The 57671-nt window shown below is 34.7% G+C and carries 52 protein-coding genes and 1 pseudogene (2 of these 53 running past the window's edge); 23 read left to right on the plus strand and 30 right to left on the minus strand.

Annotation, left to right across the window (positions count from 1 at the left end):
- The 7 genes from IRZ78_RS00810 to IRZ78_RS00840 all read right to left on the minus strand — a co-directional run.
- Positions 1 to 555 carry the 5' portion of a YaiO family outer membrane beta-barrel protein gene (locus IRZ78_RS00810; protein ID WP_194614704.1) on the minus strand. 660 nt of this gene lie to the left of the window's left edge, so only the first 555 of its 1215 coding nucleotides appear in the window; the start codon lies at positions 553 to 555; the stop codon falls past the left edge of the window.
- Positions 555 to 920, minus strand: a complete 366-nt coding sequence (locus tag IRZ78_RS00815) for a response regulator transcription factor (RefSeq protein WP_194614705.1) — start codon at positions 918 to 920, stop codon at positions 555 to 557. Before IRZ78_RS00815 ends, IRZ78_RS00810 begins: the two co-directional genes overlap by 1 nt.
- A gap of 77 nt (positions 921 to 997) precedes the next feature.
- Complete coding sequence (locus IRZ78_RS00820) at positions 998 to 2983, minus strand: ATP-binding protein (RefSeq protein ID WP_194614706.1); 1986 nt, start codon at positions 2981 to 2983, stop codon at positions 998 to 1000.
- A 736-nt stretch (positions 2984 to 3719) separates the two neighbouring features.
- The gene (locus tag IRZ78_RS00825) at positions 3720 to 4172 is read right to left on the minus strand and encodes an Lrp/AsnC family transcriptional regulator (RefSeq protein WP_194614707.1); all 453 of its coding nucleotides are present in this window, start codon (positions 4170 to 4172) and stop codon (positions 3720 to 3722) included.
- Between the two features lie 226 nt (positions 4173 to 4398).
- Positions 4399 to 5391, minus strand: coding sequence for a bile acid:sodium symporter family protein (locus IRZ78_RS00830; RefSeq protein ID WP_194614708.1), 993 nt, complete (start codon positions 5389 to 5391; stop codon positions 4399 to 4401).
- 58 nt (positions 5392 to 5449) lie between these two features.
- Positions 5450 to 6481 (minus strand): methionine synthase, encoded by a 1032-nt coding sequence (locus IRZ78_RS00835; protein WP_194614709.1) that lies wholly within the window; start codon positions 6479 to 6481, stop codon positions 5450 to 5452.
- A 30-nt stretch (positions 6482 to 6511) separates the two neighbouring features.
- On the minus strand, positions 6512 to 7564 hold the full coding sequence (locus tag IRZ78_RS00840; RefSeq protein WP_194614710.1) for a DUF1852 domain-containing protein: 1053 nt from the start codon (positions 7562 to 7564) through the stop codon (positions 6512 to 6514).
- A 267-nt stretch (positions 7565 to 7831) separates the two neighbouring features.
- On the opposite strand from IRZ78_RS00840, the gene IRZ78_RS00845 reads away from it, so the two are divergent.
- Positions 7832 to 8464 (plus strand): nitroreductase family protein, encoded by a 633-nt coding sequence (locus IRZ78_RS00845; RefSeq protein WP_194614711.1) that lies wholly within the window; start codon positions 7832 to 7834, stop codon positions 8462 to 8464.
- Between the two features lie 159 nt (positions 8465 to 8623).
- On the opposite strand, the pseudogene IRZ78_RS00850 reads toward IRZ78_RS00845, so the two are convergent.
- Positions 8624 to 8972, minus strand: a pseudogene (locus IRZ78_RS00850) (helix-turn-helix domain-containing protein).
- Between the two features lie 105 nt (positions 8973 to 9077).
- Here IRZ78_RS00850 and IRZ78_RS00855 point away from each other — a divergent pair.
- Entirely contained in the window at positions 9078 to 9821 is a 744-nt protein-coding gene (locus IRZ78_RS00855; RefSeq protein ID WP_194614712.1) for an SDR family oxidoreductase, read from the plus strand.
- Positions 9822 to 10026: 205 nt separating this feature from the next.
- Here the strand turns inward: IRZ78_RS00855 and IRZ78_RS00860 are convergent, their stop codons facing one another.
- The gene (locus IRZ78_RS00860) at positions 10027 to 10407 is read right to left on the minus strand and encodes a hypothetical protein (RefSeq protein ID WP_194614713.1); all 381 of its coding nucleotides are present in this window, start codon (positions 10405 to 10407) and stop codon (positions 10027 to 10029) included.
- Between the two features lie 363 nt (positions 10408 to 10770).
- On the opposite strand from IRZ78_RS00860, the gene IRZ78_RS00865 reads away from it, so the two are divergent.
- The 5 genes from IRZ78_RS00865 (at position 10771) to IRZ78_RS00885 (ending at position 17818) form a co-directional block, all read left to right on the plus strand.
- Complete coding sequence (locus IRZ78_RS00865; RefSeq protein ID WP_194614714.1) at positions 10771 to 13569, plus strand: outer membrane beta-barrel family protein; 2799 nt, start codon at positions 10771 to 10773, stop codon at positions 13567 to 13569.
- 4 nt (positions 13570 to 13573) lie between these two features.
- Complete coding sequence (locus IRZ78_RS00870) at positions 13574 to 14356, plus strand: GLPGLI family protein (RefSeq protein WP_194614715.1); 783 nt, start codon at positions 13574 to 13576, stop codon at positions 14354 to 14356.
- Positions 14357 to 15093: 737 nt separating this feature from the next.
- Positions 15094 to 15492 (plus strand): hypothetical protein, encoded by a 399-nt coding sequence (locus tag IRZ78_RS00875; RefSeq protein WP_194614716.1) that lies wholly within the window; start codon positions 15094 to 15096, stop codon positions 15490 to 15492.
- A gap of 86 nt (positions 15493 to 15578) precedes the next feature.
- The gene (gene vgrG / locus IRZ78_RS00880; RefSeq protein ID WP_194614717.1) at positions 15579 to 17378 is read left to right on the plus strand and encodes a type VI secretion system tip protein VgrG; all 1800 of its coding nucleotides are present in this window, start codon (positions 15579 to 15581) and stop codon (positions 17376 to 17378) included.
- 140 nt (positions 17379 to 17518) lie between these two features.
- Positions 17519 to 17818 carry a PAAR domain-containing protein gene (locus tag IRZ78_RS00885; protein WP_194614718.1) on the plus strand — a complete coding sequence of 100 codons (300 nt, stop codon included), beginning with the start codon at positions 17519 to 17521 and terminating at the stop codon, positions 17816 to 17818.
- A 124-nt stretch (positions 17819 to 17942) separates the two neighbouring features.
- Here IRZ78_RS00885 and IRZ78_RS00890 read toward each other — a convergent pair whose 3' ends face one another.
- Entirely contained in the window at positions 17943 to 19247 is a 1305-nt protein-coding gene (locus IRZ78_RS00890) for a M20/M25/M40 family metallo-hydrolase (RefSeq protein WP_194614719.1), read from the minus strand.
- 481 nt (positions 19248 to 19728) lie between these two features.
- On the opposite strand from IRZ78_RS00890, the gene IRZ78_RS00895 reads away from it, so the two are divergent.
- From IRZ78_RS00895 to IRZ78_RS00905, 3 genes are all read left to right on the plus strand, one after another.
- Positions 19729 to 20124 (plus strand): helix-turn-helix domain-containing protein, encoded by a 396-nt coding sequence (locus tag IRZ78_RS00895; RefSeq protein ID WP_194614720.1) that lies wholly within the window; start codon positions 19729 to 19731, stop codon positions 20122 to 20124.
- A gap of 185 nt (positions 20125 to 20309) precedes the next feature.
- The gene (locus tag IRZ78_RS00900; RefSeq protein WP_194614721.1) at positions 20310 to 21323 is read left to right on the plus strand and encodes an NAD(P)-dependent alcohol dehydrogenase; all 1014 of its coding nucleotides are present in this window, start codon (positions 20310 to 20312) and stop codon (positions 21321 to 21323) included.
- Positions 21324 to 21499: 176 nt separating this feature from the next.
- A complete protein-coding gene (locus tag IRZ78_RS00905) occupies positions 21500 to 22153 on the plus strand; it encodes a hypothetical protein (protein ID WP_194614722.1) in 654 nt (217 codons plus the stop codon).
- Positions 22154 to 22190: 37 nt separating this feature from the next.
- Here IRZ78_RS00905 and IRZ78_RS00910 read toward each other — a convergent pair whose 3' ends face one another.
- Positions 22191 to 22793, minus strand: a complete 603-nt coding sequence (locus tag IRZ78_RS00910; protein WP_194614723.1) for a DUF4468 domain-containing protein — start codon at positions 22791 to 22793, stop codon at positions 22191 to 22193.
- Between the two features lie 550 nt (positions 22794 to 23343).
- Here IRZ78_RS00910 and IRZ78_RS00915 point away from each other — a divergent pair.
- Positions 23344 to 24051: a hypothetical protein gene (locus IRZ78_RS00915; protein WP_194614724.1), complete on the plus strand. Its 708-nt coding sequence runs from the start codon at positions 23344 to 23346 to the stop codon at positions 24049 to 24051.
- Between the two features lie 282 nt (positions 24052 to 24333).
- On the opposite strand, the gene IRZ78_RS00920 is transcribed toward IRZ78_RS00915, so the two are convergent.
- Positions 24334 to 24693 (minus strand): helix-turn-helix domain-containing protein, encoded by a 360-nt coding sequence (locus tag IRZ78_RS00920; protein ID WP_194614725.1) that lies wholly within the window; start codon positions 24691 to 24693, stop codon positions 24334 to 24336.
- Positions 24694 to 24818: 125 nt separating this feature from the next.
- On the opposite strand from IRZ78_RS00920, the gene IRZ78_RS00925 reads away from it, so the two are divergent.
- On the plus strand, positions 24819 to 25190 hold the full coding sequence (locus tag IRZ78_RS00925) for a SnoaL-like domain-containing protein (protein ID WP_194614726.1): 372 nt from the start codon (positions 24819 to 24821) through the stop codon (positions 25188 to 25190).
- 135 nt (positions 25191 to 25325) lie between these two features.
- Here IRZ78_RS00925 and IRZ78_RS00930 read toward each other — a convergent pair whose 3' ends face one another.
- The 7 genes from IRZ78_RS00930 to IRZ78_RS00960 form a co-directional block, all read right to left on the minus strand.
- Positions 25326 to 25904 (minus strand): DUF4833 domain-containing protein, encoded by a 579-nt coding sequence (locus IRZ78_RS00930; protein WP_194614727.1) that lies wholly within the window; start codon positions 25902 to 25904, stop codon positions 25326 to 25328.
- A 364-nt stretch (positions 25905 to 26268) separates the two neighbouring features.
- Positions 26269 to 26700 carry a GtrA family protein gene (locus tag IRZ78_RS00935; protein ID WP_194614728.1) on the minus strand — a complete coding sequence of 144 codons (432 nt, stop codon included), beginning with the start codon at positions 26698 to 26700 and terminating at the stop codon, positions 26269 to 26271.
- 1 nt (position 26701) lies between these two features.
- The gene (locus IRZ78_RS00940) at positions 26702 to 27388 is read right to left on the minus strand and encodes a CDP-alcohol phosphatidyltransferase family protein (protein WP_194614729.1); all 687 of its coding nucleotides are present in this window, start codon (positions 27386 to 27388) and stop codon (positions 26702 to 26704) included.
- A 154-nt stretch (positions 27389 to 27542) separates the two neighbouring features.
- Positions 27543 to 28349 carry a phytanoyl-CoA dioxygenase family protein gene (locus IRZ78_RS00945; RefSeq protein ID WP_194614730.1) on the minus strand — a complete coding sequence of 269 codons (807 nt, stop codon included), beginning with the start codon at positions 28347 to 28349 and terminating at the stop codon, positions 27543 to 27545.
- Positions 28350 to 28575: 226 nt separating this feature from the next.
- Positions 28576 to 29364, minus strand: a complete 789-nt coding sequence (locus IRZ78_RS00950; RefSeq protein WP_194614731.1) for an SDR family oxidoreductase — start codon at positions 29362 to 29364, stop codon at positions 28576 to 28578.
- A 178-nt stretch (positions 29365 to 29542) separates the two neighbouring features.
- Positions 29543 to 29983, minus strand: a complete 441-nt coding sequence (locus IRZ78_RS00955) for an antibiotic biosynthesis monooxygenase (RefSeq protein WP_228520309.1) — start codon at positions 29981 to 29983, stop codon at positions 29543 to 29545.
- 84 nt (positions 29984 to 30067) lie between these two features.
- Positions 30068 to 30499 (minus strand): SMI1/KNR4 family protein, encoded by a 432-nt coding sequence (locus IRZ78_RS00960; protein ID WP_194614732.1) that lies wholly within the window; start codon positions 30497 to 30499, stop codon positions 30068 to 30070.
- A 187-nt stretch (positions 30500 to 30686) separates the two neighbouring features.
- Between IRZ78_RS00960 and IRZ78_RS00965 the strand changes: the two genes are divergently transcribed.
- The gene (locus IRZ78_RS00965) at positions 30687 to 31382 is read left to right on the plus strand and encodes a pseudouridine synthase (RefSeq protein ID WP_194614733.1); all 696 of its coding nucleotides are present in this window, start codon (positions 30687 to 30689) and stop codon (positions 31380 to 31382) included.
- Positions 31383 to 31625: 243 nt separating this feature from the next.
- On the opposite strand, the gene IRZ78_RS00970 is transcribed toward IRZ78_RS00965, so the two are convergent.
- Positions 31626 to 31946: a hypothetical protein gene (locus tag IRZ78_RS00970; RefSeq protein ID WP_194614734.1), complete on the minus strand. Its 321-nt coding sequence runs from the start codon at positions 31944 to 31946 to the stop codon at positions 31626 to 31628.
- 500 nt (positions 31947 to 32446) lie between these two features.
- Between IRZ78_RS00970 and IRZ78_RS00975 the strand changes: the two genes are divergently transcribed.
- Positions 32447 to 32902, plus strand: coding sequence for a hypothetical protein (locus IRZ78_RS00975; RefSeq protein WP_194614735.1), 456 nt, complete (start codon positions 32447 to 32449; stop codon positions 32900 to 32902).
- 131 nt (positions 32903 to 33033) lie between these two features.
- Here IRZ78_RS00975 and IRZ78_RS26300 read toward each other — a convergent pair whose 3' ends face one another.
- The 9 genes from IRZ78_RS26300 to IRZ78_RS01015 all read right to left on the minus strand — a co-directional run bounded on the left by IRZ78_RS26300 (position 33034) and on the right by IRZ78_RS01015 (position 41076).
- A complete protein-coding gene (locus IRZ78_RS26300) occupies positions 33034 to 33480 on the minus strand; it encodes a serine hydrolase (protein ID WP_255552131.1) in 447 nt (148 codons plus the stop codon).
- 37 nt (positions 33481 to 33517) lie between these two features.
- Positions 33518 to 34162: a serine hydrolase domain-containing protein gene (locus IRZ78_RS26305; RefSeq protein WP_255552132.1), complete on the minus strand. Its 645-nt coding sequence runs from the start codon at positions 34160 to 34162 to the stop codon at positions 33518 to 33520.
- A 133-nt stretch (positions 34163 to 34295) separates the two neighbouring features.
- On the minus strand, positions 34296 to 34994 hold the full coding sequence (locus IRZ78_RS00985; protein WP_194614736.1) for a DUF1826 domain-containing protein: 699 nt from the start codon (positions 34992 to 34994) through the stop codon (positions 34296 to 34298).
- A gap of 54 nt (positions 34995 to 35048) precedes the next feature.
- Positions 35049 to 36440: an MATE family efflux transporter gene (locus IRZ78_RS00990; protein ID WP_228520311.1), complete on the minus strand. Its 1392-nt coding sequence runs from the start codon at positions 36438 to 36440 to the stop codon at positions 35049 to 35051.
- A gap of 219 nt (positions 36441 to 36659) precedes the next feature.
- Complete coding sequence (locus IRZ78_RS00995; protein WP_194614737.1) at positions 36660 to 38084, minus strand: amino acid permease; 1425 nt, start codon at positions 38082 to 38084, stop codon at positions 36660 to 36662.
- 212 nt (positions 38085 to 38296) lie between these two features.
- Positions 38297 to 39085 carry a PhzF family phenazine biosynthesis protein gene (locus IRZ78_RS01000; RefSeq protein ID WP_194614738.1) on the minus strand — a complete coding sequence of 263 codons (789 nt, stop codon included), beginning with the start codon at positions 39083 to 39085 and terminating at the stop codon, positions 38297 to 38299.
- Between the two features lie 73 nt (positions 39086 to 39158).
- Positions 39159 to 39686, minus strand: coding sequence for a GNAT family N-acetyltransferase (locus IRZ78_RS01005; protein WP_194614739.1), 528 nt, complete (start codon positions 39684 to 39686; stop codon positions 39159 to 39161).
- 24 nt (positions 39687 to 39710) lie between these two features.
- Complete coding sequence (locus tag IRZ78_RS01010; protein ID WP_194614740.1) at positions 39711 to 40190, minus strand: GNAT family N-acetyltransferase; 480 nt, start codon at positions 40188 to 40190, stop codon at positions 39711 to 39713.
- The gene (locus tag IRZ78_RS01015; RefSeq protein WP_194614741.1) at positions 40147 to 41076 is read right to left on the minus strand and encodes a DMT family transporter; all 930 of its coding nucleotides are present in this window, start codon (positions 41074 to 41076) and stop codon (positions 40147 to 40149) included. Before IRZ78_RS01015 ends, IRZ78_RS01010 begins: the two co-directional genes overlap by 44 nt.
- A gap of 67 nt (positions 41077 to 41143) precedes the next feature.
- On the opposite strand from IRZ78_RS01015, the gene IRZ78_RS01020 reads away from it, so the two are divergent.
- The gene (locus IRZ78_RS01020) at positions 41144 to 42001 is read left to right on the plus strand and encodes a LysR substrate-binding domain-containing protein (RefSeq protein WP_194614742.1); all 858 of its coding nucleotides are present in this window, start codon (positions 41144 to 41146) and stop codon (positions 41999 to 42001) included.
- A gap of 8 nt (positions 42002 to 42009) precedes the next feature.
- On the opposite strand, the gene IRZ78_RS01025 is transcribed toward IRZ78_RS01020, so the two are convergent.
- Complete coding sequence (locus tag IRZ78_RS01025; protein ID WP_194614743.1) at positions 42010 to 42453, minus strand: GNAT family N-acetyltransferase; 444 nt, start codon at positions 42451 to 42453, stop codon at positions 42010 to 42012.
- A gap of 291 nt (positions 42454 to 42744) precedes the next feature.
- Here IRZ78_RS01025 and IRZ78_RS01030 point away from each other — a divergent pair, with 291 nt between their 5' ends.
- The 8 genes from IRZ78_RS01030 to IRZ78_RS01065 form a co-directional block, all read left to right on the plus strand.
- Positions 42745 to 43950, plus strand: a complete 1206-nt coding sequence (locus IRZ78_RS01030; RefSeq protein WP_194614744.1) for a glycoside hydrolase family 88 protein — start codon at positions 42745 to 42747, stop codon at positions 43948 to 43950.
- A gap of 277 nt (positions 43951 to 44227) precedes the next feature.
- The gene (locus IRZ78_RS01035; protein ID WP_194614745.1) at positions 44228 to 47008 is read left to right on the plus strand and encodes a chondroitinase family polysaccharide lyase; all 2781 of its coding nucleotides are present in this window, start codon (positions 44228 to 44230) and stop codon (positions 47006 to 47008) included.
- A gap of 30 nt (positions 47009 to 47038) precedes the next feature.
- The gene (gene hepC, locus IRZ78_RS01040) at positions 47039 to 49021 is read left to right on the plus strand and encodes a heparin-sulfate lyase HepC (protein WP_194614746.1); all 1983 of its coding nucleotides are present in this window, start codon (positions 47039 to 47041) and stop codon (positions 49019 to 49021) included.
- A 1030-nt stretch (positions 49022 to 50051) separates the two neighbouring features.
- Complete coding sequence (locus IRZ78_RS01045) at positions 50052 to 53201, plus strand: TonB-dependent receptor (RefSeq protein WP_194614747.1); 3150 nt, start codon at positions 50052 to 50054, stop codon at positions 53199 to 53201.
- Between the two features lie 16 nt (positions 53202 to 53217).
- Positions 53218 to 55104: a RagB/SusD family nutrient uptake outer membrane protein gene (locus IRZ78_RS01050; RefSeq protein WP_194614748.1), complete on the plus strand. Its 1887-nt coding sequence runs from the start codon at positions 53218 to 53220 to the stop codon at positions 55102 to 55104.
- Between the two features lie 194 nt (positions 55105 to 55298).
- Entirely contained in the window at positions 55299 to 55634 is a 336-nt protein-coding gene (locus tag IRZ78_RS01055) for a hypothetical protein (RefSeq protein ID WP_194614749.1), read from the plus strand.
- Positions 55635 to 55766: 132 nt separating this feature from the next.
- Complete coding sequence (locus tag IRZ78_RS01060; protein WP_194614750.1) at positions 55767 to 56732, plus strand: ROK family protein; 966 nt, start codon at positions 55767 to 55769, stop codon at positions 56730 to 56732.
- Positions 56733 to 56979: 247 nt separating this feature from the next.
- Positions 56980 to 57671, plus strand: partial view of a sulfatase-like hydrolase/transferase gene (locus IRZ78_RS01065; RefSeq protein ID WP_194614751.1) — the 5' portion only. It continues 688 nt past the right edge of the window; the window shows 692 of its 1380 coding nt (coding positions 1-692); its start codon is at positions 56980 to 56982; its stop codon lies off the right edge, out of view.

A 57671-nucleotide genomic window follows, 5' to 3' on the forward strand; every position in this document is an offset into this window, starting at 1 on the left:
AGAAATATTTAAATAAGAAGCCGATATTGCATTTTTTGCCTTCTCTCCAATCAGTGTTCTGACTCCTCTAAAGGCCTGTGTACTGTTATCTGTAATTGATACTTTTTCGATAATGGCTAAAGCTTCTTCGTCCCGATTTAGTTTTTCAAGACAGGTCACTTTAATCCGTAAAACATCAAGCGAATTGGGCTCAATGGCTAAATAGCGATCGCAATACGTAATACACTTATCGAACTGTTCTGACCAATAGTACGTATTTATAATCGCCAATAAAGCATCGGAACTTGGATTGGTCCGGTCTGACATTGGCGCTAAAATTTTGATGGAAGCGTTGTAGTCTTTTTTCCAGCTGTAAATACGTCCGTTGTAAATTTTTATTTCTTCATTCTCAGGAAATTTTGCACTTAGAGGTTCAGTGAGTGCTAAGGCAGCATCATAGTTACCTTTCTCTACTTCACGCTTTGCGTGCCTCATTACCTCATCAATATTATTTTCCTGTGCCAATACGACAGGAGAAATAAGCAGCAGGAAAATTGTATAATATAGAAACTTCATTAAGCGCGTGTTTTTAGTAGTTTATTAATTCTCACTAAAAGCACGGCAGGACTCACGGGTTTTGCAATGAACTCGTTAGCGCCAAGATCAAATGAATCGAGTTCGGTTTGCTCTACACCTGAAGAAGTAAATATAATGATCGGAACATCAGAGCCTATGGTTTCTCTCACATATTGCGTAATTTCCATTCCGCTTATGCCAGGCATGTTGATATCCGTCAGGATCAAGTCATAATTATTTGTTTCAATTGCATCTAATGCTTCTTTTCCGTCAGAAAACTGGTCAACGGTAAATCCCTTCGACTCCAGGAAAAAGGATAATGATTTACGCAGCATATCATTATCTTCAGATAAAATGATTCTCATAGGTTACTTAATTTTGAGGCAAATTTGCTTTTATAACTTTTGGATCTAACGTAAAGCTAGAGTATATTTCTCTCTTTTCATAGCTCCTTTAGAATTTTAACTACTTCTTTAACGCCACAATTTAAGAGGTTAATTTGATTTGCCGCTTCAGAAGTGAAGCTTTCCGCTGTAGCTTCTTCCTCAAGAATAGACAAAGAAGAGCTAAGATCCGTTAGTATAAACATGTCTACACTGGACTTCATGTTGTGCGATAGTTTCTTTACTTTATCATGATTTTTATCGTTGAATGCTTCTTCTAATTGCTCCAATTCGGCAGGGATTTTTTCTATAAAAAGATTTATCATTTCTTTTTTAAACGTCGAATCACCACAGGCCATCTCGTCTAAATAAGAAAAGTCTATTTTTCTCTTCTTTACTGCATTAAGATCTTTGTTCATTACGGTTTTAATAGCCTTTAAAAGTACCGGTTGCTTAAATGGTTTTGGTACGTAAGCATCCATGCCGACATCAAAACAACGCTCCTGCTCACCTACCAGCGAGTGCGCCGTCATAGCAATAATCGGAATGTTTAATTTCATTTCATTCCTGATGTATTCTGTCGTTTGATAACCATCTTTAACAGGCATCTGAAGATCCATCAGCACCACATCGTATTTGTTTTTGGATAACAATGCTATTCCTTCTTCCCCATTTTCGGCAATATCCAATTCAAAACCAAAATTTTGAATAACACTCCTTACCAATTTCTGGTTTAAAAAATTGTCCTCGCAAAGCAGTATTTTAAGTTTACCCAGTTTATCTTCTGAAACTGCTTCTGCAGCTATTTCGTCATGGTTTACTTTTTTATACTGAAACACAAAGAAAAACTCCGAGCCTCTATTCGGTTTGCTTTTCACCTGAATTTCACTTGCGTGCAATTCAACCAGCTGTTTGACAATATTGAGACCAAGACCGGTACCGCCAAATCTTCTAGTTGTACTTTCTTCTGCTTGTTTAAAACGTTCAAAAATAGTCGCCAGTTTATCCTCAGGTATACCAATACCGGTATCTTTAACTGAAAATCGGAGTGCATAATGACCCTCTGTTTCATCAACTAATTTTACAGAAACTGTTACTTCTCCTTCTTCGGTAAATTTTAGGGCATTTCCTGTAAGGTTAACCAAAATCTGATTTAGTCTTCCCTGATCACCAATTACATTGTCGGGCATATCGGCATCCAGGAAAAGATTGAATTCAATATCTTTTGGAACCTTTACTTTTAGCAGCTTATAAATATGTTTAAGTGTCTTTTTTAAATTGAAGGGCTGCGCTTCAATAACCAAATTACCAGATTCTATTTTAGAAAGATCTAAAATATCGTTTACGATCAAAAGCAAATTTTCTCCTGCTACCTGAACACTGCCAATGTAATCCTGTTGAACCGTATCCAATTTGGTCTGGGCTAAAAGGTCTGTAAAACCAATTATGGCATTTAAAGGAGTTCTGATTTCGTGGCTCATATTGGCCAAAAAACTATCTTTTGCCAATACGGCACGTTCCGCTATTTTTTTCTGGGCGTCGAGTTCAATGTTTTTTGTTCTTAATTCCAATTGATTTATCACGTGTTTTGCTACTATAGAAAGTGCGTTACGCTGATTTTTATTAAGTTCTTTAGTAACATGATCTATGGCACAAAGAGTCCCAATATTATGACCGTCGGGTGTTGTTAGCGGAACCCCTGCATAAAACCTTACCTTAAAACCACCGGTAACATTAGGGTCGTCTTTAAGTCTTTCATTTAGATGCGTATCCCGTATTTCAACCATATTTGACTCCATAATGGTGTATCGGCAAAAGCTAATTTCTCTTGGCACCTCTGATACTCCAATTCCAATTTCAGATTTAAACCACTGGCGGCTTTCATCAATAAAGGAAATATGGGCTATTGGTACGCCACAGATATACGAAACAAGTTTAGTTGCATCATCAAAAGCATGCTCCGGTAAAGTGTCCAGAATATTATAGCGCTTTAATGCTGCCAAACGCGCTAATTCGTTGTATGGTATTGGAATTTCTGTATTCATTCTCTTAAAAGTGAAATGTATAAATATAAAAAATCAAATTAAACTACATCAAAAAATTAATCATGACAATTCATTTTAAAGATAAATAAATTAAGTTTTAGTCAAGCATCATAAAATGAAATAAATAATTTCTGCTCTAAATAAAATTACTTTTTTAAATTTTATAACAAAAATTAGGGCATCCTCAACAGGACATCCAAACCAAATCGTTTAAGCCATACAAAGACATGCGTTACCAGCAGTAAGCCAATCTCTTCAAATCTTCCATAAAATTTATAGAAATTTGTCCTGTTCCTGTCACAAAATTAAAATCCCATTTCTAACGAAATGGGATTTTTTTTTATTTTAAAACACAGGTTTTAATTAAAAAAAGGGATCAAAGCTTGGGGATTAGGCAAAAAGAGGGATCAACACGAAAACCTGAGGAGCATTAAAAATTAAGCATAAATTACAGCTTTTAAAATTTGAAATATACGACGATTTTTATTTACAACTTGGATATAACAAACATGTCCGAAGTAGGGAGACTTCATACAACTGTTGAAGACAAATCAGAATATAGAAAAGTATATTCAGATATTACTACTAAGTATTAATATAAAAACAATCGTGCGGATTTACAATCCGTACCCGTAAAGTATATCACAACAAATAAAAAAAGTAAGTCTGGTTTTTATTAATAATTAGGAACGGTTACGGAAATAATTTCCCCACTATCGTTGCTCGCAGAACTGAACTATCCATACATATTTTTTATCTCCGACATAACAAAAGTACTTTGGGTACTCCCTATACTTTCAACTGATCCCAATTTATTAAACACAAAATCCTGATAATGCTTCATGTCTTTAGCAGAAACTTTCATTAAAAAATCGTAATCACCTGATATATTATAACATTCTACAACTTCTTCTATTTTCATAATATCACTAACAAATTGATGGCCGATATTACGATCGTGCTGTTTAAGTTTGATATTACAAAAAACGATAAACCCTCTGTTTAGTTTTTCTGCATCTAACAAGGCTATATATTTTTTAATATAACCATTGTTTTCCAATCTTTTGATTCGCTCAAAAACAGGCGATGCCGAAAGATTTACCATTTTAGCAAGCTCTTTTACAGTGTATTTAGAATTATCGTGAAGTATATTTAATAACTGAAGATCAATATCGTCTATTTGTTCCATAGAATATTACTTTAAACAGGTTTAATTTATTTTTACATCAGAATAAAATTCTTCAAATATAGCCAAAAACAATACAAAAATGTTATTTCACACAATTTAAAAACATAAAACACTGCAGCTTTCATATTCACAGTATAAAAATCTAAAAAGCATTATTTTATAGCAGGGAGCGTTATCCTTACTGCCCTTTGTCCAAAAAGACAAAGGGCCACACTATAAATAAAAATTATACTTCTTTTCCTCGGGCCATACCCTGAGCAATGATGCTGGCGGCAATCAATTGCAAGGCATGGTAAAGCATCAGCGGCAGCAATACGATGCCGGTGATGGTGCTGTGCTGAAAAAGCACTTTTGACATAACGGTGCCGTGTACCAATGACTTTTTAGACCCGCAGAATAAGACAGTAATACGGTCTTCATCTGAAAAACCAAGCAGGCGGCTGAGTAGTCCGACACAAAAGAATACGGCAAAAAACAACGCCATCATCCCTGCAGCGAGTCCGGCAAGTTCAAGGGCGGTGAAGCCTTCAAAAAGATGTTCGGAAAATGACTTGCAAAACGACGTGTAAATAATTGTTAGAATAACTGCCTGATCAAAATATTTGAGCTGTTTCTTGTATTTTTCAGCAATGGCACCTAAAGGGGAATTGAGAGTTATACCAATGATGACAGGCAGCAAGACTTGAAGAATCAACTTTATGGCGATTTGAGTAACATCAAAATCGCCTGTCGCAGAAGCTATAAACAGCCCGACCCAGAGCGGCGTAACGACTACTCCAATCAAACTGGAAATGCTTGCATTGAAAATCGCCGCGGGAATGTTTCCCTTGGCGATGGAAACCATGACCACCGAAGAAGAAACTGTGGACGGCAATGCTGCCAGAAAAAATACACCCAGCCAAAGCAGTTCCAAGCCGTTATTGACAAACAACGGGCGAAATGCCAAAACAATGAGCGGAAAAAATAAAAAGGTGGTCAACTGAACGACAATGTGCATTTTCCAGTTGGAAAGTCCGACTTTTAGCTTCTCAACACTCAGTCGCATGCCATAAAACAAGAAAATAAAGGAAACACCGGCATTGGCAATCTCCTCAAGCGAAACAGGTTCTTTGACCATACCTGGCTTTGGCAAAAAATAAGCCATCAGAATCATGGTGGCTATCATTAACAGGAAACCGTCGAAACCTGCTTTTTTTAATACTTCAAATAATTTCTTCAATGTGTTTTAAATATTACTCCTCCGTGGAGGCACGGACTTCATCATTAATATATTGAGACTAAATCCCAAGTTCTTTGCGTATAATTTCTGCTCCTGCGCTTAAAGCACTTAACTTGCCTCTGGCTACATCTCTAGATAACGGGGCCATACCGCAGTTTGTAGAAGGGTAAAGATTTTCGGCATCTACAAACTCAAGAGCTTTACGCAGGGTAGCAGCTACTTCTTCTGGTGTTTCGATAGTGTTGGTTGCCACATCAATGGCACCTACCATTACTTTTTTACCACGAACAAGTTTCATTAAATCTAAAGGTACATTGGAGTTGTGACATTCTAAAGACACCACATCAATTTTAGATTTTTGAATTTTCGGAAAAATTTCTTCATATTGTCGCCACTCTGAACCTAATGTCTTTTTCCAATCAGTATTTGCCTGTATTCCATAACCATAGCAAATATGAATCGCAGTTTGACAGTGTAAACCTTCAATGGCTCTTTCTAATGCTGCCATTCCCCAATCGTTTACTTCATCAAAGAACACATTAAATGCAGGTTCATCAAACTGGATAATATCTACCCCTGCGTCTTGAAGTTCTCTTGCTTCTTCATTGAGTGCTATCGCAAATTCCCACGCCAATTTTTCACGGCTTTTATAATGATCGTCGTACAACGTATCTACCATTGTCAGCGGGCCTGGCAATGCCCATTTTATAGGTTTATTAGTCTGTTTACGTAAAAATTTAGCATCTTCAACAAAAACTGCTTTTTGACGTGCAACCTCACCTACAACCACTGGAACACTCGCATCATAACGATTACGGATTTTTACTGTTTTACGATTTTCAAAATCTACACCACTTAAATGCTCGATAAAAGTCGTTACAAAATGCTGGCGTGTCTGCTCGCCATCACAAATGATATCCAGATCTGCCAATTGCTGTTCCTGCAAAGAAATGCGTAAAGCATCTTGTTTTCCTTCAAGCAGCTGATCGCCTTCTAATTTCCATGGTGACCAAAGTTTTTCGGGTGGTGCAAGCCAGGCAGGTTTTGGCAGGCTTCCAACAATAGAGGTAGGTAACAATAATTTCTTCATAATAGTATAATTTTAATGCATTGTAATCAATTAAAGGACAAAATTAGCAGACCATTGTTCCAGGAGACTTTTGTAAGGCTTAATGAAATGCTCTTCTGCATATTTACCCTGTTCAATAGCTAGTCGGCTACGCTCTTCGCGGTCATAATCCACACGAGTCAGTGAATAATCTTCGTGTTTAAGAGTTGGTTGATAGATTTTCCCGGCCACTGAATTTGCATTGTAAATTTCAGGGCGATAAATCTTCTGGAAAGTCTCCATCGTGCTAATTGAGCTGATTAGTCCAAGATCCGTATAATCAGCAAGCAGATCTCCGGAATGATAAAAAGCCATCGGTGCCACGCTATTCACAGGCATGAAAAAACGAACTTTTAAGCCCATTTTAGAGAAATATTCATCAGTGATAGAATACTGATCCTGCAGATACTCAAAACCCAGAACCGGATGCTGATACTCAGTGCGAGTATAAGTTTTGTTGCTCGATACACTTAGACAAATGATTGGTGACATCTTAAAGTGCTCTTTATAAGTGGTTGAATTGACAAAGCACTTATAAAGTTTTCCGTGCAAATCACCAAAATTTTCAGGAATACAAAAATTAGGTTTGTTTTTATTGTGCTCGATCAATAAAATACTGAAATCATAATCACGAACATAAGACGAAAAATTATTTCCGGCAATGCCTTCGATACGCTGACTAGTTTTGCGGTCAAAAATATTCGTTTTTAAAACTTCAATCAATGGCAGATTGTTAGTACCATTCTTATCATCAATACTCATCGTTACTGTGATAATTTCAAGCTCTACAAGGTAACGATCAGCTTTTGGATTATCCACATGAGCCAATGCATTGAATCGATTGTTAATCATGTTTAATGCATTACGTAAGTTTTGTTGGCGATTACCTCCTCTGGCCAGGTTTGCAAAATTGGTTGTCAAACGCGTTTCATTTGAGGGGTGATAGTTTTCATCTAAACAAGTGCTATTTAGTGTGAATGCAAAATCATTCTGGATGGTATTCTGGGTGTTTTCAATATTCTGCTTTTCGTTTATTCCCCTATCTTCTTGTATGTTCGCTTTCATCTGATGATAATTTTTAGTTTTTTTACCCTACAAATTTGAATATAAAAGATTAAATATTTTTATTTACACATAAAATCAGTTAATTATTCTTTTTAAATTAATTTTTAAAGATTAATAATCTTTAAACAAATATAATAATCAAGGAAAACAGATAAATATTCTTTAGTGGTCTACGATGATTGATTTGGAGTTTCCCAGAGCGCTTCAAAAACTCAAAAAAGAAAACAATATCATTTATATTTGCCAAAATTTAAGATAGACATAGTAATGAATTTGATAGAAAATTTAAAATGGCGCTACGCCACAAAAGCTTACAATAACATTAAAGTAACAGAAGAGAAGATCGATCAAATCTTAGAGGCCATAAATCTTTCAGCATCTTCTTGCGGTCTGCAATCTTACCGTATTTTTGTTGTAAGCAACCCGGAAATTCAAAAAAAATTAGGTGCTAATTCGTATAATGGACAGATTAGCTCTTGCTCTCATTTGTTGGTTTTTGCTGCATTCACTGACATGTCTTTGACTTACATTGACGATTACATAACAATGACAGAAAAGCAAAGAGGTCTTGATGCTGGTGCCTTATCAGGATTTAGAAATGGACTGCATTCCTATTTCAGCGCTATTAACACAGAACAAAAAGCACTTTGGGCGGCCAAACAGGCTTATATTGCACTAGGAACAGCGCTTATTGCTGCGGCAGAATTGAAAGTGGATGCTACTCCTATCGAAGGATTTAATGCCGCCACTATCGATGAGGTTTTGGGTTTGAAAGAAAAAGGGTTGCATTCTACAGTTATCCTCGCTTTAGGATATCGGGATTTGGAAAAAGACTATATGGCAGCTACGAAAAAAGTTCGTTTGCCTATAGATGAAATGATAACTAAAATTTACTACTAGTATTAGTTTACAAAACCAATAAAAGACAGAAACTACATATAGTAAGACAATATCTTCAAATCATCATAAAAGATGTTGAAATTTGTCCTTTTCCTGTCACAAAAATTAAAATCCCATTTCTAACGAAATGGGATTTTTTTATGTCTTTTTCGGTGTCTGTTAACCGTCAATAATAACTTTTCGGTGTTTTAATCCCCATTCTGCAAGATCATTTTATGATCGTTTTTAATGTCAATCCATACTCCGTGAGTTGATAATGGATTGTGACAGGCTGCGTATCGAGAACTGTGCCTTTAATCAATTTATTTATTTCCAAATCCCTCAATTCCTTGCTTAACATTTTGTTGGAAATCCCGTTTACGTCATTTAAAATATCTGTAAATCTTCTCTTATTATGATAACAGATCGATGAAATTATAGAAATTTTCCATTTCCCATTCAATATATCCATTGTATCATGGACTGCCATTATCTCTTTTCTGTGCTCAACCTGACATTCGTTACTCATAAGTTACTTTGTTACTCAAACGTTACTGTTACTTTTGGTTACAAAGTAACAAAAATAAACTTAACTGAATTAACTTTGCTCGTATAAATTTTAAAATATAAGAAAATGAATTTCACAAATAAAAATGTTCTCATAACAGGCGGAACTACAGGAATTGGATTAGCAACAGCAAAAGAATTCATAAAATCAGGCGCTAACGTTTGGATCACTGGAAGAAACAGTGAAAACCTTAAAAATGCAGCTGACGAGATTAACAATCCTAATTTAAAAACTATTGTGGCTGATACTGCCAATTTATCTGATCTTTCACTATTAGAAAAAGCTTTTGCAGAAAGCGGGAATAAATTACATACTCTTTTTTTAAATGCAGGAATAGCAACATTTAGTTCAATAGAAGAAGTAACGGAGGCTGATTTTGACGCACAGTTTAATACCAATGTCAAAGGCCATTTCTTTACACTTCAGAAACTGCTCCCTCATCTGGCAGAAGGTTCATCGGTAATTTTTACTTCGTCAACCGTTGCAACGGCAGCAAATTTAGGAAGTAGTATTTATTCGGCTACAAAGGGAGCATTAAATAAAATTGCTCAAATCGCAGCAAACGAATTAGCCGGAAGAAAAATTCGTGTCAATATTGTGAGTCCGGGTCCGGTTTCTACACCAGGTCTTCATAAAGCTGTACCAGAAGATGCGAAAGAATTTCTTGCCAGTGCTACTGCTATGCAGAGATTAGGCGACCCTGCGGAAATTGCGAAAACAGTATTGTTTCTTGCTTCAGATGATGCAAGTTTTATTACCGGAACGGAGCTGTTAGCAGATGGAGGCTACATAAATTATGCTCTAAAATAAATTCATTCCCGGTTATTAAATGACCAGATCGCGCGGATTTACAATCCGTGCCCGCAAAGTATACACTAACATATTAAAAATCTAATTTTTAGTAATATTAGGAGCGGGCACAGATTACAAGTCCGCGCTATCGTTTTATATATCTGAGTGATCGGATTTGTAAACCAAGCAAAAAGACGAAATAATATTTAAAAAACCGTTGTCACTAAATAATTTCTTCCAGCTTATAAACCTCTCCCCACCTATTTTCTAAGCGACTATCATAAATATTAAAGGCAATAATTGAACTGTCTTTTTCAGTAGATAATCCTGTAAATTTCCAAAACAAATCCTCAAACTTACAAACCAAATATCCTCTATCATTAAATGAATAGTCTCCAACAATCTTATAATTTTGTAAATGTTTAACATCGTCCTCATTCATAGGACGAAAGGCATCAACGACCTTTTTTGTTAGCTCAATTTTACCATTCTCAAAGAACTCTAGTTGATTTTGGTAGATGATACAAAAAAACAAACCACCTGCATGAAGATCAGTATTTGCGATTAAACCTGACTGATACTTTTTATTCATTTCTATTTTCATTAGTCCATTATTAATTAATCATGATAATAAAAAGTTAAACCCTTTTTAATATTGTAGTATTTTTATTTACTTTTGGCTCGCATTAACATTTAACTATTATAGTAATAATTGCCAATTAAAATTATTAAAATTCACACTACTAACCACCAAAACCTCACAAAAAAATTATGAATTTCATAAAATCAAGTCGCTATACTTCAGCAAACCTATATCAAAAGGTACTATTACAATTTCTATTTTAGAATCTACAATCTTGCTTACTTAAAAACAAATTAAAAAACCAATGGCATTTATTTCTATTATTCAAAAAATAGAATAGAATAGAGTAACAATGCCTTTTTTCAAAAAAAACACAACCAATTAATGAGACAAACAATACTATTATTATGTTGCTTTCTTTTTTTATCAAATACTATACAGGCACAAAAATCAGGAACAGTTAAAGGATATGTAGCAGATACCGTAAACAAATCTACTTTAACCAAAGCATCAGTCTCTTTGTTAAGAGCTAAAGATTCTGTTTTAGTAAAATTTACAAGAGCTAAAGAAAATGGTTCTTTTGAGTTGAATAATATTAAAGCTGGTAAATTTATTCTACTGGTTTCTTATCCTAAATATGCTGATTTTGTAGATCAATTTGCTATTGATTCCACACAGTTGATCAAAGATTATGGTAAAATTAATTTGGCTGATAAAGGACGAATATTATCCGAAATAATTATAAAAGGCAATAGAGCCGCCATGAAAATCAAAGGAGATACGTTAGAATTTGATCCAAAAGCATTTAAAATAGAACCTAATGCAAAAGTGGAAGATCTGATAAAACAATTCCCGGGAATACAAATTGACAAGGATGGAAAAATTACCGCTCAAGGCGAAACTGTAACCAAAGTTTTGGTTGATGGTGAAGAATTTTTTGGTGATGATCCTACTCTAGTTACAAAAAATCTACGTGCAGACATGGTTGATAAAGTTCAATTGTACGACAAAAAAAGTGATCAGGCCGCTTTTACAGGGATAGATGATGGCCAGAAAACCAAAACTCTAAATGTTAAACTTAAAGAAGACAAAAAAAATGGTCATTTCGGGAAAGTAGAACTCGGAGGAGGAACTGATAATTTTTATAAGGGTCAGGCTATGTTTAATAAGTTTTGGGATAAGAAAAAATTAGCAGCTTATGGTATTTTAGGCAACACGGGACAAGTAGGATTAGGATGGGGCGATAAAGATAAATATGGCCAAAGCAGTTATCAAGTAAGTGATGACGGCGGTATTAATTTTTCAAACAATGGAAACGATGAATTTGATAGTTGGGACGGACAATTTAATGGTGAAGGAATTCCGGTAGTTCAAACTGGAGGAATACATTTTGACAATAAATGGAACAACGATAAAGAATCTATCAATGCAAACTACAAAATTGGTGATATCAAACTTTCAGGAAATCGTAATGATATTAACCAGCAAAATTTAAGTTCCAGTAGCATTTATAATACTTCAGACAAGAGTTTTGAGAAAAACATGACCAAAAATAAACTTGATCTGACTTATGAAATTAAAATTGATACTACTTTAACTTTAAAATTAAATATAGATGGGTTGTTTAAAAAGAGTAATTCAAGTGATGCAGAAATGCGAAAAGGTACTGACGAACAAGGTAACCAATTGAATAATTTAAAGCAGACCAATACAAACGATGTTGATGATCAAACATTTAATATAAATACTTTATTAACCAAAAGGCTTAAAAAAACGGGCAGAACATTATCTCTTAATTTAAGCCAATCCAATACAAATAGCAAAAGTGATGGTTATTTAAATTCCAGGGCTGAATTTTTTACACCATCTGTAATTAGTCCGGATAGCACCAAGGTCGTCGATCAAAATAAAGTCAATAATATTACCAATACAGCTTTTAAATCGAATTTAATCTATACCGAACCGTTATCTAAAAGTTTATCTTTAATTCTTAATTACGGATTCAACATAAGTAACGGAAAATCGGATCGTAAATCTTTTAATCAATCCGCGGATGGAAATTATAATGTTCTCGATTCAGTCTTTAGTAATAATTATGAACTAGACCAAACGATAAATCAACTGGGAGCGATTTTTAATTACAAAAAAAATAAAACTGTTTTTTCTTTTGGTTCTAAATTTAGCGGCGTCAACTTTAAACAGTACAATGTTTATACAGATGAAAATTTTACGCGAAAATTTGTCAACTACATGCCTCAGATCAATTATCAATATAATTTTAAACAAAGAGAAGCGTTGCGTTTGTCCTATAACGGAAACACCGATCAGCCAACATTAGAACAAATACAACCCATACGAAACAATCAAAACCAGTTGAATACGATTTTGGGTAATCCGGATTTAGATCCTTCTTTTAGAAATAATTTCAGAGGAAGTTATTATTCGTATAAAGTACTTAGCAATCAATATTTTTCGGTTAATGCAACGTACAATTTTACGCTAAATCCAATAATAAGTAATGTGGTTACAAATGATAGAGGAGAAAGTATTTCTCAGTTTATAAACCTAAAAGACAAAGCTACAACAGGTTATTTTTTGAATACTAATTTTGGAAAAACAATCAAAGCTATAGACATGAACGCAGGAATTGGTTTCAGTGCCAACAAAAATGTAAACTATAATTACATCAATACAAAACTGAATCAAACTAAAAATTCAAGTTATTCCTTCAATCTAAACTTATCAAAGTATAAAGAAAAAAAATATAATTTTAATGCTAGCTTCGGACCTACTTACAACGTTGCTAATGCAAGTATCAACGAAAATAGCGATAGCAATGGCTGGGGTTTTAATGGAAATTTCTGGAGCAGTGTAGAATTACCTTTCAAACTAGAAATTAGCACAGATGGTAATTATCAATATAATGGAAAAACGCAAGTGATTCAGGAATCTTTTGAACGTTTTATCTGGAATGCATCTGTCACCAAGAAATTTTTAAAAGGAGATAATTTAAGAGTTTCTATAACGGGAAGAGATCTTTTGAACCAAAATGTTGGATTTAATCGTTCTGCCTTTAATGGAAATATCAACCAAAGTACCTATACCACTATCCAAAGATACTTTATGTTCTCTGTAAGCTGGGATTTCAGCAAAATGGGCGGAGGAGAAATTAAACAAAACTAAAACCATGAAAACAATACTAAATCGCATCCTAATTTTTATAATTGTATTGACAAGCTGCAATACTTTTGCACAAAATGAGCACTTTGTACAAAATGGCGTAATCGAATTTGAGAAAAAATCGAATATGTATGCTTTGATTGCAAAAAAAATAAAAGGAGAAACTGATAGTTATTATCAGGCTGCTTTTGAAAGTTATAAAAAAACCAATTCACAATTTAAAACTACAAAAAGCATTCTCAGTTTTTCAAAAAACAAGAGTTTGTACAAATGGGAAGAAACAAATCAACCAACAAGCAGTAATTGGATTTCTGACGATCCAATGGCTAATTTAAAAAATGTTATCGCCACAGATCTGGACACCCAAACCAGTATTACCCAAAAAAATGTTTACGACGATTTATACTTAGTTAAAGACAGCTTACGTAAAATTGACTGGAAAATTACCGATGAAACAAGAGATATTGCAGGTTATGAATGCCGCAGAGCAAATGCTATAGTTCTCGATTCTGTTTATGTTGTTGCCTATTACACTATTCAAATTCCATTCTCAGGCGGCCCTGAATCTTTTACAGGATTACCCGGAACAATTTTAGGCTTGGCCCTGCCTCATGAAAATATGACATGGTTTGCAACAAAAGTTACTGAAATTCCAATAACCGAAAAAGATTTAGCTCCTCCGGTAAAAGGTAAGCCTACTGACAATAAAGGACTAAATAAAATACTTTTGGATGCTTTGAAAGACTGGGGAAAATGGGCAAAAAAAACATTACAAGCCTACTCTTTATAAACTAGCTCTTAAAACTTATTTCTTACACAAAGACTATCTAAATGGTCTCTGAGACTTCCAGAATATAGCAATGAAGCCTCTAAACCAAATTGTTAAAGCCATTAAAAGACATAACATATAGTACGCCAATCTCTTGAAATCTTCCATAAAATTCATAGAAATTTGTCCAGTCGAGGTCACAAAAATTAAAATCCTGTTTCTAACGAAATGGGATTTTTTTTTATGGGTAATCCATAGTTGTTTAACCAATTATCGGATCAACTGCAAAAGTTGGTTTTGAAGCAAAGAGATTGGGTCTAGTGTTTGGGAGGAGATTTTTGTATATTTGACTTCAGTTACAATAGAATAGTTCGGGAGCAAAAAAACAATTTCATGAAGCCGGTGGGACGTTGGCAATAATTTTCAAAAACAAAAATAAGCAAGAACCACCCGCTGCCAAAATCTTATTCAGACTTTGCGTAATTTTTAAATCTTGCTGCAATCGTGACAGTGTGAGAAGTCTCCTGATTTTTAGCGGGAACGCCTTGGCAAGGTATATGTTTAAAGAGTTGTGAAAAAAAACTAAAGTATTAACCTCTTAATGAAAATAAAACTATTCTTACCAATACTTACATTTCTTTTTTTTTTCGCTAAATTTTTGTTTTTCTCAAAATAACAGAAAACAATTAGAAACAAAAATTAATGTTGAAATTGAAAGTAAAATTAAAGGTCTAAAAGAAGAAGTCGAATCGCGACAGATGAATCCTTTTACAAAAAACATTTATTCTGAATTTGCAATCGATACTTTTAAAATTCAATATTTTAACAGAAGATTAAATAGGTCTCTAAAACTTAATAATATAGAAGAATTAGAACTTATCAAAAACAAAACTCATAATTACGAAAAATTAGTAGAAAAATATTATGCCCTTTCAAAAAATGAATGCAATCAATCTGAAAGAACTGAATTAATAATTGCTCAAACCGCTTGGAAAAGTTTTAAAAATAAAGAATTTAACTGGTTTTCGAAAAGATTTGACGGCAGTCCCCTTGATAATAATTATTACTCTGAATATTACGCTTTCAGCTTGTATTGTACTCTTCATTTGCTGGTGCAGATGCAGCTTTCAAAGAGCTATATGGAATTGCTTACGTAAACCATTATGCCAATTGAAATAAGAGAATTGGTTATTAAAACAAACTATAACGAAAAATTCATTTTACACCTCTAATCCCCTAATTAATGAGTACTTCAACCGAAATAAAAAGTGGCGGAATCGCAACATTTTCAGTAAAAGTTAATGGTACGCCAATAGCCGATGAACTGAGTGTACTTTCAATTCATATTGATAAAAAAGTAAACCAAATTGCTTCAGCAAAAATCACAATTCTGGACGGAGAAGCCAGTACAGGTACGTTTGATGCCAGTTCTTCTGCTGTTTTTGTACCCGGCGCAGCAATTAGTATTGAAGCAGGATACGACAACAATAATTCTGTTATTTTCTCAGGGTTGATTATGAGTCAGACCATTCGTGTTGATAATCTGACAGGATCATCTTTAGAAATTGAATGTCGTGATAATGCTGTAAAAATGATTGTAGGCCTTAAAAGTCTCACCTTTTCTAAACAAAAAGATAGTGAAATTATATCATCAATAATAGCAAACTATTCACAATTAAGCGCAGATGTTACTGCGACAAGCACAACTTGGCCACAACAAGTCCAGTATTATGTTACAGATTGGGATTATATTATGGCTCTTGCCGAGGCAAATGGGCTGATAGTAACAACTTTAAACGGCAAAATTTCAGTAAATCCTCCTGATAAAAACACAACATCTGTCCTGACGGTAACATATGGCGATAATCTGCTTGAGTTTAATGCCAAATTAAATGCTCTTACTCAATTAGGGAACGTAAACGCCAATAGCTGGGATTTTAAAACCCAGGCAATTGTAAGTGGTAATGCTGCTCCAAATGTTTCAGGAGCTGGAAATTTAACCACAAAAAAACTTTCTGAAGTTATTGGACTTCCTGTCTATCAACTACAGACTTCTGCATCTTTAGAAACTGCCGAATTAACTAATTGGTCCAAAGCACAAATTATCAAAAGTGAATATTCTAAAATAACTGGAGAAGCCAAATTTCAAGGCACAAATTTAGTTGATCCCGGAAAATATATGACCTTCGCCGGTCTTGGAGATCGTTTTAACGGTGATTATATAATTGGTGGAGTTCTACACGATTTGTCGCAGGGAAACTGGATTACTGGAGTTACACTCGGACTTTCTCCTTTTTGGTTTACCCAGGAGCCAAATGTTGCGGCACCGCCCGCTTCCGGACTTGTTCCCGGAGCAAAAGGTCTCCTTAACGGAACTGTAAAAAAGATGTATGAAGATCCCGACTCTCAATACCGGGTTTTAGTTGATGTTCCCTTATTAGATCCAAATGGTACAGGAATATGGGCCCGTCTTGCCAATTTTTATTCGACAAGCGGAGCCGGAGCTTTTTTCATGCCCGAAGTTGGAGATGAAATCATTTTGGGTTTCATAAACGAAGATCCACGTTATCCAATAATACTGGGAAGCGTCTATAGCAGTACAACCAATAAACCTTTTGCTGGTTTAGATCCAAATCAAAAAAATTCAATAAAAGCCATTGTTACCAAATCAGGCATCTCTGTACAATTTGATGATGAAAACAAAATATGGACCGTAGCAACGCCTAATAAAAACACGATCATTATCAGTGATAAAGACAAGAAAATCACGATACAGGACGAAAATGAGAACAGCATCATAATGTCAAGCAGCGGCATCGATTTGTCAAGTCAGAAAAACATCAATATTTCAGCCAGTCAAAATGTAAACATCAAAGGAAATCAAGGTGTTACAATACAGTCAAGTGGCGGAGATATCTCATTAAAAGGCCTGAATATCAAAGAAAACGCAACTATGCAATACAGCGCTCAAGGCGGACAAATGGCACAAATATCCGGAGGAATGCAATTAACACTAAAAGGTGCAATGGTAACGATTAATTAATGGTAAATTATTCACCATTTACAACTAGCTTCCGCTAAATAAATTACAATTTAAACTTTGCTAAAGTTTTAAACTTTTACAACGTCGACTCAAAAATTTAAAGCATCGATTAAACAATTAACCATTAAACAATTAAAATTATGCCACCAGCAGCAAGACTTACAGACTTTCATGAATGCCCATTAATTACTCCCGGGCTGCCGCCAATTCCGCATGTAGGCGGACCTATAGTAGGGCCAGGCGCGCCTACAGTTTTAATAGCAGGACTACCCGCCGCCAGAGTTGGAGATATGCTGGTTTGTGTTGGACCTCCAGATTCTATCATTACAGGATCGGCAACGGTTATGATATGTGGTATGCCTGCTGCGAGAATAGGAGATAAAACTGCTCATGGGGGAACAATTATCCTTGGAGCATTTAATGTGATGATCGGTGGATAATACAACAGACAAAGATCTCTAAAATTAAAGATACAGGAAATAATAAGAACAAAACAAATGATAAAAAAAGCACTGAAAACCAATTATTTTCAGTGCTTTTTTGAATCTTTATAATGTATTTATGCTATTTCAATTGAGTAGTATTTACTCTTGTTGGCGTATCTTTTCCACTAATAATCGAAGAAGAACTTATTGCAATTGATTTTATTATTTGGGTCATGTTATCAATATCTAACGTTTCAAATTCATCATCTACTGTGTGATACGTTGGCTCATTATCCATTTTTGAAGTAGAAACGGTATGAGCAGGAACTCCCAGCCTGGCTAACGTAGCGTTGTCTGAGCGGTAAAATAATTGTTGTTCAGGATACGGATCTGCATAAAATGTAAAATTTGTTCCTGTTAAATTAGTTTGTAAAATCTGCCCCATATTCGACTTTTCGAAACCTGTAATGTAAGCAGAGTTTTTACCCCATTTAGATTCTGTTCCTATCATTTCGATATTGAACATCGCAATCACTTTTTCAGGCTCAAGCTGTTTAGAAAAATATTTGGCTCCATAACCACCTATTTCTTCAGCTACAAATGTGGTAAAAATAATAGTACGCTCGTTGTTATTTTGTTTTTTAAAATATTTAGCAAGCATAATTACTGCTGTTGTTCCAGCGGCATCATCATTAGCACCATTATAAATAGAATCTGTTGCAGAATGCGGAGCACCTTCTTCGGGAGAGCCTACTCCTAAATGATCATAATGTCCTGAAAAAATCACATACTCATTTGGTTTACTTTTTCCGGGTAATATTCCAACAACATTATTCAATGTTTTTTTGGAGATTACATTCGTTAATTCAACAGAAAGAGTAGTCGCTTCAAGGGTGCCAAAAACAAATATAATCGTATTGTTTCCAGGATTAGCATTTAATCGATCAATGTGTTGAATATTCGGTAAAACATTATCAAATGAAGGGTCAACTAGTATCAAAAGATTTTTCGAACTTTTATAATATTCATTAAATTTCTCGCCAATGTTGTCCCCTTTATTGATTTTTACAATAGAAATATCACTTTTTTCAGTTAAAGAAACTTGAGGAACGTAGGAGAATGTTACCACTTGATTATTATTTATTTCTTTGCCATCAATAGTAATTTTTAAAGAAACTGCTTTAGAGCCAGTAATCGAAAATTCTTGTCTGTAATTTGTTGCTGAATTGAAAGTTTGCAAACCAATTTGTTTAAACTCTGATTCTATAAAGGCTGATGCTTTGTCAATACCGGGAGTAAAAGTTCTCCTGCCCTGCATGTCATCAGCCGAAAGTATTTTCTCTATACGAGCTACTTCCTTGGTCGTAATAATTTTATCAATCGATTGCCCATGTGCATTAAAACATTGACTTAGAACAAACATACTTACAATAATTTTTTTCATATTTTACTTTTATAAATAATATTTTAGTTAAACCAACTGTACATTAATTATTCGCACAATTTAGAGTTCTGTCGCAGCTGTGAGAATCAAATATAAGAATTTAAGTAATTTAAAAGTTAGTCTGCCAATTTACAGAATGATTTAAACATAGTGATCTCTGGTTCAATGATTTTTAATGGATATAAAAAGATTTACAACCTGAAGAGAACAACGAGTCCGAAGTCGGAAAACTTCGCACAGCTGAGATTTTAGAAGATATAATCGTCTCTCTTGAAAAGAAAATGACTGTCATATAACAAAATCAATTGTAGATACTGTATTTGAGTACTGGAAAAGCTTCGTTCATCCATAAATTTAAGATTAAATCAATTATATAGGTCTGTTAATTGTTTTAAAACCAATTGAATTAATAAGATGCATTGGCAAAATTTTAATTATTTTTGTTTAGAATTTATTATGTTGACTGCTATTATCTAAATATATGAGCAAAAAGAAATTGAACTCCACTAATACCTTAAATGAATATTATCTTGATGAAAGATGCACTCTAAACAAGGTACTTCGTATAGTAGGAAAGAGATGGGTATCAGAAATTTTAGTACTTATAAAACTGGACGTTTCAAGGTTTTCTAATTTAAAAGAATCTTTAAGCGGTATTTCAGACAATGTGCTTTCTAATGTTCTAAGTGAATTGGTAACAGCCAAATTGATTGAGAAAGAAATTTTTAATGAAGTTCCTCTTCGTGTGGAATATCGGATTACCGATAGCGGACTTGCTTTGGTTAAAGTTCTACACGAACTCTGTAATTGGGGTAAAGAAAATATTCCTTATGAAATTCGCATTCAGCCAACTTCTTACAATACAAAAGTTAAATAGCAATCCAAGACTGTAATGGTAGTTACTCATTAATTTATTAGTAACTCACAATGGTACAAAGTCTCATTAACTGCTATAATTAAGTAATACATTTGTACAGTCATTGGGCCACCTAATCTAAAATTATTTAAAAAAACAAAGTCAAATAACTGGTCTTGGTCTTTCCCCAATGCATTTGTAATACTATGAAAGCATATCAAATATCTGAAAATTTTAGCATCGAAACTTTAAAACAGGTTGAAAAAAGCTATAATAAGCTATTACCAAACGAAATTTTAGTACAAATAAAAGCTGTTTCTTTAAATTACAGAGATTTACTTGTTATTAAAGGTACTGATAAATGGAAACCTCCAGTGGGCAGGATACCTGTTTCTGATGGTGTAGGAATTGTGGTTGAAATTGGAAATCAGGTAACCGAAGTAGCTTTAAATGATCGTGTTGCGGGTCTCTTTTTTCCTTATTGGATTGATGGGAATTTATCTTCTGAGAAATTACTAAATTCTCTTGGTGGAAGTGCTAGTGACGGAATGTTACAGCAATTTGTTGTTTTAAAAGAGAATGCAGTAATTAAAATTCCTGATTATCTTTCTAATGAAGAAGCCGCTACTCTACCATGCGCTGCAATAACTGCCTGGCATGGTTTAATAGAAAAAGGAAATGTAAAAGCCGGCGACAGCGTATTGATACAGGGAACTGGCGGAGTATCCTTATTTTCAATGCAGTTTGCATTAGCTGTAGGCGCAGAAGTAATTTTATTATCTGGAAGCGATGATAAATTAGAACGTGCTAAAAAAATGGGCGTAAACCATTTGATCAATTATAAAAGTGTACCGCAATGGGAAAATGAAGTCAAAAAAATCACCAATGGACTTGGTGCAAAACACATCGTAGAAGTTGTAGGCAGTGACCATATTAACAAATCTATAGAAGCAGTTGCATTAGACGGAACCATTTCTGTAATCGGAATAATGAACGGACTAACCGGAAATATAAATACTGCAAAATTAATGAGTAAACAAGTCAGATTACAGGGAATTAACGTTGGCTCAAAAGAGATGTTTTTAAGAATGAATCAAACCCTCGAAACAAAAAACATCCATCCCATTATAGATTCGGTTTTTTTATTTCAGGATGCAATTGATGCTTTTAAAAAACTTGAAAGTAGCTCACATTTTGGAAAATTGGTAATCACATTTTAATTTTAATTATTAAGTAAAATTGCAAATACTGGATATAAAAAGATTTACAACCTGAAGAGAACAAGCGTGTGCGAAGTCGGAAAACTTCGCACAGCTTAGAATCTCCAAATAAAATATTACCTATCTTTAACAAACGAAAGTGAAGTGTTAATTTAATCTATGAAAAACCTTATGATATGAAATTTTGGAAAGGCTTTATTATATTTTGGATAATCTATCTCTTGTTGTTCGCTATTGGACTACCACTCATTCTGCATTACGCAGGAAATCATCATAAAAGCGATTATGAGATGATTCACACATCTGCCAGCGAAGCATTCGTTTTACTTAGTCTGGGCACGGTACTTTGGTTCATCGTATTTATTTATTACATCAAACACTTTTTGATCAATCTTTCGAAAAAAGATGGTAGTATTCAATCGTTTGAGCATGGCAAAAAAAGAAAAGAAACCACTTCGGAAGAGTTTGAATTTATGGACTCAAAACCGTATCAACGACACTTTGAATCGGGCAATAACACCGAAATAGACAGGCAGGTCGAAAAATCGAATGCCAAAAACATAGCCCTCACTGTGATTGGACTGCTATTATTGATTGCTTTGGCTGCAGGAATATTGTTTTATAGTTATATAAATGAAAGCCATGGCTATGGTTGGCGGTACCTGTATTTTTGGCATCCTTACATCATGATTCCCGGCTCTTTTATTTTTTATTTAAGTTTTTTCTTTGGTATTACAAATGGTATTTTTTCAAAATTTTTCGGTAATTCACAAGTGATGAAGAAGATAACGCAAGCTTCAAATAAGGAGCGTAATAATCGAAATCAGTAGAAATGACAATATGGAAAATCTCCGATGTAAATTTTCATTACCAATTATTTATCCTTTGAGATTTTTCGAAGATTTGTTTTAAAACCGAATTGAAATGATTGTTTAATGCATTAGAGGCATCTTCTAAAAGAAGTTTTCCATTTTTATCATAAATAGCAACTCTATCCTTATCGCCTTTTACAAGTTTTAGAGTAGCCCAACCACTGCTGCCCCAGCCACTTGTAGGTCTGTAAGTTCCTTCATACCATCTTTTGCATTCAAAAACAGGACTGTTAATTCGAATCTTACCGTCTTTAAAAAGAAAAGATAACGTATAAGATAAGTCATATTTATAAATTCCTTTTCCAAAACCTCCAGCGCTATGCTTTACAGTTAGCGCATTTTCTTCATACGCAGTCAAACTAATACTCTCCCCTTCGACTACATTGAGTCCTTTTTGTGGATTACTGTACAATGAATTAATGGCATTGAGTACATTCTTGTACAAATCCTTTTGTTTTGCGTTTGACACATTCACTACCGTATAATCGTTATTGTCATTTGATACAAAGCCCTGTGGAGTTAGTTTAAAATATTGTGCGAAGCTTAGCTGTGTAACAAGCAGAAGTATGGCAATACTAAGTGTTTTGTTTATGTTCATAATTTGTAACAATTCAAGGTTATTATTAAATGTAGCATTATCTGCTGTTTGATTCAAACAAATTTACTCTGGGCTGGTACGAAAAACAATACCTGATTTCATGGTTATTTCATGTAAATCTTCTCAACTCTTTTGTCTCATTTCTACTGCATCTAGCATTTTGATTAAAAGAATGTAAGCCTTTGTAAGGTTATTAAATTCTCCCGTTTTTTTTAGCTATTAATAATAACGTTTTGGTACTAGATTTGGTTTAGGATTAAATTAAGCAAATTCATCAGTTTGTCAGATAGTCCAAATATAAACCCTGTACCTCTGCTAACAAGTTTATATACATTTGCAAATTTAGTGCAATTACCGTTTTTTATCGTATTTTCGTTCAGCCGAAAATATTCGTTTTCATAACTTGCAAACGTCTGGAAGAGCGAGAATGTTGGTGGTAATTTTATGGATATATTTGACAGATATAATTTAGCAAAAGAAGATTTCCGAAAATATAAGAAAGGAAGTTTATGTACAGCCACAAAGAGTGCTGAATCTCTCTTTGATATTTATGTACGAACTTGAAAAATCTAACAAAGATGAAAATGAAAGTTATCTACTAGCTCAGATTTATTACAAATTAGGTTGGAAGTGGGAATATAAAAAATTTGTCAAAACCCATATATCCTCAAACAAATTAAATTATTTAAACCAGTGGAAGTGGCGACACCTATTAAATAAGGTTGAAGATTTATTTAAATTGGGGCATTATGAATTAGTTGAATTCAGAGACTTAAGGACTGCTGAAAAAAGAAATGTGGCACCGCCATTATTGAGAAGCGACTTTATATTTAATGAGGAGGTAAATTTTATAATCATAAGCATAAAACCAAACTTCAACGATGTTCTACTGCTAAACAAAAAAGTATTAAATGATGAGGTAGAATTTAGTGCTGAAAAAGAAAGTAGCATCACTAATTTTATTGAAAATACAAACTCGCATTTTTCCTGGACAAATAATTTCTATAAAGAGTTAATTAATTATTATAATGATAATTATCAACAAATTTTGAGTAGTATAGGTCGTCTAGACTATGGTAAGGCCGACGATGAATGGTATAATGGATTAAGAGTAGATAGCGCAGGCTTTCATTACAATAAAGATGAGAGGTTAGAAGGTTTTTATACAATTTATGATTATTATAATAAGAATTCCGGATTTCATATTGACACTTTAGATAACTCCATTGTAGAGCTATATTATAATACTGACTTATAAGAACTACCATCAACAAGTTCCATTCGATTTAAAATCCCCGCTCTCCGAAGTCTTCTTCTTTACTCTGCGCAATCCCGAAAGTCTTCGGGACTGACTTTGTGCTATTTTAAAAAAATATAATTGAAAAATAGAGACTTCATAAAGTCTCTGACTTTAAAACTAATTCTCTTAAAATATTTTTACTGAATGTAAAAAAATCCAAGACAATAATAAGAAGTAACAGTAAAAAGTTGGGAGACATTTACATAGCTTTTCATGAAAACACTTCTGAGACTGCGGGCTTTACTTCCCTGTTAAAACTTTTCTATGCTTCTCCCCCCATTGATCCAATTCACATATTACATTTTTTAAAGTCTGACAGTACTCAGTTGCTTCGTAAATAATAGTGACGGGGGTGGTTGGAAAAACATTACGTTTTATAAAGTTATTTAATTCCAAATGCTTTAGTTCATTTGCTAAAACCTTAGGTGATATAGGAACCTCGCTTTGTATTTCAGAAAAACGCTTTGAGGATTGAGAAATACAAAGAATTAATGCCATTTTCCATTTTCCATTGAGAACAAACATAGCATCAATCACATTTCTGAGTGATTGGGCACATTCTACTGGGTCTTGCGCTATTTTTTCTTTAGTTGTCTTCATATCCGAAAGGTAATAAACTTTCCTAAAAGTAAGCGCTTTCCTTTGGGAAACTACTATCATATGGTAAGTTCTATCCCCTAACTTTGACACCAGAAATAAGATTATTAAATAAATATTCCTTTAAAATGAAAGAAACAATTTTAACAACAAAAGAACTTGCAGCCAGATTTATTGAACTGGTTCGTCAAGATAAATTTTATGAAGCGCAAACACAATTGTATGCCGATAACTGCATCAGCATTGAAGCGAATGATTTCCTACTGCCAAAAACTGTAGAAGGACTACAGGAAATTTTAAAAAAATCAGAATTATTTGAATCTTTGGTCGAACAGGTTCATGGACGTGTTATTTCAGACCCAGTGATTGGCGGCGACTACTTTACGGTGTCATGGTCAGCTGATATGACATTCAAAGGAAGGGACAGATTCACAATGGATGAAATCTGCGTATACAAAGTACAGGAAGGCAAAATAGTTTTTGAACAATTTTTTTATTAATCTTCTTAAAGAACATTATTCGGGACAAAGATTTTATCTTTTGTCCCGTTTTTGCAAAAATCTCTTTTTATTATATGGAATCATGCGCAAAAGATCAGATTATAGGATCATGCAGAGCAACAAGAAATAAGTATCTTACTTCAACAACATTCTTTCTGTAATTGTTTTATTTGAGGAAGTATCAATTCCGGTAACTTCGGCATACTTTACATTGGGCAGCCAAAAAGAACCTCCTTCAATACGTACAAATATTTTTTCTACCTGGATTTTTTTCTGATTTACACTTACAAAAACATGATATTTTTGATCCGAATCTATCTTTTTCAAGGTTAAGGGTAACTTTTTATACGATACAAATTGAAGTTCAAACTCCTCATTATTTAAGGTTTTAGATTCTATTCCGTATGCAAATTTACGTTGTATGTAACTAAAATCTTTTTTATCTCCTTTCTCAGCATATCGAATCCAATAGGCTTTTATAGGATTGCTTTTGTCTATTTTTCCATTTTCCTGGTAGTTTATGGCATAAATAGCAGTGTTTGTATTGGGGTCGCGCTGAATGTAAAATAGCATATTATCTATATTTTTCGGCGTTGGAAAATTTAATGGCGACGGATTTTTAGATTGTGCCACTAGATTTTCAGAATATATATTTACTAAGATCGTTATAACGATTAGTGATTTTGTAAAATGTTTAAATGATAATTTGTTCATAACGAAATATTTATATGAAGTGTTGGCTTCTATTATTTTAACACATAGTCCCGAAGCACGATGTCATTAACTTAAGAAAAAATCAATAGTGTTATGTAGAATAAATCTCTGGCAAAATGGCAAAGGTTTATCATTTCGATGCAGTAACTCCGCTACGCAAATCCAATCTTTATCGAGCTTCTTTTGGAGATTTCTCTCCCGAGGCTTCGGGATCGAAATGACAATATTGTGTTTAACCTTTGCGTCTTAGCGACTTTGCGTGCTTAATTTTATTTTCTAAAAAGCTTAACTCAATAATATTGGGCTTCGAATTATGTGCGGAATAGAAAAACTACGAATTACACCCAACTGGTTTATTTATATACTAATTTGATTCGATTACATTCTGTTTTTCGTTTGCCTTAAAAACCCAATATTTAATCAGTGGATAATTAAATCCATAAGAAACAAAACTATCGGTGATTAATCTCCCGATTCTATAATCGATTTGAAATACTTTTTGCAAAATAAGCGTACCAAATGATTTTAAAGAAATGCTTCCCAAAACCACCAACGCAAATTTAAAAAGCTGACTATTGATGCGGCTGCTATAACCGGATTGATTTTTAAATACCCAAAATCTATTGATACTGAAATTGACAATCGCGCCTACGGTTCCGGAGATTAGAATAGAAAAGGTAAAATGCAATTTGAATACTTCGGTTAATAGAATCATTAAGCCATAATCGGTAATACCGCCTAAAAATGCCGCAACTTGTGCTTGCAGAAAAATAAAAATGGATTTTTTCCTGAACATATCAGCCTTGGTTTTTATCTCTTAAATCGCCTAGCTCTAAAAGCTTTAAGCTATCAATAACATTGATTATAAATAAGACAATAGTAATTAAACCAGCCAAATAGGTAATTGATCCGGGAAATAAAACTTCTGTAATTAAAATTGAAGCAATAATAAATCGAAGTTCTGTTGGGCCAACAAAGCCTGAATCTATACTGTATTCATTTGTTATTTTGTAGCGTAACTGACTGATGATGATAGACCAGCCATACAAGGCGACAAAAGCAAAGGCTATTATTTGTGTGCTATTTTTAGCATAAATGTAATATCCAAAGCCTATAAGTACAATACCAATCCAATCGGCAATAATATCGAGTGCAAAACCATACCAACGGCGTGGAATATTTCTATAATACGCCAATCTTCCGTCTAAAGAATCCCCTAACCAATTTATAACCAACCCGATAATACCTAAAAGTAAATACCAATTGGCGAAATAAGCACCTAAAACAAAAGCTAAAAAAACGAATACCGAACCCAATGTCCCCATTAAAGTGAGTAGGTTTGGCGAAATGAATTTAGGCACTTTTGGCAAGAAAAATACAATTGTTGACTGTTCTGCTCTTTTTAAAATATTAGTTCGCTTACGGTCTGAAAATGTTCTTTGTACAATTGTACTATGATCTTCAACCTGTGTTTCTTTTCCCATTAATAGCGCAATATTTGTAAGCCTGATAGTATAGCCAATTCTACTTTAATATAATTTAGTTTTACTTTTCTTTGCGTATTTTTTAAAAAATCGGTCGTTCTTTTTAGTTTACCTGATCTAACCAGATAACTAAATGCGATAATAATCAGCATAATTATTTAACAATACCCGCAAAACGTTGATAGAAAACCGTTGGACTGTTCTCATTTTTAGGAGCGTATTCTCCTGCTATAATTGGAATGTAAATAACCCTTCTTCTACTCTCTTCGCCACGGATAGTTGATTCTGCGACTCTGTGCCATAAACGACCATCATGAATGGTTAAATCCCCCGCTTCCGGAATGATGGAAACTTCCTCTGGATCGGCTTTATTATCTAAAAAGTATTTTTTACGAAAAAGCATTTGATAAATACCTTGCTTGTGAGTACCCGGAATGATCTTAAGTCCGCCATTTTCAGGTTTTAAAGTGCTTAAGTGAATACCCACATTGAGCATCGGGTTTAATTTTGCACCATAAAAAATATCTCTCAAGCCATCTGTATGCCAGCCCATTTTAGTAAACTTACTTTCTGGCCCATTGATATAATGATTAAAAACCATTCCGTCTTTTTCTTCCGTGCCTAATCTCGCGCCCTCGCCTGCCAATGGTAATAAACTATTAAATCTTGGATCAAGTAAAAGACCGCTTAAGGCCTGATGATGCTGATTGATAAAAGCAAAACGTTGTACAATAGGAGAACCATCTAAATCTTTTCCGTATTTAATAGGAACGCCATTTACTTTTTGAAGGTCATTGTCGATCCATTTTTGCTCTACTTGTTTCGAGGCATCAATGATGGATGAAACCGTTTGCGGATTTATAAATTTTTTGAAATGGATAAAGCCATGTTCGTTAAAAAAAGCAATTTGCTCAGCAGTTAATTGCTCAGTAAGGGTAAAGGTTTTATAAGAAGATACCATGATAAATATATTTAATAAATGAAATAATAAGTTTGAAATTTTATCTAAAGTTTAGCAACAGCAACAACAACACATTCGCATGTTTGCCTGCATTCGACCCTTAGGGAAATTAAACAAATTTTTTCTTTTATTTGACATACTCTATGGAATTAGTAGAATTTAATACAAACTTAATATAATTTTTTCTTTTGCAAACAATATTTTTTTATTTTTTTTATTTTTAAAATTAAATTTTATAAATTCCGGCTGCAGTTTTTTCGATGAATGCCTTTGGTAGTATGCGATTGGCGTAAACCGAAATGATATTGGTAAAACCCGGAATAACTTCTGATTTTTTACTGAACATGGCTTTTACGGCCATTTTTGCAACTTCATCAGGCTGCATATTAAACTTTTCAGCCATTTTGCTAAAAGCGTTTAAGCCAGCTCTTGCAGCAAAACCGGTATCAACCGGACCAGGACTAAAACAAGTTACGGAAATTGAAGTTTGGGCCAATTCAAAACGCAAGGCACGAGTAAACGATAAAACAAAAGCCTTTGTAGCCGAATAAACAGCCAGCGTAGGTACAGCCTGGTAGGAAGCAGTACTGGATATATTTAAAATGTATGCTTGTTTTTCTTGTAAAAGAATTGGAACAAATAAATGCGAAAGTTCTACCACTACATTCATGTTAAGCTGCATCATGCCAAGCTGATCCGTTAGAGAAGACTGACTAAAATCGCCCCACACCCCATAACCGGCATTGTTCACTAAAAAGCCAACCGGATAGTTATTCGTTTTTATCCAATCGGTTACTTTTTGTGATGCACCATTTATCGAAAGATCAATCGATAAAACAAAAGCATTGATGCCGTATTTAACCTGAAGATCATCAGATAATGCTTTTAATTCTTCCTCGCTTCTTGCAACAAGCAATAGTGGATAACCCTGTTTGGCCAATTCATAAGCAATAGATTTTCCTATGCCTTTGCTGGCTCCGGTTATTAAGGCATACGGTTTCGTTTTTTCGCTCATTTCATTGATTTAATAATCAAATATAGAAATTAATTATAAACCGTTGGGTGTACAACGTGCAGAATGGTTATCCTCTGCCTCCCCTATCCTCTTGCTGTCTTATTCAGGGTTTGAAGAAACTTGAAAAATATTAAAAACTGCTATGGCACTATTTTTAAAAGCATGCATACTAAAGTATTTATTCAACCATTTTTTTAAACAACATTTCCATTGACTCTGAATCTATTGTATTCATATCTAACAACTTTAATGATTTAACCATTTTAATTGTAGATATTTTATATTTTTGAAAATGAGGTGTTTTTAAATGCGATTGATAAGCATCGTTATCATTGTAGATTTCTAATATTCTTATTTGAGTTGAATCATTTTTTTGATACATGGGAAATATTGCAAGTACACCAGGTTCCAGTTTTACTGAAGCTGAAGACTCCTCTTTTAAAATGGCTTTGTATTCGGATAAATATTCAGGGTGAATTTCAATTTCCGAAATACGAACCATCATCTCTTTTTTTTGAGCTGACATATCATTGAAAGTTAAAAAAATTGCTGCAAATAGTAATTGTAAAAATAAACTATTTGGAAAACTGTTTTGAAGATTATAAATTAAGTTTTTCATTTATAAGGTTTTAACATTACAATAGGAATTCTTTAAGATGGATGGGATAATTCTCTAAAGATAACACAATAAAGCGGTACATTTTTAGAGAGGGATGGCAGTTTCTTCTTGCAAGTTAGTTATAAACTCTTCAAAGTTGTTGGCTACTAATTCAAAAGCATCATTTTTTGTTTTCCACTCCATTTCCATTTGATATAACAAAATTTTATCCATAGATTCTTCATCAAATGATATACAAAATACCCAGCCTCCATTATCTATGGCAAAAGGTAGTTTTTTCCCTAAGCCTTCTTCCTTGAATTCTTTGATAAAATCGTACATCATCCTATAAGTTATAAATTGTGAAATTTCAAATAACTTTCCATCATTATTTATAAACTTATTTTCCTTTACTGACAAATCTGCGTATTTTGAAATAAAATCTTTAATAGTTTCAGGTATTTTGATACCGGCTTCATTTTCAATTCTACTGTATTGATGCGGTAAAAAACGATCATTTAAAGTTAACTTTCTCATATTTTAATCACTAATTTTTAAATAATACTTTTCTAATTGAGCCAATACATCCAGAAAGTTACCTCTATCCGAGGTGTTCTTGCAAGCGCTGCGCAAATATAGGGAACTCTTCGAGGAGCAGGAAAAACTATAAAAATAAATAAGCCCTAAAATACATTTCAATCGAAATCTATTTTACTTTTGCGCAATGTTAGAAATTCTTTACCAGGACGAATATATTATAGCCATTAATAAACCAAGCGGGTTGCTGGTTCACAAATCATTTTATGCGCGCGATGCAAAAGTGTATGCCATTCAGGAATTGAGAAATCAGATAGGCCAACACGTTTATCCTATTCATCGGTTAGACCGCAAAACATCTGGTATTTTGTTATTTGCATTGGATAAGGAGGTTTTGAAAATTATGAATGATCGTTTTGCCACACGCGAAGTCGAAAAAAAATATTTAGCCATTTTACGCGGCTGGTCACCTCAAGAACTAACGATTGACTATGATTTAACCAATGATGACGACATTACACAAAATGCCATAACCTACTTTCATCGTTTGCAAAATGCCGAAGTTGCCTTAGAATTTAACAATAAACCCACTTCACGCTATTGTTTGGTAGAAGCGATTCCTGAAACCGGGCGTATGCATCAATTACGAAAACATTTCAAACATATTTTTCATCCCATTTTAGGAAGTCGACCACATGGTTGTAACAAACAAAATAAATTATGGCTGGAGAATTTTGACCTGAAAGGAATGATGCTTCATGCACATCAGTTAATTTTTAATCATCCGATAAACAATGAACAACTCATCCTGAATGCAAAGATTAATAAAGAGTTTAGCAAAGTAGGTACTATTCTTAATCTGGATTTGAGTAAGTACGAATAGAACATCATTGTAATAGATAAAAAAAATAAACACATAGCGGCTTCCAAATATTTCTTATGAAAAGCTGCTCGAATGTCTCCTTATTTCGCACCCACATCGAGAATCAACAAAGAGAAGTCCGTAAAAGTAATAACATAAAATTATAGAATGTTGGAATTGGAAAGAAGTCGGGAGACTTTACAGCAGTGGCTTCAATAATTCTAAAGATAACTACAAACAATAACAGTTATTATTACTAAGTGATTACTGAACATAATATGGAATACTATATAAACATCGTACTGGATTTCCATCTTTGATTGCCGGAATCCAGTTTGGAGATAATCTTAAAACCCTTTCTAATTCTTTCCCCGATCCGCAACCAAAATCACCAAGAATTTTTATTTCAGACAAACTTCCGTCCTTTTCAATTTTTATAGTTGCAAAAACACCGCCTCTAGAATCTTCATCATCCATTATTTCTTTTGGTATAACATAATTTTTCTTTAAAAAGTCATGAAACTTTTGAATACCTCCCGGAAATTTTGGGAGAATTTCTACTGCAGAGGTACTATAAAACTTCATTATCTTCTGGCGTACTATCGTGATACTTTTCGAATTTTAGTCTTTGTTGTAGCACAGTCTCTTCGATATTTTCAGAAGCCGGCTCTGTCATTGCTCAAATAGTAGTATTTTGAAAGCTCAATAACAATAAAAAACTAATGACTATTAAAAAAAAAAAATCATAATTTTTTGTTTAGTGGAGAATTTACATGTAAAAAAACAAAAATTATTCGATTTTAAAGTCAATAATTTAATACCGTTAAATTTAATTTTGACGAAACTAATTAACAATTTCATTAACAAATCAACAACAACCGATATTCCTGTTTATTTTCTATCTATGGGTTATTTGGGTAGTAACATTATGAGTTAACTCAAGAAAAACTGCATTCAAAATACTGAATAACAATTATTTAATAAAATTCAATATATTTATACTAACTAAAATTACTCAATGGGATTTGAATACACTAATAAAGAATAGATTATACCTTGAGAAACTTTAAAAAAGAAATAGATAAATGGAAACAATCGTAATAAAACGAGATAAAAGGCTGAGAAGTCAGAACCGGACAATTTCTATGTCAGGGTTGCTAATTTTTTTGCCAATTAGTATTGCTGTTATAAACTTATCTATTTTTCTGGCTGCCTTTTTGGGCATAATTGGACTCTTATACTTTTTTTCGTTGATACGAGATAGTCGTCTTAAGCAACAACCCAATGAAATTATTTTTAGTGATCAAGATGTTTTTTTTAATGCAATAGGAACTTTTGCATGGAATGATATCAATGCGTTTGAAGTAAAGAGGAGAATTAGCCATAATGAATATAATGAAAAGAGCACCTCTATTTATTTGCATATTTTTTTGGAAAACAGAAAATCATTTTATTTTCCGATAGACTTACTCGAAAAAAATGAGAAGGAAATCGTGGCTCTTTTTATAAAGTATAAACCAGGCTTTCTTCAACTGCACTAACCCGGAGCTTCCCTTAACAAATCAACAACAAACTATATTTCCCTTCATTTTCTGCTGGTACCCTGTAAATACAAGGCGGTACTTATTGTTTTGGATGATCTACAGCCAGTCCCAAAGTTTAGCCATTTTCTTTAATTGATTGTTATTTTTTCGAATATTTCATTTAATGCATCTTCCATAACTTTGGCTGTATCTGTGCCACTTTGATTCGTAATGATAAATGCACCCAGATTGTATTTTGGAACAATATAAATATAACATTGAGAACGTGGTACTCCGCCGTGATGAATGTAAAAGGTTCCCAGTTTTTTATCCTCTGTAGCGATATTCCAGAAATAACCAATACTAAACTCCTTGTCAAATTTTACAATTGTTCGATGTGATTCGGCAACGATTTTATTATTTTCCAGCTGAAACTTAATATATTTCACCATATCAGGTATTGTCGATTTCATATTACCGGATGCTCCCCATGGTAATTGCGGCATTGGCGACGTAATTACACTATTGTCACTATGGCAACCTACAGCAAGCCTTTGAGCTTCCTGATTAGAAAGGCTTATTTTTGTGTGCTGCATTGCAATGTTTTTAGTCAGGTAATCTGTTAACAGTTTTTCATATTTTGTTTTTATAAACTCTTTCTAAAATAAAAGCTATCAGTTGGCTGCCTGCACTTGAATAAGAATATTTATACCCTGGAACGGTATCTATTTTGACTTTATGAAGATCTCTTAAAAAATCTTTTTGTCCGTAGTTTTTATAAAGTTCATTGAGTTTTGCAGGAGTATCGTGGCTTGTAAAATTGTCCAGAATTTTATTTGCTTCAAATGGGAGCATGTTTGGAAATACGCTTGTATGCGAAAGCAAGTGTTTTATCAGAATGGGTTGTTTTCCGTACTTTAGATTTGGATAATTTTCAGGTAAATATTTTTGGACTTCATCGTCGATATTCAATTTCTTTTCGAGAACTGCTTTTGCAGCAAGTGTTCCTGCAAATGTTTTGCTTAAAGAACCTATTTCATAAATTGTTTCATTATCAGGGCAATTATTTTTTCCTTTTTCTAATTCTCCATAATGACCAATGAATTCTTTTCCCAAATAAACTATTGCAATTGAAGTAGAATGAATTAAAGGTTTTTTAATCATTCTGTTTGCTGCGCTATCAATTAAAACTTTGATATCAATGTTTGCTGTTTTTGAGCGCTGAGCCATGCAAAAGATAGAGGATAGTAAGAAAAATAAAAGGAATCTATTTTTCATAGTTTTAAACGATTATATTTTTTTATGTAGAATTAATTAGATTATCGAATACCTTTTTATTGATAATAGGTTTTAACTAACTTTATTACTCTGATATGAGCAATTTGTATATTTTAATCTTGCAACAACTTCCTTAGCAAATCAACAACAACCGATATTCACCTTCATTTTCTATTGGTGCTCTGTGAATACAAGGCAGCACTTGTTGTTTTGGGTGATCTACGGCCAATCGCCAAAGGTGCCCTAAACCTAAATTAATAGGTACTGCATCCTGATCTACCTGATAATGCAAATCAAAATAATTTTCCTTCAAAAAATCTTCGAATTCTTCCTCTGCTCCGTCATGCAGTTCTTTTAGCTTGGCTCGGATTTCGGGAATCAGGATTTTTTGCTCTGCCTGCACATTAGCAACAATATCACTTGCGGCTCCATGATAAGTACATAGAAAAGTATCAGTTGCAATGGGCGAACGATCTACATGAAACGAATACACATCGGTCGATATGAAATCAAATTCATCATCACGTTCGTAACACTTTAATAAATTAAGAGAAGGCGAAGCACCAAAATCAGTTAATAATTGTAGATCCTTTAAGATTATTTCCCTGGCTATACTCCCCTTTTCTGACAGTTGTAGTGCGATGAGATCTTCAGGATGAACTTCGGTTATATTTTCTTTTAATGATAACTTGACTACAATCTCATTAAAATCACCATCCAAATTTCTGTACCAGCATAGCGCATTCATTTCTCCGTTGAAATCGGTCTGTACGAGTTCTGAGAAAGTAGATACGGCTCCTATTTGGTCGCTGTCAGAAAATATATTGTTCATAGTATAATAGTAAGAAGCTAATTATTTAAGCATACAAAATTATATAACAGCCCATTATTTTTGCAAGGCTTTATTTATTACATAGCGAAACCTTAAATACAGTAAGACAGATGATGTTAGCAAGCCCAGACACAGACCAAACCAGATTCCCTGTACTCCTGTATTGAAATGAATTCCTAAAATATAGGCTGCAGGAAGGCCAATAATCCAATACGCTATAAAGGTTATAAAAGTCGGAATGTTTACATCTCCCATTCCTCTTAGTGCGCCTAGTCCAACCACCTGAGTACCATCAAAGAGCTGGAATATTGCAGCAATTATTAATAATTGTGCCGCCAGCGCTACAACAGTGGTGTCATTGGTTATAAGGTAAGGTAAATATTGATTAAAAAGTGTAAAAATTAGAGCAAAGAACATCATAAAAATGATTACTAAATGATAAGACGCAGCAGCAAACCTCTGAAGTCTTTTGTAGTTTTGATTTCCAAAACTATTTCCGACTTTAATAGTTGCAGCCGATGCAATTCCTCCTGCCATCATGTAGGTCATTGCTGCAAGGGTTATTGCGGTCTGATGAGCTGCCTGTTCTATTGCGCCTATATGACCGGCCATTAAAGCAGCAACAGCAAATGCTCCAATTTCAAATACATACTGCATGGCTACAGGCAATCCTATTTTGACCACTTTTACAATTTTTGAAACATTAATAAACTTCACTGAGAAATGCTGTATATAAACCTTAAAGCTTTCTGAACGAAGCACATACCACATCATGACCAGCATCATTAAAACACGATCTATCAATGTTGCAATTCCTACCCCCTGAACTCCCATTGGCTCAATCCCAAACATTCCTTTTACCAGAATCACTGCGATAACTACGTTGAGTACATTTCCCCATATTGTTATAGACATGGCTTGTTTTGTAAAACCCAGCCCTTCTGCAAATTGTTTGAAGGTTTGAAATACCATCAAAGGCAGAATAGATAAACTTAAAATAAGTAAATAAGGTTTTGCCGTTTCTACCACCTGAGGATCCTGATCTGCATGCTGCATGGCAAACATAGAACCGTAATACACTACCAAAAAAAGAAAAATTGCAGATACAACATTCAGCCATAAGCTGTTTGACAGAAGCTCTGCGCATTCCTTAAAATTTGATTTCCCATTTTCCTGCGCAATCAAAGGAGTTAATCCGTAGGCAATCCCTAAGCCTATTACTAAAACTACCATGAAAACGGAATGAACCAGCGAGACTGCCGCCAATGATATGGTTCCTGCATAATGACCTATGATCACCGTATCGAGAGTCTGCACCAGGGTATGCCCTAGCTGAGAAATTACAACAGGCCCTGCAAGTGCTATTGTGCTTTGATAATATATCTTATTGGATTTATATTTTTTGATCATATTAAAAATTACTTTCTTTATTAAGAATGTGCTCAAATAATATAATTAAAGCACATTTTTTTTATCTAAGTTAATGGAAAAAACGATAACTCAAGCCTTGATGCGACAGCACAGAGATTACAAAATCTGTACTATCACAGTTTTTAGGATTGAGGGTTAAAAGGGCTAGTGTGGCATTAAAAACGAAAGTATAGTATTGATAATCAACTACACATCAAAAATAAATGGCCGGTAATGAATGATAATAAAAGCTGCTTATTTTTTTGTTTTAAAAACTTTATAACATACAAAAAGAATCCCCAGCCAAATTGGAATTAATTCTACAGATAACTTCATATTAGTGATCCACATGATGGATAAAATACCCAATAAAAATACGAAACAGATGTAGTTACTTACCGGATAAAATAAGGAAGCAAACTTAGTTTTTGTGCCTTCTATGTCTTTGGAACGTCTAAATCGTAGATGCGTATAAGAAATCATCACCCAGTTAATAATTAAGCAAGACACCACTAAAGACATTAAAATACTAAAAGCCTCTTTTGGTATTAGTTTATTTATTAAAATACAGATCGCTGCAAAACAGGATGAAATTAAAATAGCATTTATAGGTACCGATTGTTTGTTTAGTTTCATTAAAAATTGAGGAGCATTGCCCTGATCTGCCAAACCATATAACATCCGTGAGTTACTGTATACACTGCTATTGTATACTGATAAAGCTGCGGTTAGTACAATTAAATTAAGGACATTAGCGATAAGGCTTGTGAAAAATATTTTGTGGCCAAAAAACTCAAATTCCATTCCGTTTAAATTTTGAAAAACCATTACAAACGGACTGCTGTCTGTAGTAATTTGCTGCCACGGTGACAAAGCAAATAAAATTACCAATGCACCAACATAAAATATAAGGATTCTATAGATGACCTGATTGGTTGCTTTGGGAATGTTTTTTTCCGGATTTTCTGCCTCAGCAGCGGTAATTCCAATAAGCTCTAAGCCTCCAAAGGAAAACATAATCAGCGCCATTGCTGCTAATAAACCCTGAAAACTACCATTAGTCGTTTTTTCAAAGAAACCTTTCGGGAAGAAACCTCCATCGTTATATAAATTATGAATTGTAGCATGTTCTCCTCCTGTACCGCTTATTAGCAAGTAAGTACCAAAGAGGATCATCGCAATAATGGCAACCACTTTTATAATCGAAAACCAAAATTCAGTTTCTCCGTACACTTTTACAGAGGCAAAATTCAAAGCATTAATAACCAGAAAGAAAAATAAACTCGATGCCCAAAGCGGAATTTCAGGCCACCAAAACTGCACATAGACACCAATGGCTGTAAGTTCAGCCATACTCACTAAAATATATAAAATCCAATAATTCCAACCGGATGCAAAACCAGCAAAAGAACCGCAATACTTATAGGCAAAGTGACTAAAACTTCCTGATACAGGTTCTTCGACCACCATTTCGCCAAGTTGCCTCATAATAAAAAAAGCAATAATTCCGGCAACAGCATATCCTAAAATAACAGATGGCCCTGCTAATACAGCCGCCGGACCAATACCAAGGAAAAGCCCCGTTCCTATTGATCCGCCTAAGGCAATTAACTGAATATGACGATTCGTAAGCCCGCGTTTAAGCTGATTGTCTTGTATGTCTTCGTGGATTTTTTTCACAAACTAAATTTTTTAAATGAGCTAAATGTACTCACAAATGTATAAACCGCGAAGATAAGTTAAAATAGGAATGGTACAAAGCATGTACTATGCTAAAACTCCGATTAGATGATCCTTTTTTTGAGAGATTTCCTGAAAGTATGCCCATATTAGCTGTAAGCTAAGGATTGGGATCATCTTAATTCTGCAAAAAAGTATAGGTAAAACCATTATTATTCTGTCCATAAAACTCCAATAGAATAAGTCTTTGCCCTTCCGCTGATTATTACCCTGTCTCCTTTATCTTCACAATAAAGTTCTCCTAACCGTTGTGAAATCTGAAGGGCAAAAAGTTCTTTTTTATTTAAACGCTCTGCCCAAAAAGGAATTAACGAACAGTGTGCAGAACCTGTGACCGGATCTTCCAGAATAGAGGCCTGAGGTGTGAAAAATCTCGAAACAAAATCAGAGTTATCTCCTTTTGCAGTAACAATTACTCCACCCGGGTCAAGATTGATCTGATCGAAAATCTGCCTGTCTATACTTATATTTTTAATGTCAGATTCGGTATCATAAACTAAAACATAATCCCGAGACTTAAAAACTTCTTTTGGTTTGATACTTAAAGCATTTTCAATCGCTGCAGGCAATGCAGACTCTACTGGCATTCTTGAAGGGAAATCCATTTTATACAGACCGTTTTCTACTGTAACAGTCAGGTCTCCGCTTAAGGTTTCAAAAACAATTTGATCCCTTTTATGGCCTAGAATCTCCTTTAGGCAGTGAGCAGTTGCTAAGGTAGCATGACCACAGAGATCCATTTCTATCTCTGGTGTAAACCAGCGTAAATGTATTTTCGCGTCTTTATATACAAAGAAAGCCGTTTCGGCAACAGCATTTTCATTTGCGATCTTCAATAACATTTCGTCGCTTAACCACTCTTGGAGAGGCACGACACAGGCTTGATTACCTGCGAATGTTTTATCTGTAAAAGCATCAATTTGATAGAGATTAAGTTTCATATATTTTTTTGATTATTATAAAATGATTTTCAATACTAATAAATAAATTATTTATCCAAGTATTTCTAAATGACTATTGATTTTTGAGATTTTTTTTCATCATAATATCAGTTTGCTCATCGGTTCCCAATACAAAAATATGCTTATCAAATTCTACAAAGCCATTTTTCTTATAGAAACTTATCGCTCTGTGATTTTCTTCCCAAACGCCCAGCCAGACAAAATTAACCTTATTTGTATCTGCAATTTGTATGGCATGTTCATACAAAAACTGACCTGCTTTTTTACCATGATATTCTTTGAGCACATATATCCTTTCGATTTCAAGTCCTGCACTGTCTTGCAATTCCGTTTGAGATGCTCCACTGTTTATTTTTAGATACCCTACAACCGAATTGTCAAGTACAGCAAAATAAAATTCGGAATTATCTCCGCTTAACTCTTCCGAAAGTTTCTCAACTGAAAAACCTTCTTCTAAATATTGAGCCATATTTTCCTCTGTATTGCTTTCAGAAAAAGTTTCAAAAAAGGTCTTTCTACCAATTTCCTGCAATTGGATGATGTCATTTATACTTACTTTTTTAATTTTAATATTTTCCATTTTAATATTTTTTAAATCATTACGTTATACTTTCCATTCATAATTAAGCCATTGCTTATTTTGAGCCGCCCCTAGCCTTTCATAAAACTTTTTGCCAGCTTCATTCCATGGTGCAACATTCCATTTAATCTGCGCACAATTATTTAATTTAGCTTCTAAATGCAAAGCATTCATCAACTGCTCTCCTATTTGTTGCCCTCTATATGCTGCATCAACATATAGCTCTTTAAGATAAACAGAAGCCTTGTTTACAGCAGTATATGGCAGGTAATAGTAAACCAGCATACCTGCTATCTGACCATTATGATCTGCCACGAAAGAATAAAAATCAGGAGGGCTTTTTCTGAATCCGCTTTCTTTTACTATTTCCGGCGTAATTGCAAAAACATCAATATATTTTTCAAATACTGCCAGTTCTTTCATCAATATCCACAATTTTTCACTGTCTGCCTCAACAGCTTTACGAATTTTTATTTCTGTTTGGTTCCTGTATGTTTTGATCATTAGTGATTATAAATTTTCTGCCATTTTTTTTGACCGAAATGTTGATTTCGGACCATATCGTTGCAGTTAAAATCAAGCTGCCGCCTAAAAGTAATTTCCATGTCAAAGTTTCATCTAATATAAAAAATGCGGCAAATGCTCCAAATACAGGTTCAAAAAGATAAATTATAGCCACTTTTTCAGCAGATAAATAGTTCTGCGAAATCATGGATACAGCATACATATAAGCAGTAGAAAACACTGCACAATAAACAATCGCAGTCCAGAAATTATGATCTTCAATAAGCCAGTTTTGCTGATTCTCTGTTACTGCAAAAATTAAACAGATAACAGTGCTTGCAGCAAACATTGGGACAATTGTAGTTATTATTTCACGTTTGTCTTTTTGTTTTTCGACCATTATCAGATAGATACTGAACCCAATTGTTCCTAAAATGACATAAGTAGTTCCCTGATTTATTGTTAATCCGTCAGAAATAGAAATTATGGCCAAACCAAGCAGTGCAATTAGCGAAGCCATCCATATTTTGCTGGAAAAAACAGTTTTATACAACATCCACTTAAGCATAGGAACAAGAATTACGCAAATTCCAGCGATAAATGTACACTGAGATGCAGGCAGATATTTAAGGCCTTTTGTCTGCAGAATTATCCCAAAGGTCAAAGGCAATGAGAGCATAATTCCTCCTATCATACTTTTGCTATCAGTCTTTTTAAAATATTTCGCAAAGAAAACAGAAAGAATAATGGTAGCAAGTGCTAATCTATACACCAGGAAAACATATAGTGATCCTGTCGCTACTCCAATCTTAGTAACAGAGAATGAAATACCCCAAAAAGCAGTGCCTAGTATTAAAAGGATAAGATATAATTTTTTCTTTTGCATGTTATAATTTTGAAATATTCAAAAAAGCATTTCGATGATTGTTTTATTTTATTATTAAATTGCAGGCATGGATATACAGCAATTGAAATATTTTCTGGCCCTTGCCAAGGAGCTTCACTTTTGGAAAACGGCTGAAAAAATGAACATTACCCAATCTGCCCTCAGCCGTCACATTATGTCTTTGGAAAATGAAATGGGTCTGCAGCTTTTTTTTAGAAATAAACGTAATGTTAAACTTACTCCGGCAGGCGAATTTCTAAAGGAAAAGTGGAGCATTGAACTCATTCAGCTTGAAGCTATACAAAAACACGCCCGTCAAATTCATTTAGGCGAACAGGGTTCTGTTTGTATCGCGCACCCGGACTCAATTTCTTCGTCGATTTTACCGGATTTTCTAAAAAAAATTGCAACTGTATTCCCTAAATTAAAAATTGAACTGGTCCAGTTGACTTATGAACAGCAGGAAGAACAGCTTAAAAATTATAAAATTGATTTGGCCTTCAGTCGTGAGATAAATGAATCGGCGTCTATTGATTCAAAAAACCTCGGTTCTGAAAACTTATGCTTAGTTGTTCCTTCAAATCATCACTTTATAACAATTGATGATATTACTCATGAAAGTATTGCTAAAGAAGGATTCATTGCAACAAATGCAGGTTCCAGCAATAGTTATGACAGCATTATTAGTGATGTTTACAAACACTATCAAATTGACCCTGATTCGCATATTTCCTGTGAATTTGGATCTACCATTATTTCTTTAATTAAAAATGGTTTGGGCATCTCCATTTTGCCTGAATCTTATAGACTTCAGCATAATGAAAACGTTCGATTTATTCCGCTTAACTTCACAGCCAACCTGTATATGAACTGGCGTAAAAACGATCCAAACACTTTAATTAACACTATTCTTGAATTATTATAAAAGTATAGCTATCTGATCATTTCGATATGTAATATTCCGTCTTCATCATAAGGTTCGCCGCTTTCTATAAAACCCAGTGAATTGTAAAATTTTGACAAATGTTGTTGTGCCCCTATACGTATCGGTGTTTCTTCAAATACTTTTTCACAAGCTTCAATTGACTTTTGCATTAGTTCTTTTCCCAAACCCATGCCTCTAAAAGCTGGTACACTAACTACCCGACCAATTGAGATTTCCTGATAAGACAATCCTGCCGGTAAAAGTCTAGTATATCCTGCAAGAGTGCCATCAACATAACAAAGATGATGATAACTCTGCTGATCTTTATTATCGATGTCCTGAAACACACAATTCTGTTCTACAACAAAAACTTCACTTCTCAACTGTAAAATCTGGTACAATTCGATATTGGTTAATTCATTAAATGTTTTTATAAAATAAGTTGTTTTCATTGTTTTGTCTATTATCTTATTGCTGTAAAGGTAGCAATAGAACTAATGCGTAAAAATGCTTTATTAACATCAACTAATGCAATTATTGAATTAATTTAAAATTACGAATACATGAGTTTTGATATAATTACATTCTGCTTTTAAAAATCTAACCTCAATCAGTTTCGAAATTGATGTTTACACAAATTCAAAACATTTATGATAGAATTTGAAAGACCTTTTTGAACCCCTCGTTTAACTTCGCTTTATAAATATTCCATCAAACAGAATACCGATATAAACGATTAAACCATGAAAAAAACTTTCAATCTATTTCTAGTCCTCTCCGCCATTACTTTTAGCACTTTTGCAAAGCCTGTTCAAAATGATGATCCGTCTTTGCTTTGGTTTAAAAAAACAACTGAGGTAATTCATTTTCAATTAAATAAAGCGGCACAAACCTACAAACCGGGTAAAAATCCGCGTTCTGTAAATCCCGACGGAACGGTAAGGCTTGCAGGTTTAACCGACTGGACAACTGGTTTTTTCCCGGGAAGTCTTTGGTACGGATATGAACTTACAGGAGACAAAACCTTAGCCGATGAGGCTAAAAAATTTACACTCGCTTTAGATTCTATCCGAAACATAAAAAACACCCATGATGTAGGCTTTATGCTGTATTGTTCTTACGGAAATGCGTACAGAATTACCGGTGATAAAATATATCTTCCTGTTCTGGCAGATGGCGCTGCAAACCTTTACGCCCGCTTTAGTCCAACCGTGGGAACAATCCGTTCCTGGGATTTTACCTGGTGGCATTATCCTGTAATTATCGACAACATGATGAATCTCGAATATTTATATTGGAGTGCCAACCAGTTTAATAAACCTGAATATGCAAATGCCGCAAATAGTCATGCCACAACGACCATGAAAAATCATTTTAGAAAAGATTACAGTTCGTATCACTTGGTAGATTATGATCCAAAAACAGGTAAAGTACTGCGCAAAGCAACACATCAGGGCGTTACAGATGAGTCGGCTTGGGCTCGCGGTCAGGCCTGGGGATTGTACGGATATACACTGTGTTATGCCAATACCAAAAATGAGAAATTTTTGCAGCAAGCAGAACACATTGCTTCCTTTATTATGAACCATCCAAGAATGCCAAAAGATAAAGTACCGGTTTGGGATTTTGATGTACACAATGCAATGGATACTGCAGAGCGTGCCCCAAGAGATGCTTCGGCTGCTGCTGTTATAGCATCTGCTCTACTCGATTTAAGCACTCAGGTAAAAGACGGAAAAAAATATGCTGATTATGCCGAAGATATTTTAAAATCATTATCATCCGATGCTTATTTGGCAAAACCGGGCGAGAATAGTTTCTTCTTATTAAAACACAGCGTTGGTGCCTTTTTATACAATTCAGAAATCGATACGCCGCTTGATTACGCCGATTATTATTATCTGGAAGCTTTAAAAAGATACGCTTCAATCAAAAAAATTGAAATCTAAATGAATTAAACACATTGCCGGTCATCGGAAAAAAATAAAAGATCCAGTTTTATTAGGTTAGGGATTTTAGAAAAAGTGACGTATTCGAGTGATAAAATAGTTTGCCACAAACATTTGAATCCTAACTTCTGCTAAAGAATTCCTGACCTGAAGGCCTGATCAAAAACAGGCAATATTCTGATTTAACATTCAATTGACTTAAGAATATTGATGAAGTAATTAATAAGAATACCGCAATAATAAAATTTTAATAATTAATCTATTAAAAAATAATCTTATGAGCAAAAAATTACTTTTTTCAGTGGGGCTTTTTGCCCTGGTTTTGAACTTTTCTTATGCTCAATTGAGCGATGTAAACGATATTAAAACAAAATATCGAAACTGGTTGACGGGTGAAAATCTCGATTACTCAAAATCGCAGGTTAATGAAAGATCCAGCAGGTTTCTTAGCAGCGGAATAGCAGCCAAAAATTTATCTGCTTACAACTTTACAAATCCTGGCCCTGCATGGAATTTTACTCTCAGCGCCGACCAAAAAGCGTATCAGGATTTGGTAGAATTAAAGCTTATCAGGCTTGTATTTTTATATCAGTTAAAAGGATCGGCTTATGCACCAAATCCTGATTATCATAGTCCGGCGGTGCGAGACATGATTTTGACTATTTTTAATTACATGAAAGCAAAAGGGATAAGCAGTACAACAAATTTTGATTATCTGGCAATTCCCGCTACAGAAGAAGTTATTACGAGCGGTCACGGAGTCTGTTTGCGTTCTTCAGGATATGCCACAGCTATTTTTTTAATGAAAGAGGAACTGATCGTTGCAGGTGAATTTACCCATCATATGGCCGCACTTAACACACTCACGGCTTTTATAGCGCCTGAATATCCTAATTTTAATTTCACCAATCCGGGATTTAATTCTGATGTTGTTCGTTCTTCTGTTCAGCAAAGACTTTGTTATGTACTGGCTCAGGACGATACAGACAATTCAAAGCTTGCCAATATGGATTTTCTAAAAAGATTCATCGATAATGCACTAAAAATAAGCAACGGCTGGAACGATTGTATCAAGCCCGATTTTATAACCTATCATCACAGAGGCGCGTATTCTAATACTTACGGAGTCGAAGCCTTGCATCAATCTTCTATCATGAATATGATGCTAAAAAATACTGCTTATGAATTAACTACCGAAGCACAAAGCAATCTAAAAACGGCTATTTTAACCTACAGTAAATTTAGTAAAGGTTTTGAAATGCCTTTGGGCCTTGCCGGAAGATTTCCAACCAATACAGATGCCCTTAACGATTTAAGACCCGCACTGGCCTTTTTGTATGTCACAGATCCTCTTGCCAATGCAGATGCCGGAAGAGAATTTGTACGGCTTTGGGGTATTTCCACAACTGCTAATACTGCTTTACTGAGAATGAATGCCTTATCGATTACCATGGTTTATACGCCTGGCGGAGTCATGGACATACTGCAGACACTGAACACAGGTCTTGCTCCGCTTCCCGAAATAACCGAAGGGCAATTTAATTTTCCCTATGCAGGATTAAGCGTGCACAAGTACAATGGATTTCAGTCCAGTGTAAAAGGAACCAGCAAACACATCTGGCATTTCGAAAATTCGGCTAAAGAAAATGTTTTTGGCAGATATACTTCTGCAGGAGCATTAGAATTATTAACTACAGGAAATCCTGTAACCAGAACTTCCAATGGTTATAGTGAAAACGGTTGGGACTGGTCGCACATTCCCGGAACTTCAGTTGCCAGCCTTCCGTTAAGTGTTTTAGGAACGGGGACCATGCGTGAAATGAACGGAAAATCCTTTCTCGCACACGGCTCTCTAGACAACAATGGTATTTTTGGTATGGATTACAAAGACTTTAATTCTGTGACGGCTATGACGGCTCAAAAATCTAATTTCTTTTTCAAAAACATTATACTTTGCCTTGCTACTAACATCAGGGACGTCAATGGTACCTATCCCATTCATACTACATTATTTCAAACCGCGCTGGCAGATGTTAATACTCCCATTTACGTGAATGGTACAGCGGCAACTGGCACCAATTTTACCCAGACACAAACAACCGGAGCATTTTGGGCCACCGATGCGATTGGGAATGGTTATGTAATTCCGTCAAACTCAAACAATACAGATCCTGTAACAGTGACTCGTTCTGTACAAAACTCGCGTAATAATACCAATACAGCGGATACTTCCGGTAATTTTACTACCGCTTATATCAATCATGGCATCGCTCCTGCCGCCGGAAAATTTCAATATGCCGTTATAATGCAGGGCGGTCAAACACAAACCCAACAGCTTGCTGACAATTTTAATTCTTATTTTAAAATTTACCATCAAAACAGTCAGGCGCATATTGTGCAGTATATTCCGAACAACATATTTGGGTATGTAATTTTTAATCCCGCAACCGTATTTACTTATGATGCCGTGGTGAGCATAAACAAACCAGCCATTGTAATGACTCAAAAAGTTGACGCAGGATCTAAACTAAAAGTTAGCCTTACCAATCCTAATCTTTGTTTATTGACAGCAAGTGAAACCTACAAATGGAGCCAGATTAGTGGGCAGAATTCCATTTTAAACAGAGTACCGCAAGCAGATCCGGTTACGCTGACACTTAGCGGTTATTGGGAATTAGCTGCACCGCAAAACAATGTAACAACTACAATAAACGGTTCAAATACTGATGTTATCTTTACAACCATCAACGGATTAACCATACAAACTGAATTGGTAAAACAAACTTTAGGCATAAAACAAACAGAAAAACAAACAAATGAATTTCAGGTAATTGTTGTGCCAAATCCTGCACAAACAGATTTTAAGATTAGCATAACGAGCGATGTTCCGGAAACTATTTCTGCTGTAGTATTTGACACTTTAGGAAGAAAAATAAAAACCATTAAATCAAATTATGGACAAACAATTGTTTTGGGCAGTGATTGGAGTTCAGGAATCTATTTTGCTGAAATACGTCAGGGAAAGCAGAAAAAAACAGTTAAGCTTATCAAACAATAAAAATTAAACTCTATTTACTAAATAACCACCATGATAAATTTAAAAAAAACAACAGCATTGCTTTTTATGCTATTGACGGCTTGCTTAGTTCAGGCTCAGGAAATGACTATTACCAAGGCAAGTTTCGATAATATTAATCTTGCTTATCCGGGTTTAAAAAAAGTAAACCAACTTTTTAATTCGGGTAAATACGATGCTGCGGCTAAAGAACTTTTGACCTATTACCGCAATCGTAAAAACATCAGAAATTCCGATTTTAATTTAGGTGAAGAAGCTCAGTTTAAAGGAAAAGAAATTGGAAAATCCAATCAGGAAAAAGCAGATAATGCATTACTACATCAATTTCAGCCACATAAAGGCTACGGATTTTTCGATTTTGGAAAAGACATCAACTGGGATTACTGGCCTATAAAAGACAATGAAATTCGCTGGCAATTGCACCGTGTCACCTGGTGGACTTCTATGGGATTGGCATACCGCAGCAGTGGCGATGAGAAATATGCCAAAGAATGGGTTTTCCAATTTCGTGATTGGGAAAAGAAAAATTACTTAGGCCGTTCCGTTGATAATGACAGTATTGCCTGGCGCCCGTTAGAAGTATCAGAGCGCATACAAAGTTTCCCGGGTGTATTCAATTTATTTATTGTATCGCCCAATTTTACACCGGCTTTTTTGATGGAGTTTTTAAACAGTTTCAATAAGCAAACCGCTTATATTCCAAAACATTACAGTAAAGAAGGCAATCATTTATTGTTTGAAGCACAGCGTGTTTTAGGCGCAGGTGCCTTTTTTCCAGAGTTTAAACAATCCCCGGAATGGCGTAAAAGCGGTATCGACGTCCTTAACCGCGAAATAAAACTGCAAGTACTTCCTGATGGTGTACAATGGGAACTTTCACCAACCTATCATGTGGGATGTATCGAAATTTTCACAAAGGCTTATAACGCTGCAAAAATGGCGGGTGTAGAAAACGAATTTCCGGAATCGTATATCAAAACAATTGAAAAAATGGTCTTCGTTACCGCCAATATATCTTTCCCTAATTACAACTATCCTATGTTTGGTGATACGTGGGTGGTCGATAAAAACGTACGAATAAAACAATTTGCAGCTTGGTCAAAAATGTTCCCTAATGACGGACTTATCGAATATTTTGCTACAGAAGGTGCATCAGGAAAACTGCCTGATTATTTATCAAATGCATTCCCCAATGGAGGACTTTATACCTTTAGAAACGGGTGGGATAATAAAGCAACCATAATGGTTTTAAAAGCCGGGCCGCCCGCAGAATTTCATTCGCAGCCTGATAACGGGACTTTTGAACTTTGGGTAAAAGGACGCAATTTCACCCCTGATACAGGATGCTATATTTACAGCGGTGATGCCGAAGTAACCAAAATGAGAAACTGGTTTCGTCAGACAAAAGTACATTCTACTTTGACCTTGAATAATGAGAATATGATCATTACCAAAGCCAGACAAAACCAATGGAAAACCAGTAAAAACCTGGATATAGTAACGTATACCAACCCTAGTTATAATGATCTTGACCATCAGCGAAGCGTTCTTTTTATTGATCAAAAATACTTTTTGATCATTGATAAAGCCATTGGTAAAGCTACAGGGAATTTAGGCATACATTTTCAGTTAAAAGAAGACAGCAAACCCGTTTTCGACAAAGCAAACAACAAAGTTTATACTACTTATGCAGATGGAAACAACCTTTTGATCCAATCTTTAAACAGTGACAAAGTAGTTTTAAATAAAGAAGAAGGAAAAATTTCGTACTCCTATGCTAAAGAAACACCAAGACCAGCCTTTGTATTCGAAAAACCTAAAAAAGATACTGCAACGCAAAGTTTTATAAGTATCGTTTACCCTTATGATGGCAATAAAGCTCCTGAAATTACTATTCAGCCCAATAGCGACAATGATTTCGAAAAAGGGAATATTAGTTTAAGCCTTATTATTGATGGTAAAAAAAGCGATGTGAAAGCCAATCTGCAGGATTAAGCATTTTAAGAATTATATTTTCTAAGACGTCTAAGAGTTATCTTAGACGTCTTTTTTTGTTCTTATTTCACTTATCATGAAGCATAATAAAAATCAGTGATCCGTCTGCCGTTTATTTAACCATTAAGATATTAAGATGCATTAAGCTTTACTTTATTCAAGAAAATTAAGAAATCATTTAAATAATCCTTCATTGAAAAAAAGGCACAAAAAAAATCCGCATAAATCCGTGTTTTCGCGAGAGCGAATCCGTCTCATCCGCGTGCCATTACGCAATCTTTTTTTATCAATTCTAAACTAATTATTCAAAATAAAAATCAATTTTAAAATTAAAATCTCATTCTTCGAACAATAAATCATTAGCTGAAATTTAAATTAATAAGTTTTATCTGAAACATTAAAATAAATCAACAAATCAATCGATAAAAATCACCTCAAAAGGCCACTATTTCGCTTAACAATTTCCTGAATTTTGCTTAACTTTTAAACCCGCTACCCTATTTCAAAATTGATTAGTAAATACGGTACTTTCCTGAGAAAAACATTTCAAAAAAACAACATAAAAACTTGATTTCCCCTTTGTTTACGGGGAACGAAAACGTTGTATTAATCAAAATCAATATCATTTTGGACGTATTCAAAACTGTCATGTGTACCCGATTTCTATATTTGTTTTAATTAAAACCAAAAAAAACATGACTAATCCAAAAGAAACAAACCAGCTGCTACAGAATCTATTTTTATTCACCCGGCGTAAAATTCCCCAGCCCCTTCCTCAAGTTAATAAATTGTTATAATTTTCTCCACTGCATCGATTGAGTAAGTAATTTAATGAAACTATTAAAAGCGTACTTGTTCTTATTTTCAAAAATAATTTTAGAAGTTTCGCTCTGTAAATGAACAGAAACATTTAGATGTATCTTTTGAAATTGCAATACAAATAGTGGCTAATTTTAAACAAGACCAAAACCAACTTAAATAATATCAATAGGAATTAAGTACGAGACTTATTCCCATTTAAAACAAAATTATGAAAAGGACTATATTTTTATTAATGCTGCTTATAACTTCTATAGTTACCTATGGGCAAAATATTACAGTAAGCGGTGTAGTTACTGATGGGCAAAAACTGCCTTTACCTGGTGCGACAGTTTACGAAAAAGGAACCAAAAACAGCACCGTTACATCTATTGATGGTGAATATCAAATTAAGGTAAAACCCGATGCCATATTGGTATTTACTTTTATGGGAACAAAAACTACCGAGATCCCGGTTAAAAACAGAACCACGATCAATACAAAACTAATAGATGACACCAATAATCTTGATGAGGTAGTTGTGGTAGGTTACGGAACGAAATCAAGAAAAAATATTACCGGCGCCATATCCTCTGTAAAAGGAGAGGAAATTGCCAAAATACCAGTACAAAACGTTGCACAGGCCCTGCAAGGACGTGTTGCCGGTATGCAGGTTACGATGTCTGACGGAACTCCGGGATCTGAACCAACACTTAGAATTCGAGGCGGAACTTCTATAACACAAAGCAACGAGCCATTGTATGTGGTCGACGGAGTGGCGCAAACTGGCGGATTGGGCTTTTTGGACCCTACAGATATCGAATCTGTAGACGTGCTAAAAGATGCTTCATCAACCTCTATTTATGGAGCGCAGGGAGCCAACGGAGTAGTTTTGGTGACAACCAAAAAAACAAAAAGCGGTAAACTAACGATTGGTTATGATACTTACGGAGGTATTAAAACAATTGCCAAAAAGCTTGATGTAATGAATCCGTATCAATATACCCAATTAATGTATGAAGGTGCTACTGATGATGTAAGACTGCAAAAATTCATAAAAAACTATGGTACCTGGGATGAATTGGCCCCTCTTTATCAAAACAGGCCCGGTATTAACTGGCAGGATGAAATATTTGGAAATGCAGTGCAGTCTCAATATCATAAGGTAAGTATTAGCGCCGGTGGAAACGAAACCAAATTTAATTCATTTTATTCTGTTAATAACGATCAGGGTATTATGCTCGGGAGTGAATCTGTAAAGCATATCGCAAAATTGGCTGTAACGCATAATGTGACCGATAAACTTTCTGTGAATGCTATCGTTAATTATTCCAATCAAAAAATAACCGGATTAGATACAGGCGAAGGTGGAAATGCCAGATTGAGCATGTTACAGACTTTACTGCAATACCGACCAACAATTGGAAAAAATGGCGTAGACCAAGACCTTAAAACCCTTACCGTAGATCCGTTAGACAATCAGGATTCACCTATATTTCAAAGTCCGTCGATTACGATCGACAGCCAAAAAAGAGAAGCCATTACAAGATCGATAAACATGAGTTTGCAGCTTCAGTACAACATTACACCTAAATTGGTCTATCGCGGATTGATAAGTTATACCGATAACAATAACAACAGCAAGTATTTTAATGATGCCAGAGGTATTCAGGCTATCAGAAGCGGCGGTGCTAATGGCGGGGTTACCAATAATATCTCTTCCCGTTTAAATTATAATAATGTGCTGACTTATAGCAATACATTTTCTAAAAATCATAAGTTTGATGTTACCGCAGGTCAGGAATATATTTATAATTATTCCGAAGGAATTAGCACGACTGCCAGTGCTTTTCCTGATGTAAACTTAGGTTGGGACAAACTGCAATTGGGTACCATTGCGGGCATACCAACAACATTTGCAGAAGATGATAAAATGCTGTCCTTTTTTGCAAAGACAAGTTATTCTTTCAAAAATAAATATTTGTTTGCAGCAAGTATTAGAGCTGATGGTTCTTCAAAATTTGGTTCTTATAACAGATGGGGATATTTCCCTTCAGTATCTGCAGCTTATCGAATTATTGAAGAAGATTTTATGAGAAGCGTTCCTGTATTTTCAGACCTTAAATTTCGTGTAAGTTATGGTGAGGCAGGAAATAACCGAATTGCAAATTATGCTGCGTTAGGTATTTTTAATTCAGGATCTTATCCTATTAACAATCAAACTAATATTACAGCCTATCAAAACAATATTCCGAACCCGCTTTTAAAATGGGAAGCTACTAAATCAACGAATATAGGTTTAGATTTAGGATTTTTCAAACAAAGAATCTCACTTACTACCGAGTTATACGAAAATCGTTCTAAAGATTTGCTTTACAACACCCGTATACCGGCTAGTTCAGGATTTAAAAAACAGTTTCAGAATATTGGTGCAACATCCAACCGCGGTTTAGAATTTACCCTGAATACCATAAACATAAAAAAGGCCGACTTTAATTGGAGTACCAGTTTTAATATCGCTTTTAATAAAACAAAAGTACTGGCTTTAAGCGAAGGAGAAAATTCATTAATAACCAATAGTTACACCACTTCAAACGATTATATCCTAGAAGTAGGAAGACCAGTAGGTGTTATGTACGGATATGTTCGCGATGGTTTATATCAGGTTAGCGATTTTGATTATAATGCAACAAACAGCACTTATACATTAAAATCAGGTGTAGTGAGTGATAATGTTGTGGTACAGCCGGGATTCATAAAATTTAAAGATATTAGTGGTCCAAACGGAAAACCAGACGGAGTAATCAATGATTTAGACAGAACTGCTATAGGAGATTCAAACCCTAAATATACAGGAGGTTTAAATAATACCTTTAGTTATAAAGGATTAGATCTTAGTATCTTTTTAGATTTCTCTGTAGGAAATGATATTTATAACGCTAACGTGCTGAACAATTCAAGACTGAATCAGGAAAACCTAAATACTTTTGCTATTTATGCCAACAGATGGACTACGATTAACGCAAGCGGACAGCGTGTAACCGATCCTGCTGAACTGACAGCCCTGAATGTTGGAAAAACCAACCCAGCCTTCAATGGTAATGCTACAGGCCGTTTGTACAGCGATATTATCGAGGATGGATCATTCCTGCGCATCAATAATATAAGTTTAGGATATACCCTGCCTAAAAAATGGCTGAGCAATACTAAAATTTCAAATCTGAGAATTTATTTTACGGCTAATAATGTGTATGTATTTACCAAATATTCAGGTTACGATCCTGAAGTAAGTGTAATTAATAGTGCCATAACCAGAGGAGTAGATTTTAGTGCTTATCCAAGAAGCAAATCGTTTCTTACAGGTTTAAATATTTCACTATAATTTAAAGTTTAAAAAAATGAAAAAATATATATTTTCCTTTAAAGCAATTACAATAGTTGGAATAACTTGCCTGCTATTACCGCTTAATTCATGTGAAAAAGAACTGGAAGTAACACCCTACTCTTACTTTACAACCGCTAATTTTTTTACTAATGCCAATGAAGCCAATATGGCGGCTTTAGGTGTCTACGAGCCCATGTCGTCTCTTGATAGCTATGGCTGGAATATTTCGCTGATTTTTGATGCTGATACTGATATTGGTCAAATAAGCGGCTTAGGATCTGATGACTGGCGTACCATAGCGCATTATCAGGGAATCTCTCAAACGAATGCTTTTTATAACGTATGGAGTAAATTGTATGAAGGAATTGACAGAGCGAATGTTGTAATTGAAAGAATCCCACAAATGGATTTGTACGCAAACGGAACACACGCCGAAAAAACTCAGCTCAACAGATACATTGGAGAAGCTAAGTTTCTGCGCGGTTTTTACTATTCAGAGCTAGTGCGTTTATGGGGCGATGTTCCCTTTAAAACAAAAAGCTCTCAGGCAGGAGATAATCTTAAGGGAGCACTTGTAGATCGTCATGAAATTTATGCTCAGATTATAAAAGACATGCAGGAAGCAGCCCTTCTTCTTCCTGAACAAATACCAACAGATGAGCGTGTTAACAAATGGGCAGCAAAATCAATGCTTGCCAGAGTAGCCATCTTCGCAGGAGGCTATTCTTTAAACGCAGACGGAACTATAAAACGTCCTGCTGATTACAAAGAATATTACAAGATTGCACAAAAAGAGATCAATGATGTTATGGCACAAAATCCATATAAATTGAACCCTTCGTATTCTAAGGTCTTTAAAAACCAGTGTCAGCATGTTTTAGAACCTACAGAAAATATTTTTCAGATTGCTTTTTACAACTCAGCCGGAGCCAGAGAAAACGGATCCTGGGTGGGTTATTTCAACGGGGCTTTAACATCAAACGGAATTTACGCTACAACAGTAGGAAGATGTATGGTGCCAAAGCCATTCTACAGCAGCTTTACAGAAGGAGACCAGCGAAGAGATTTTTCGATAGCCACTTATACAATTAATGCATTGGGGAATAAAGTAGCTCTTTTGACCACAAAACAAGACGAAAGCTGGACAGTGGCAAAATGGAACAGGGAATATCAAACCAATTCTACTCAGGAAAGACAATATACACACATCAACTGGGTAGTGATGCGTTATTCAGATTTACTGTTAATGCGTGCCGAAGTAGAAAATGAATTAAACGAAGGTCCAAATGCTATTGCGTATGATGCCATTAATCAGGTTCGAAAAAGAGCTTTTGGATCAGATATTCAGGGAAGCAGAATTGCCATTGATTTAAATACCAAAGGAACAGGATATACAGCCGCGGCCAATGTTGTCTTTCAAATTACAGGCGGTGGCGGCAGTGATGCGGCGGCAGCTGTAGTAACACTTGCAAGTGGTGGAATTGGGACAATCGGAATGTTACGTTCGGGCGACGGTTATACAACCGCACCAACTGTAACCATTACAAGTACAGACGGAAAAGGTTCAGGTGCAGCAGCAACTGCCAGACTTTTACCAAAACCAACAGCTGCACAAATAAATTTACCAACAGGACTTAGTAAAGAAAATTTCCTTAAAGCCCTTCAACAAGAAAGAGCCTGGGAACTTTCAGGGGAAGGTATGCGCAGAGCCGATTTGATAAGATGGGGAATTTTGGGAGATAAATTAACCGAAACAAGTGTTGCAGTAAAAGCCATAAGATCTACATACTTCTACCCTGCTATCAACAATTTTGTGGCCGGAAAACATGAATTATATCCGTTTCCGCAAAACGAAACCGATGTGAATAAAAGTATTACACGTCAAAATCCGAAGTATTAAATCTCTTAATATCATTTTCAAGACATAGAATCATAGTTTATTTTGGCTGAAAAACAGGTGTTTCACTCATTTGCAACAAACATAGATAAGCATGTGTAAAGAAACGAGTTTCTTTTTAATATCCTTTTTTACAAATAAAAACTATGTTTCTATGTGTTTAATAAAATACTCATTTTATAAATTTAAAGTAAATTATGAAAAAGATAGTATTAGTATGCAGCTTGATCCTAATGGTTAGTGTAACACTGGCTCAGGATAAACCAAAAGACATGAAAGTATTAAGAGATTCTATCTTTACAGTCATGAAACTAAGCAAAGTAAACAGACAAAAAATGCACGATTTAATTGCCGAAAATGGCAAAGGTCAAAAAGCGATTAAAGACGATCCGGCACTTTTTTATGATCAGAGACAAGAGAAACTAGAAGCCTGGAAAAAAGAAATAACAACCAAAGAAAAAGCAATTCTAACACCGGAACAATTTCAAATATGGAGAGATTTTGGAAAATCTTTAAATAAACCTAAATTATAATACCGTTAGAACATAAATAAAAGGATTATTTTTTTTTTAGAAAATTAATCATTTTTTGGACATTAATGCAGAACTTGCCGTTCTGCATTAATTGTTTCCGGGAGAAGATAAAATAATAGTAAAATTAGCATTATGAATACCATAAACGATACACCAATATCACAATCATACGCAATCGGGATAGATATTGGCGGCACTTCACTGAAATGCGGTGTTGTCAACGAACTTGGAGAAATCTTGTTTTCATTTATAGTTTCCCTTAAAGAAGCAAAAACCGAAGAAGAGATAATAAACTTAATTGTTAAGGCGATTACGCAATGCACAGATGAATTAAACGAACCTATTGTAGGCATTGGTATTGGTTTTCCGGGTTTAATCGAAAATGATGTAATTGTGGGTGGTGGCGTTAATCTTCCCGGTTTTGAACAATTGCCATTAGGAAAAATTCTAAATGACCTGTCAGGACATAATGTAGTAATTGATAATGACGCCAACTTAATGGGACTTGCCGAAGTAATCTATGGCGCGGCAAAAGACAGTGAAGATGCTATATTCCTAACGATTGGCACAGGAATTGGCGGTGCGATCATGATCAATAAAAAACTTTTTGGCGGTTACCACAATCGTGGCGCCGAATTAGGACACACCGTAATTCAGTACAATGGAATTCAATGTGCCTGTGGCGGACGCGGCTGTTTAGAAACATACGCTTCTGTTACCGCATTAATAGCATACTACAAATCTCAAAATAAAACAGCCAAAGAACATATCGACGGAAAAACCATTATCGAAAAGTATCTTGCCGGCGAAGACCATGCAGTAAATGCAATGGAACATCACTTTGATTATTTAGCAGCCGGAATCGTTAATTGCGTGAACATTTTTAGTCCGCAGAAAGTCATAATTGGCGGTGGAATCAGCGAAGCAGGTCAGTTTTATATTGATGAATTGACAAAAAGAGTTAAAAAGACCGCAATTCCGGTTTCTTTCTCCAATACAAAAATTGTAGCGGCTAGTTTAGGCAACAAAGCCGGTTTATTAGGTGCTTGCGCCAATGCTTTTCAGAAATTTAAAAAGACGGAATACGCGAAATTGTAAAATCTCCCAATCCCGATGGTTATCGGGATTGGGAGATAAAAAAAACCTGCATAAAAAAAACTTCGCGCCCCTTGCGTAACTCTTCGCGAACTTCGCGAAATCCCACAAATTCAAAGAATTAAAGGCTTTTAGATAAATTTAATATCATTTTACACAAATTCAAAACCGTATAAGCACATTGATTACTAAATTCGTTTTGCATTTATGAGTGTATAAATCAAAAACCAATCTATTAAAACAGGTCGATATGATCATTCAAAAAAAAATATACTTTATATGGCTTTTCGTGGTATTGCATATTCCGTTTTTAAGTAATTCGCAAACCGCTGAACGCCCCAATATTCTGATCATCATGACCGATCAGCAGACTGCTGATGCAATGAGTATTGCAGGAAACAAAAACCTGCATACACCTGCAATGGATAAACTGGCACAAAACGGAGTCAGGTTTACCAAAGCGTATTGCGCACAACCCTTGTGTACTCCTTCCCGCTCCGCTATAATGAGCGGAAAAATGCCTTTCGAAAATGGTTTTATTGGAAACGCTCCGGAAAAGGACGGTCAATGGCCGGATGATCTGTTGATGATGGGGAAAATTTTCCAAAACGGAGGTTATAAAACCGGTTATGTAGGCAAATGGCACTTACCCGTTCCCACTTCCAAAAAAAGCCAGCATGGTTTTGAATATATCGAAAATACCGCCTTTCAGGATTATAATGATGCTGCGACACCGTCTTTCTGTGCTCGCTTTATCAAAGAGAATAAAAACACCCCTTTTTTATTGGTCGCCTCCTTTTTGAATCCACATGATATTTGCGAATGGGCACGCGGAGAAGATTTAAAAATGGATGTATTAGAAAATGCACCACCTGCAGATCAATGTCCGACCTTGCCTGCCAACTGGAAAATCCCGGAATACGAACCTAAAATTGTACGCGA

This window comes from Flavobacterium sp. CSZ (assembly GCF_015350725.1).
Classification (GTDB): domain Bacteria; phylum Bacteroidota; class Bacteroidia; order Flavobacteriales; family Flavobacteriaceae; genus Flavobacterium.

Excerpts from the sequence above, each read along its gene's own strand:
- IRZ78_RS01050 (WP_194614748.1), top strand. The coding sequence starts at position 53,218 with ATGAAAAAATATATATTTTCCTTTAAAGCAATTACAATAGTTGGAATA.
- IRZ78_RS00820 (WP_194614706.1), bottom strand. The coding sequence starts at position 2,983 with ATGAATACAGAAATTCCAATACCATACAACGAATTAGCGCGTTTGGCA.
- IRZ78_RS01010 (WP_194614740.1), bottom strand. The coding sequence starts at position 40,190 with ATGATCAAAACATACAGGAACCAAACAGAAATAAAAATTCGTAAAGCT.
- IRZ78_RS00895 (WP_194614720.1), top strand. The coding sequence starts at position 19,729 with ATGAGCAAAAAGAAATTGAACTCCACTAATACCTTAAATGAATATTAT.
- IRZ78_RS00875 (WP_194614716.1), top strand. The coding sequence starts at position 15,094 with ATGAATCCTTTTACAAAAAACATTTATTCTGAATTTGCAATCGATACT.
- hepC (WP_194614746.1), top strand. The coding sequence starts at position 47,039 with ATGATAAATTTAAAAAAAACAACAGCATTGCTTTTTATGCTATTGACG.
- IRZ78_RS00865 (WP_194614714.1), top strand. The coding sequence starts at position 10,771 with ATGAGACAAACAATACTATTATTATGTTGCTTTCTTTTTTTATCAAAT.
- IRZ78_RS00940 (WP_194614729.1), bottom strand. The coding sequence starts at position 27,388 with ATGGGAAAAGAAACACAGGTTGAAGATCATAGTACAATTGTACAAAGA.
- IRZ78_RS00920 (WP_194614725.1), bottom strand. The coding sequence starts at position 24,693 with ATGAAGACAACTAAAGAAAAAATAGCGCAAGACCCAGTAGAATGTGCC.
- IRZ78_RS01000 (WP_194614738.1), bottom strand. The coding sequence starts at position 39,085 with ATGAAACTTAATCTCTATCAAATTGATGCTTTTACAGATAAAACATTC.
- IRZ78_RS00900 (WP_194614721.1), top strand. The coding sequence starts at position 20,310 with ATGAAAGCATATCAAATATCTGAAAATTTTAGCATCGAAACTTTAAAA.
- IRZ78_RS00955 (WP_228520309.1), bottom strand. The coding sequence starts at position 29,983 with ATGAAAAACTTAATTTATAATCTTCAAAACAGTTTTCCAAATAGTTTA.
- IRZ78_RS01005 (WP_194614739.1), bottom strand. The coding sequence starts at position 39,686 with ATGGAAAATATTAAAATTAAAAAAGTAAGTATAAATGACATCATCCAA.
- IRZ78_RS00965 (WP_194614733.1), top strand. The coding sequence starts at position 30,687 with ATGTTAGAAATTCTTTACCAGGACGAATATATTATAGCCATTAATAAA.
- IRZ78_RS01060 (WP_194614750.1), top strand. The coding sequence starts at position 55,767 with ATGAATACCATAAACGATACACCAATATCACAATCATACGCAATCGGG.
- IRZ78_RS00845 (WP_194614711.1), top strand. The coding sequence starts at position 7,832 with ATGAATTTGATAGAAAATTTAAAATGGCGCTACGCCACAAAAGCTTAC.
- IRZ78_RS00835 (WP_194614709.1), bottom strand. The coding sequence starts at position 6,481 with ATGAAGAAATTATTGTTACCTACCTCTATTGTTGGAAGCCTGCCAAAA.
- IRZ78_RS00915 (WP_194614724.1), top strand. The coding sequence starts at position 23,344 with ATGTACGAACTTGAAAAATCTAACAAAGATGAAAATGAAAGTTATCTA.
- IRZ78_RS00840 (WP_194614710.1), bottom strand. The coding sequence starts at position 7,564 with ATGAAAGCGAACATACAAGAAGATAGGGGAATAAACGAAAAGCAGAAT.
- IRZ78_RS00815 (WP_194614705.1), bottom strand. The coding sequence starts at position 920 with ATGAGAATCATTTTATCTGAAGATAATGATATGCTGCGTAAATCATTA.
- IRZ78_RS00860 (WP_194614713.1), bottom strand. The coding sequence starts at position 10,407 with ATGAAAATAGAAATGAATAAAAAGTATCAGTCAGGTTTAATCGCAAAT.
- IRZ78_RS01020 (WP_194614742.1), top strand. The coding sequence starts at position 41,144 with ATGGATATACAGCAATTGAAATATTTTCTGGCCCTTGCCAAGGAGCTT.
- IRZ78_RS26300 (WP_255552131.1), bottom strand. The coding sequence starts at position 33,480 with ATGCAGCACACAAAAATAAGCCTTTCTAATCAGGAAGCTCAAAGGCTT.
- IRZ78_RS01015 (WP_194614741.1), bottom strand. The coding sequence starts at position 41,076 with ATGCAAAAGAAAAAATTATATCTTATCCTTTTAATACTAGGCACTGCT.
- IRZ78_RS00855 (WP_194614712.1), top strand. The coding sequence starts at position 9,078 with ATGAATTTCACAAATAAAAATGTTCTCATAACAGGCGGAACTACAGGA.
- IRZ78_RS00925 (WP_194614726.1), top strand. The coding sequence starts at position 24,819 with ATGAAAGAAACAATTTTAACAACAAAAGAACTTGCAGCCAGATTTATT.
- IRZ78_RS00930 (WP_194614727.1), bottom strand. The coding sequence starts at position 25,904 with ATGAACAAATTATCATTTAAACATTTTACAAAATCACTAATCGTTATA.
- IRZ78_RS00910 (WP_194614723.1), bottom strand. The coding sequence starts at position 22,793 with ATGAACATAAACAAAACACTTAGTATTGCCATACTTCTGCTTGTTACA.
- IRZ78_RS00825 (WP_194614707.1), bottom strand. The coding sequence starts at position 4,172 with ATGGAACAAATAGACGATATTGATCTTCAGTTATTAAATATACTTCAC.
- IRZ78_RS01045 (WP_194614747.1), top strand. The coding sequence starts at position 50,052 with ATGAAAAGGACTATATTTTTATTAATGCTGCTTATAACTTCTATAGTT.
- IRZ78_RS00950 (WP_194614731.1), bottom strand. The coding sequence starts at position 29,364 with ATGAGCGAAAAAACGAAACCGTATGCCTTAATAACCGGAGCCAGCAAA.
- IRZ78_RS01030 (WP_194614744.1), top strand. The coding sequence starts at position 42,745 with ATGAAAAAAACTTTCAATCTATTTCTAGTCCTCTCCGCCATTACTTTT.
- IRZ78_RS00935 (WP_194614728.1), bottom strand. The coding sequence starts at position 26,700 with ATGTTCAGGAAAAAATCCATTTTTATTTTTCTGCAAGCACAAGTTGCG.
- IRZ78_RS01055 (WP_194614749.1), top strand. The coding sequence starts at position 55,299 with ATGAAAAAGATAGTATTAGTATGCAGCTTGATCCTAATGGTTAGTGTA.
- IRZ78_RS00970 (WP_194614734.1), bottom strand. The coding sequence starts at position 31,946 with ATGAAGTTTTATAGTACCTCTGCAGTAGAAATTCTCCCAAAATTTCCG.
- IRZ78_RS00945 (WP_194614730.1), bottom strand. The coding sequence starts at position 28,349 with ATGGTATCTTCTTATAAAACCTTTACCCTTACTGAGCAATTAACTGCT.
- IRZ78_RS00870 (WP_194614715.1), top strand. The coding sequence starts at position 13,574 with ATGAAAACAATACTAAATCGCATCCTAATTTTTATAATTGTATTGACA.
- IRZ78_RS00985 (WP_194614736.1), bottom strand. The coding sequence starts at position 34,994 with ATGAACAATATATTTTCTGACAGCGACCAAATAGGAGCCGTATCTACT.
- IRZ78_RS26305 (WP_255552132.1), bottom strand. The coding sequence starts at position 34,162 with ATGAAAAATAGATTCCTTTTATTTTTCTTACTATCCTCTATCTTTTGC.
- vgrG (WP_194614717.1), top strand. The coding sequence starts at position 15,579 with ATGAGTACTTCAACCGAAATAAAAAGTGGCGGAATCGCAACATTTTCA.
- IRZ78_RS00960 (WP_194614732.1), bottom strand. The coding sequence starts at position 30,499 with ATGAGAAAGTTAACTTTAAATGATCGTTTTTTACCGCATCAATACAGT.
- IRZ78_RS00975 (WP_194614735.1), top strand. The coding sequence starts at position 32,447 with ATGGAAACAATCGTAATAAAACGAGATAAAAGGCTGAGAAGTCAGAAC.
- IRZ78_RS01035 (WP_194614745.1), top strand. The coding sequence starts at position 44,228 with ATGAGCAAAAAATTACTTTTTTCAGTGGGGCTTTTTGCCCTGGTTTTG.
- IRZ78_RS00905 (WP_194614722.1), top strand. The coding sequence starts at position 21,500 with ATGAAATTTTGGAAAGGCTTTATTATATTTTGGATAATCTATCTCTTG.
- IRZ78_RS01025 (WP_194614743.1), bottom strand. The coding sequence starts at position 42,453 with ATGAAAACAACTTATTTTATAAAAACATTTAATGAATTAACCAATATC.
- IRZ78_RS00890 (WP_194614719.1), bottom strand. The coding sequence starts at position 19,247 with ATGAAAAAAATTATTGTAAGTATGTTTGTTCTAAGTCAATGTTTTAAT.
- IRZ78_RS00885 (WP_194614718.1), top strand. The coding sequence starts at position 17,519 with ATGCCACCAGCAGCAAGACTTACAGACTTTCATGAATGCCCATTAATT.